This window comes from Tepidiphilus baoligensis, assembly GCF_012911495.1.
GTDB lineage: Bacteria > Pseudomonadota > Gammaproteobacteria > Burkholderiales > Rhodocyclaceae > Tepidiphilus > Tepidiphilus olei.
Genome location: NZ_JAAAUB010000006.1, coordinates 57,672 through 114,923, shown reverse-complemented (window position 1 = coordinate 114,923; position 57,252 = coordinate 57,672). Strand labels below are relative to the sequence as shown.

Here is a 57,252-nt window from a genome sequence, read left to right as displayed (position 1 = left end):
CAACGAAACGATCGGATCATGATTCAATCGTAACGCCAAAGGTTACGAACGTCAACGATGAGAAAGGTTTTGGCTGACGTGCTGGATGTCGATTCCCACCACCGTTCCATCCCTAGCGCCGCACCAACACGAATTCGTATTCCCCCTCCCCGACTTCGTGCGCCACTTCCAGCACGTTGCCGCTCTGACGGGCGAAGGCGGAGAAGTCTTTCATCGAGCCGGGATCGGTGGTCAGCACCCGAAGGCGTTGCCCCGAGTGCAGCGTGGCGAGTGCTTTTTTCGTGCGCAGGATGGGCAGTGGGCAGCGCAACCCGCGCGCGTCGAGTTCGAGATCGGCGTCTACGACCACGATGTCCTCCGGAATTTGACGCGATTTGCTCACGTCGGTTAGAATAGCACTTCTTCTTTGGAGATGTGGCCGAGAGGTCGAAGGCACTCCCCTGCTAAGGGAGCATACCGGCAAAACCGGTATCGAGGGTTCGAATCCCTCCATCTCCGCCAACATCCAAGCCCCTTCTCCCGCAGCATCGAGGCGGCCGTGATGAAATATTGTTCCCTTTGCGGCCATCCTTTGCGGGTAGCCGTCCCCCCAGGCGACAATCGACCACGGCACGTATGCGGTCACTGTGGCGAGGTGCACTATCAGAACCCCAAAGTCGTGGTGGGCGCCATCGCTCGCTGGGAAGATCGCGTCCTGCTGTGCCGCCGGGCGATCGAGCCGCGCTTGGGTTGGTGGACCCTGCCGGCCGGTTTCATGGAAAACGGTGAATCCACCATGGAAGCGGCCATGCGCGAGACTTGGGAAGAGGCCGGGGCGCTCATCGAGGTGGAAGACCTACACGCGCTCATCGACGTGCCGCCCATCCAGCAAGTGCACCTCTTCTACCGTGCGCGTCTGCTTCGGCTCGACATCGCGCCGGGCGAGGAAAGCCTGGAAACCCGGTTGTTCCGTCTAGACGACATCCCTTGGGACGAACTGGCTTTCGAAACGGTGCGCCTGGCGCTGCGCCACGAGGTGGATGCGCCCGGCGGGGGAATCCTGGTAACTTCGCTGGGGTCGAAAGGCTCGTCGGATCAGCGCCAGAGGCGCACTTCCCCCACGGCGTAGCGCTGCGCGAGCGGTCGCGTGGAATGCACCCCTTCTTCGTAGCTCAGGATTTCGAATCCCGTGGCACCGCGGCGCGTGACGATTTCTTGGGCAGCGCGGCGAAACACGGTATAGGCTTCGCCTTGTCCACCCGTGGTGAGCGTGCGCATGTTCATGCGGATGCGGGCCACCTTGGCCTCGGGCGATTCGAGCACCTGGATGCGCCAGTTGGGTTCGAAGGGGTCGTAGAGCGCATACGCGATGAGCGCTGCACCCCCGAGCTGACGCAGCAAGGCGGCGTGGGAGACGGAGGTGACCGAGGAGGCTGCACCGGCACCTCCGCCCGCCGCTGCATCTCCCCCGGCTGCGGTGACTCCGCCGTCGATGTTGAGCGACGATTCCGACAGGATGAGGGCGCTCCCCGCGGCCCCGGCGAGCGGCGCGTCGTATTTGCCCCAGTCCACACTCGAACCGGCGCAGCCGGTGAGGGTGAGCGCGAGCAGCGCGGTGAGCGGAATCGAGCGGCCGAGGGTGCGCATCGTGCTCTCTCAGAGGTATTGGAAGAGCGAGAGATTGGCCACGCGTACGAAGGACTGCTGCGCCGCCTGCAGGACGAGCTGCTGCTGGGCGAGCCGGCTCAGGGCTTCGTTGTAGTCCAGATCCTCGATGCGCGAGCGGGCAGTGGCGTAGTGCAGATCGAGCGTCTGCCCGGCATAATCGAGCGAATCGAGCTCGGCGCGCTGCGAGCCGACCTTGGATTGATATACGGCGATGCGTTCCATGAAAGCGTCGACCATGTCGAGGCCATAACTGGTGGGATCCGGAACGTTCGTCTCAGGATCCACGTATTCCGGCGGTAGCGTCGTCGTGTCCGGGTTGTCGATCGCGTCGATCGCGGTCTTCAGCTGGTTAAAGAACTGCGCCGGAGGATAGGTCGCGGGATCGCTCTGATCCGCCTCGAACAGCCCTCCTCCGCCAAAGGCCGAACCGGGGATGCCGATGTCCATCTGCCGCTCGGGGCCGACTTGCATCTGCCGGGTGCCGGCATCGCCCTGGTAATAATAGAGATCGGGCGTGTCTGGGTCGCCATCGTGGTCGCCGAAAACGATCGGCGGCGTATCGTTCTTGTAGCCGGCGAACAGGTATTCACCCTGTCCGTCCTTGCTGTTGGCGAGCGCGACGAGGTTGTCGAGCTGGCTGCGCAGGTCGGAAGCGATCGCCGCCTTGTCCTGGGCGCTGAGCCCGCCGTTGCCTGCCTGGATGAATTTCTGCCGCATGTATTGCAGCGTGTCGTTCATGGTGGAGAGTCGCGCGTCGGTGAGCGCGAGCTGATCCTTGGCGTAGCCGATGTTGGCGAGGAACTGCTTGTTCACGCCTTGGGATTGCTGCAGCTCGAGGCTGCGCGCAGCGCGCACGGGGTCGTCCGAGGGGCGAAGCATCTTGCGCCCCGTGGCAACCTGCAACTGGGTTTGCGCGAGCTGCGTCTGGTTGTTCTGCAGGGCCGCGATGTTGCGCTCGAAGATCTGGGAAGTGGAGATGCGCATGGTCGTTCTCCCGGTCAGCTGGCGATGGCGAGCACGGAATCGAAGAGCCTCTGTGACATCTGCATCACCTTGCTCGCGGCCAGATAGGCTTGCTGGAAGCGTATCAGATTGGCGGCCTCTTCATCCAGATTGACCCCGGCGAGACTGTCTCGCTGCGCCCGGATTTGCTCGTGCAGCGCCTGGGAAGCGGTGGCGCCATTGATCACCTCGCTCGCCTTGGCGCCGACCGCAGACACGGTGCGTGCGTAGACGCTTTGCAAGGTTGCGGTGGGCTGGCCGGAGGCGTTAGCGTAGAGAAATTTGTCGGTCTGGATGGCGGCGAGCGCCAACGCGTTGCGATTGTCGGCCGGACCACTTCCAGGAGCGAGCGTACCGGTCGGGTCTTCTTCCGCAGCGGCGATCTGACGGGGATCGGTGATCGCCACGCCGATCTTGGAGGCGGCGTTACGGTACGGCGAGATGACGGCGGTCTCGCCGGTTTGCAGGGTCACTCCGGAGAAGTCGAGACCGTCGATCACGGAGTTTGCCGAAACATCGAAGACCTTGCCGTCGCTCTGCCGCGTCACGGTGAGCGTGCCATTGGTGTTGCTCAGAATGTAGGTATCTGGGCGAAGCGCCCCAAGATCGACCGAAGAGGCAAACGGGACGGTAACGGTGCTGCCGGCCGAACCGGTGGTCTCCACGGGCTGGGAAAGGTCGATTCCGGAAAAATAGGCGCTCCCGGTCGATCCATCCAATCCATAGCCCGACGCATGCACTTCGTTGAATTTCACTGCGAGAGCGAGCGCAAGAAAACCGAGCTGGTCTTGCACTGGCTCGAGCGTGTCGCGCCTGAAAGCGAGCATGGCGCCCAGTTCGCCTCCGGTGATGAGTTGCTCGGGGAGGATTTGAGCCGCTCCGGTGCCGATCTGGTATGTGACCTGGGTGCGCATGGGCTGCGCGGGATCGGGCCGGGTGGCGAGCGTGGCGCTCTCCATTCCCTGCACCAGCGCCTGCCCGTTGCCGATGAACACGTTCATGATGCCGCGATCATCGACCACCGCATGGACGTTGACGAGCTTGGAGAGTTCGGCGAGCGCCTGGTCGCGCTGATCGAGCAGATCGTTGGGCGCGGCGCCGTTGCCCACGCCGAGCGCCCGCGTGATTTCCTGGTTGAGCCGGGCGATTTGTTGCCCGTACTGGGTGATCTGCTGGGTGGCGAGCGAGACGTTCTGTTGCAACGCAGCGTCGATCTCTTCGATCCTGTCCGAGAGCAGGTGGAAACGATTGACCAGGGCCTCGCTTTGCGAGAGCATCGTCTGCCGCGCGGGGATGCTGGAGGGGTTGTTCGCTACTTCGTTCACGGAGTCGAAGAACTGCGCCATGGCCGAGGAAACCCCCAGATCCGGGTCGGCGATGAGATCGTCGATCGGTGCGATGAGGTCGCGATAGCTCTGGTAGTAGCTCGCCTGGCTCTGCGATTGCAGCAGTTGCCGATGCAGGAACTGGTCGTAGCTGCGCTGCACGTCCACGACGCGCGCGCCCTGCCCTACGTAGCCGTAGCCCATGTACTGCGACGGCTGGGTGGTCTGCACCGTACTCTGGCGGCTGTAGCCGGGCGTGTCGGCATTGGCGATGTTGTGGCTGGCGACGGTGAGCTTGGCCTGCGCGGCCATCAGCCCGGTCAATCCGATGTTGAGAAAATCGGCCATGGTTTGCTCCCGGCGCGAGGAAGATGTCGCCAGTAAACTAGCAATTTATGTGCCATGCTTTCGAGATCAACCGGGCAAGGCCGCGCGGAAGCGTTGGTCCTGCAGGATGGAGACGATCTTGTCGGCATAGCGGGGATCGGTGGCGTAGCCTCCGCGCACCAGCGCCGCGGCGAAGTCTCTTGGGGTGCGGCTGCCGGGAACGTAGGCATAGCGCTCGTTGTCCTGAATGAGGCGCACGTAATCGTCGAAGGCGGCGGCGTAGGACGAATAGACGCGGAATTTCGCGTTTTCGGTCACCGCCCGGCCGTTGTCGTATTCAGTAACCGGCAGGGTCACGGTCGGCCCGCGCCAGCTGCTGCCCGCTTTGATGTTGAAGAGATTGTGGCTGGAGCGACCATCCGGGGTGCGGATGACGGCGCTCCCCCACCCCGTCTCGAGGGCCGCCTGGGCGACGAGGAATTCCGGCGGTATGCCCAGTTGGGCCGCGGCTCGCCGGGCCTGTGGCAAGGTCTCCTGCACGAAGCGACGGATCTTCTCCGGCACCGACGTCTCGTTCGTCTCGGCGCGACGCACCGCCGAGGCAGTCTCGGCCAAGGCGGGGAAAAGGGGAGTGGGGTCGTCTTGCGTCAAGGGCACGAGCGGCACGGCCTCGTCCCCGGCCTTGCCCGAGGCACCGCCCAGGGCGGCAAAAAAGCCCTTTTCTTCCAGCGCAGCGGCTTCCTCCGTTGCCACTCCTTGCCGGTTGCCGGCAGGATTTGCCGGGCGGCGCAGCACGTTGGCGAGTGAAAAACCTCCGCTCGGGGGGAGTTCGCCCTGCTCACCGACGCCCGCGGCGGACGCCGCGGCTTCGTTCTGATTCCCGAGACGCTGTTGCAATTGCCGCGCGAGCATCTCGCCGAGCCCGATGCCGCGGCCCATGGCGAGATTCTGGGCGAGCTGCTGGTCACTCATGTCCTGAAAGGTCCGCTCGCCATCGCTCGAGGTGAAGGCGTTGGCGGGCACGGTGGCACGCATGGCCTTGAGCATCTGCTGCAGCATCACCGCCTCGAACTGTTTGGCGGCGGCGCGCAACGCTTCGGGCGAGTCGCCCTGACGCGCCAGATTCTGCAGCGAGCGCAGGGAACGCGGATCGAAAGCGGGAACGCTCGGCACGCTCATCTTCCTTTCTCCCTATCAGATCACTTCGAGATCGGCCCGCAGGGCGCCCGAAGACTTGAGCGCCTGCAAGATGCTGATGAGATCCATGGGGGTGGCGCCGAGCGCATTCAGCGCCTTGACCACGTCGGCCAGATTCGCGCCGCCCTTGACGTCTTGGATCACGGCGACGGGCTGCTCGATCTCCACCCGCCCCTGCTGGGCCGCCACCGCGGCTCCACCGGCAAACGGCGTGTCCGGTTGGCTCACCGCCAGATCCTGTCCGATGGTGACCTTGAGGCTGCCGTGCGCCACCGCCACGTGCTGCAGCGTCACCGCCTGATTCATCACCACGGAACCGGTGCGGGAGTTGACCACCACCTTGGCGCGTTGTACGTCTGGCTCTACGGTGAGGTTCTGCAGGCGGGCGAGAAACGCGATACGCGCGTTGGGGTCGGGCGGAGAGCGAACGGCGATGGTACGGCCGTCGAGCGCCTGGGCAGTGCCGAAGCCGAAAGCGGTCTCGATCGCCCGCACGATCTTTGCGGCCGTGCCAAAATCCATTTCTTCCAGCTCGAGCTGGATGATCTCGGATTGGGCGAAATTGTTCCCGACTTCCCGCTCCACCGTCGCGCCCGCCGGAATACGCCCGGCCGAGAGATGGTTGATCTGCTGCGCCGCGCCCCCGGATCGTGCGCCGGCCCCACCGACGACGACGTTGCCCTGAGCGATGGCGTAGATCTGCCCGTCGGCCCCCTTGAGCGGCGTCATCACCAAGGTGCCGCCCTTGAGGCTCTTGGCGTTGCCCAGCGACGAAACGGTCACGTCGATGCGCTGGCCTGCGCGAGCAAAAGGCGGCAGTTCGGCCGTGACCATGACGGCAGCCACGTTCTTGAGCTGCATGTTGCCTGGCGGCAGGTTCACGCCCAGGCTGCGCAGCATGTTGACCACGCTCTGCACGGTGAACGGCGTTTGCGTGGTCTGGTCGCCGCTGCCATCGAGCCCCACCACCAAGCCATAGCCGACGAGCTGGTTGTCGCGCACCCCCCCGATCGTGGCGAGATCCTTGATGCGCTCTCCGGCAGCCCATGCCGCACCGAGCCCGACGAAGCCCAAGATGCAGACGAGCGCCACGGCGAGGAGCGTTCGCCCGGGGAGTAATTCGCGCACGCGTAAAGTCCCATTCATGACCAGTTCCTCAGAACGGCAGGAAGTTGAGGAAGAAGCGCTGCAGCCAGCCCATGCGCTGCGCCTCGTCGATGTAGCCGCTGCCGACGTATTCGATGCGCGCATCGGCCACCGCGGTGGATTCGACCGAGTTCCTGCCGCTGATGGTCACCGGATCGACCACGCCGGAGAAACGGATGTACTCCCGCCCCTGATTGATGGCCAGCTGCTTTTCGCCGGAGACGAGGAGATTGCCGTTGGGGTAGACGTCGATCACGGTGACGGTGATCGTGCCCTGAAACCTGTTGTCGGCCGAGGCGCCGCCCTTGGCTTCGAGGCTTTGATCGGACCCGGCGTTCAGACTCAGCCCGGCCAGACCCGACAAGGGAAGACGCGTCATTCCGCTGATACCGGCTTCCGAATTGGTGTTCCGGCTGGCATTGGCCCCGGTGTTCTTCCTTGCCGAGGTATTCTCGACGAGGTTGATGGTGAGCGTGTCGCCCACGTAGCGCGGCTTGCGATCCTCGAAGAGCGGGCGCACGGCGCTTGCCTGATAGATGGCGCCGTTGTTGGGCGGCGCGGACTGAGGCGCCGGACGGGCCGTCATCGGTTGATGCACGATGGCAGGCGGCGTGGTGTCGAGCGCCGCACAGCCCGACAGCACGAGCACTCCGAGCAGCAGCCATGGGTTGGCGCGCTCGAACGGGGCACGCAAGGTCGCGGTTCGCCGTCGTCTCATGGCCATTCCCCCTTACAGCTGGGTCAGACGCCCCAGCATCTGATCCGAGGTCTGCACGGCCTTGGAATTGAGCTCGTAGGCGCGCTGGGTGATGATCATGCTCACCAGTTCCTCGGCCACGTTCACGTTCGAGTTTTCCACGTAGCCCTGGTTGAGCACGCCGGCGCCGTTGTTGCCAGGAATGTTCACCGCCGGCGGGCCGCTCGACTGCGTCTCGGCGAAGAGGTTCTCGCCCAGCGCCTGCAGGCCGCCTTCATTGACGAAGGTGACGAGCTGGATCTGTCCCACCTGTACCGGCGCGACCGCCCCCGGCTGCAGCACGCTCACCACGCCGTCCTTGCCGATGGTCACGGAGAGGGCGTCCGGGGGAATGTTGATCGCATCGGCCAGCGGATAGCCAGAGGCGGTGACCACGTTCCCCTGGTTGTCGAGCTGAAAGGATCCGTCCCGCGTGTAAGCGAGGGTGCCGTCGGGCATTTCGATCTGCAAGAAGCCTCGCCCCTGGATGCCGACGTCGAGCGGGTTGCCCGTCTGTTGCAGCGTTCCCTGAGTGAAGATGCGCGCCGTGGCCACGGGGCGCACGCCGGTGCCCATCTGCAGGCCGCTGCCGATCTGGTTCTGCTGCGTCTGCTGCGCGCCCGGTTGACGCAGCGTCTGATAGAGCAGATCCTCGAACACGGCACGCTGGCGCTTGAAACCGTTGGTCGACACGTTGGCGAGGTTGTTCGAGATGACGTCGAGCTGGGTCTGCTGTGCGTCGAGTCCCGTGCGGGCGATCCAGAGCGAACGGATCATGATCGTTCTCCTATGGGCGCCGCCACGTTCGAGGGAAACGGAGCGGCGCGGTTGCTACGTTGCATGATTTCATCTTACGTCCGCCGCCTCGCTGCCCGTCGCTGGAAAACCGGCGTTTTGCCGCCTCATTTCCGCCGGCTGCTCCCTCAGCGCGCCGGCGAGAGGATGGCCGAGGCCCGGGCGTCGTTCTCCTGGGCGGTGGTGATCGCCTTGGTGTTCATTTCGAACTGGCGCGAGAGCGCGATCATGCGTACCATCTGATCGACGAGCGACACGTTCGATTTCTCCACGTAGCCGGCTTTCACCGCCACGTTGGGATCGGGAGGCGATCCTCCTCCGCCCTGCAGGCGGAAGAGTCCGTCGTCTCCGCGCTGCAGGTTCTCCACCGGGGGATTGACCAGCTTGAGCCGCCCCACGACTTCCACGACCTGCGTGTCGGCCGGGTCCATGGCCGAGATCGTTCCGTCCTGGCCCACGAGAAATTCCCGATCCGGCGGCAGCGCGATCGGCTGATCATTCTCGCCGAGCACCGGCTGGCCGCCGGGCAACTGCAGGATGCCGTTGGGGCTCAATTGGAAATTGCCGGCGCGCGTGTAGGCTTCGCCGCCGTCGGGCGTCTGCACGGCGAACCAGCCAGGGCCTGCGATCGCCACGTCGAGCGGCCGCCCGGTGTAATCGAGCGGGCCGGATTCGAAGTTGGTCGCCACGGTGGCATCCACCGTGAAGGCGCGCGAGGGCAGCGCCTCGGTCTGCACCTCGACCGCGCGCAGCCGGTGCATCGCTTCCTTGAAGCCAGCGGTATCCACGTTGGCGAGGTTGTTCGCCACCGCGCCCTGCTGCTCGAGGGTGTATTTCGCGCCGGTCATGGCGATGTAGAGCATGCGATCCATCGCGGTCCTCCTTCAGTGCCTACGTCAGCGCAGGTTGATGACGGTCTGCAGGATCTGGTCCTGCGTCTTGATCGACTGGGCGTTCGCCTGATAAGCGCGCTGCTGCACGATCATGTTGACCAGCTCGGCGGTGAGATCGACGTTGGAGGCTTCGACCGCACCGCCGCTGATGAAGCCACGCGTGCCCGCGCCGGGCGTTCCCGCCACACCCGGCCCCGATTCGAGCGAGGCAATCCACAGGTTGTCGCCCATCGACACCAAGCCATTCGGATTGCGGAAGGCAGCGATCGCCACCGTCCCCACCGTGATCACGTTACCGTTGGTATACCGCGCCTGGATCTGACCGGTAGGCATCACCGATACACCCGCCAGCTCCCCAGCGGGAACGCCATCCTGGCTGATGGTATTCACGGAAGATGCGAGGGCGAATTGGGTCGCTGTTAAATTGATATCAATCGTGCCATCGCTTGTTGCTCCCACAGGTCCACCAATCGTTGCACCGTTGGCCAATGTAATGCCGCCAAAAGACAAAGACAAAGGTGACCCGCCGGTCAATGCCCCCGATGCATCGAATGGCAAATTCCCCAGCAGTGCTGGCGTCCCCGGCGGAGTGAGCGAAGGATCCGTTACCGTATCACCAGAAAGGGTACCGTAAACATCCCAAGTCGATGGGTTTCCCGAAGCCGTTCGCACGAAATACAAATTCAAGTTGTGGGCGATTCCAAGCGAGTCGTAGGTCACGACCGTCGTGGAGAAGTTATAGGTTTTGGGATCACTGGGGTTGAATGGATTGGCAGTTTGATCGATTACCGGCTGGTTGGCATCCAAATTGAACGTCAAGCTGACGGTAGAAGTTTCCCGCGGCGTGCCGGTATCGTAGGGCACTTGGATCGGCACTGCATCCCCGGCCCCAGCAGTACCGGGATAGCCGAGCAGCTGGTAGCCCGTGGCCGTGATCACGTAGCCATCCTTGTCGAGCTGGAACTCCCCGGCACGGGTGTAGAACGTCTGGTTGTCGCCCTGCACGGGGCGCTTCACCATGAAGAAGCCATCGCCGTTGATCGCCATGTCGAGCGAATTGCCCGTCTCGGTGATGCTGCCCTGGCTGAAATTCTGCCGTACGGCGGCCACGCGCGAGCCGCTGCCCACCTGTTTGTACGGATCGGCGCCGAGCGTGGAGGAATAGACGTCGGCGAACACCGTCTGGCTCGCCTTGAAGCCGCTGGTGTTGGCGTTGGCCACGTTGTGGCTGATGACGTCGAGCGCCTGCGAGGAGCTGGATAGGCCGCTCAAGCCTTGTTGGAATGCCATGATCTTCTCCTTTGTCAGATGATCTGCTTGACCTCGTCGAGGGTGAAGATACCCAGATCACCCACCTGGAGGTCGATACTCTTGGGGCCCTTGACCACGCCGGTGACCTGCCCGAGCTGCAGCGGCCTGGCATTGACCGTGTCGCTGCCGTTCTTGGCCTCGACCTTGATCTTGTAAATGCCGGGCTGGGCGGTTTGTCCGTCGTCGGCCTTGCCATCCCAGACGAAATTGTGGCTACCGGCGTCGAGCGATCCCAAATCGAGCGTGCGCACGAGCACTCCGGCCTGATCCGTGATCGTCACCTTGACACTGCTCGCCGCGAGGGGCAGATCGACCCCGGCGATGCCGCCCGAATTCGTGAGCATGATCTGGTTGCCGGCCACCAGCACCCCGCGCCCCACGAGCGACGCCATGTCGGTCATCTGCGCCGTGCCTGCGAGCTCCGAAACGAGCTGGTTGAGTTTCTCGATGCCCTGCACCGTGCTCATCTGCGCCAGCTGTGAGGTCACCTCGGCGTTGTCCATGGGGTTCAGGGGATCCTGGTTCTTGAGCTGAGTGGTCAGGAGCGTGAGGAAGCGGTTCTGCATGTCCTCGACGGCACCGGCCGTTACGCTCTTGCTCGTCTCGCGCTGGCCGTATTGCGCCAGGATCGAATTCGCCGTGGTGGCGGTAGAAGAATTGATCGTGCTCATCGTCCGTCTCCGGTGGGTTCGTCATCGATCGGCGACGGTGCCGTAACCCGCACCCCACTCACTGCCCGATCGTCAGGGTTTTCTGTAGCAAACTTCGTGCCGTATTGATGACCTCGACGTTGTTCTGGTACGAGCGCGAGGCGGAGATCATGTTGACCATCTCCTCGACCACGTTCACGTTGGGCATCTGCACATAGCCGTTCTCGTCGGCCGCCGGGTTGTTGGGTTCATAGACGAGACGCATCGGGGCGGCGCTTTGCACGATCTGGCTCACCTGCACGCCCTGGGCCTCGCCGTCACGGATGGGGATGGTGCGGAAGACCACCTGCTTGGCGCGGTAGGGCTGGCCGTCGGGGCCGACGACGCTCTCGGCGTTGGCGAGGTTGGAGGCGGTGGTGTTGAGGCGAACCGACTGCGCCGTGAGCGCCGAGCCCGCCACCTTGAACACGTCGAGCATTGCCATGACGATCTCCCTGCCCTGTCACTCACTGCCCGGTGATGGCGGTGCGCATCCCTTTGAGCAGCCGGTTGATGAAGTTGAGGCTCGCCTCGTAGTGAAACGCCGTCTCGGCGAAGGCCGTGCGTTCCTGGTCCATGTCGACGGTGTTGCCGTCGACGGACGACTGCACTTCGGTGCGGTAGCCCTCGTATTGGGTAAGCGGATCCTCGCCCCCGGCCGAGAGGTGCTTGGGGTCGGTTTTCTTGAGGCCCGGGGCGCTGCGGCTCGACTGGGCCTGGGTGAGGGCGGCGCGGAAATCGAGGTCGCGCGCCTTGTAGCCGGGCGTGTCGGCGTTGGCGATGTTCGAGGCGATGAGCTGCTGCCTGCGGGCTTGCACTTCGAGCGCATGGCGCTGAAAAGCGAGGGCTTGTTCGAGTTTTTCCAACATGGTCATCCTCCGGTTTGGGACGACGGGTAATGAGCACTTTCCATGCCTGACAGGATAAGTCCCTGCCCGTCAAGGCAAAGGGCGGAACATACGGGATTCTTCCCGGCAAATTCGCGCTTGCCTGCCGGCAAGGATTGCCGGGCTTGCCGATCCGTGTTAGAACTTCGGCCCATGAACGCCGTCCGCCTTTTCGCCTTTTTCTTTCCCTTCGCCCTCGGGCTGTGTAGCCTTGCGGCCGAAGCGCGCCAGGAGCCGCAGGCAGTGGAGCAGACCGTACGGGCTTTCCTGCAGCAGGCGACGGCGGGGCTGCCGGGGCGGGTGCAGATCGAGGTCGATCCGTTCGACCCCTACAATCAGCTCCCTCCCTGCCGCCAGCTGCAGGCCTTCGTGCCGGAGAACGTGCGGCTGTGGGGACGGGTGGCGGTGGGCGTGCGCTGCACCGAACCCACGCCCTGGACGGCCTATCTCACGGCCAGGGTCGCGGTTTTCGGGGCCTATTACCAGAGCGCCCGCCCCTTGCGCGCGGGGCAGGTCCTCTCGCCCGACGATCTGCGCCGTGAAGAAGGAGAACTCACGGCGCTGCCGGAAGACGTGGTGCTCGATGCCTCCCGCGTGGTGGGCGCACGCCTGCGCGGCAGCCTCGCGGCCGGCCAACCCCTGCGCCAGAGCCAGATCGTGTTGCCCGACGTCGTCTCGCCGGGAATGGACGTCGTCGTCCGCGCCACTGGCCCGGGCTTCGTGGTGGAGAATCGCGGCAAGGCGCTCAATCGCGCCGCCCCGGGCGAGACGGTGCGAGTTCGGCTCGAGGGCGGCCGCGTCGTCTCGGGTCAAGCCCAACCAGATGGCTCGGTAGCGCTCGGCCCCTAGGGCGAAGAGGATCATCCACCGTACGGCGGCATCGTGCGATTCCCTGCGGAAAATGCTAAAGTTTTCTCATGACTTGCCGTTACCTCCCCCATCGACGCACCGGATTCAAAGAGGAAAGGCGATGAAGATCGGAACCCCCACGCCGCCCGTGACGGGAGGGGCGGAAGCCCTGAGGCCGAGCCCTGCCGGCGGCCATGCGCCCTCTGCCACGCCGCGTGCTGGCAGCACGAACGACTCGGTGGCCGTCTCACGCCTGGCGGATTTGCTGGCGCAGGGAGAACGTGCGATGGAAACCACTGCCGAAATCGACGCCACCCGCGTCCAGGAAATATCCCAGGCAATCCGCGACGGGCGCTTTCACATAGACCCCGAGCGCATCGCCGACGGCCTGCTTGCCGGCGTACGCGATTTCCTCATCCTAGAGAACCGATGAGCCTCTCTCCCACCGCCCTCGCCCTGCTCTCCCAACTGCTCGCGCAAGAAGAGCGTGCGCTCGAGCGTTTCCTCGCCGTACTCGAAGAGGAGCGCCGAGCCCTGCTCGCAGGTGAAGTCGAGGCGATCGCCTCGAGCGTGGAGCGTAAGAACGAGATTACCGAATCCTTGCAGAACTGCAGCCGGCAGAAACTGCTGCTGGCGGCAAAAAGCGCCGGCAAAACCGAGCAGGAGGCCGCCGCCGTGCTCCAGCAATGGATGCAGGAGCCCTCGCTCGCCCCCGTGTGGGAACGCATCCGAACGCTGGCCGAACGCTGCCGGCGCGCCAACCTCGAAAACGGCACCTTCATCCGCGAGCGGCTGGCGGTCAATCAGCAGGCGCTCGACGTGCTCCTCGGCGCCCAGGAGCGCCTCACCACCTACGACGCGCTCGGCACCACGCGCTTTCGTACCGCCACCCGCCGTCCGTTGGGGTCGGCCTGAACGCCCCGTCGTCGAAACGGGCATTTTCTGCCACAATGCAACCCGTTGGCCGATCGCCGGAGCCTCGCGTCATGATCACCGTCGTCTTCAACCAGAAAGGCGGGGTGGGCAAATCCACCATCACCGTCAATCTCGCCGCCATCGCCGCCCGGCGCGGGCTGCGCACCCTCGTGGTCGACCTCGACCCGCAGGCGAACACCACGCGCTACCTCCTGGGCGAGGCCGCGGAAACCGCCGAACCGACGCTTGCCGAATTTTTCGATCAGACGCTCAACTTCAAGCTCGACCCGCGGCGCACCGAGGAATTCGTCCTGCCCACGGCGCACGAGAACCTCGCCCTGCTCGCCGGTCACGGGGCGCTCGAAGAACTCCAGGGCAAGCTCGAATCCCGCTACAAAATCTTCAAGCTGCGCGAAGCCCTGCGCGAGCTCTCCGCCCGGTTCGACCGCATCTACATCGATACCCCGCCGGCGCTCAACTTCTACACCCGCTCTGCGCTCATCGCCGCCCGCTGGTGCCTCATCCCCTACGACTGCGACGAATTCGCCCGGCGCGCCCTCCTGCAACTCCTCGAAACGCTCGAAGAGGTCCGCGCCGACCACAACCCCGAACTGCAACTGGCAGGCATCGTGGTCAACCAATTCCAGAGCCGCGCCACCTTGCCGCGACAGGCAGTGGACGAACTCGCGGCCCAAGGTTTGCCCGTGCTCTCGCCCTATCTCTCGAGTTCGGTCAAGGTCAAAGAGTCGCACCAGAAGAGCTTGCCGCTCGTCGCGCTCGAACCCGGCCATCGGCTGGCGCAGGAATTCGCCGCCCTCTTCGAGGCGATCGAAGCGCGCACCGCCGGCTAGGGAAACGCTGCCTAGAGCCGCTCGAGCGGTGCCACCGACAGCAGCAGCCGCTTGATGCCCACCGCGGAGCCGAAGCGCACGCTCGCCTGAGCGTGTGCCCCCGCGCCTTCCACCGCCAGAATCACCCCCTCGCCGAAGCGCGGATGGCGCACCCGCTCCCCGCTGCGCCAGCCGTTGGCTGCCGTCGTCGCCGGGGCGGAAGCGCGCGACGGTGTCGGCTGTGGCGCTTTCTGCTCGCGACGCCTCGCGTTGAGCCACAGCAAGCGCTCCGCCGGAATCTCCTCGAGAAAGCGCGAGGGCTGATGGTATTCGGTCTGCCCGTGCAGCATGCGGATGTCGGCCCAGGAGAGATAAAGGCGCTGGCGCGCCCGGGTCACCGCCACGTACATCAAGCGCCGCTCCTCTTCCACCCCGCCGTCGGCGTACAGGCTGTTCTGATGGGGAAAGAGCCCCTCCTCCAGCCCAGTGAGGAAGACGACGTCGAACTCCAGCCCCTTCGAGGCGTGCACCGTCATCAGCTGCACCGCCGCCCGGCCCTCCTCGGCCTGCTGTTCGCCGGATTCGAGCGCGGCGTGTTGCAGGAAGAGGGCGAGCATCTCGTGTCCCTGCGCCTCGATCCCCTCGCTCGCCAGCTGGGCGACGAAATCGCTCGCCGCGCTCACGAGTTCGTCGAGGTTCTCCAACCGGTCGCTCCCGTCGCGCTCGGCGGCGTAGTGCGTGCGCAACCCCGAGCCGCCGATCACCCGCTCGACGAGTTCCGGCAGTGGCACCTCGCGCGTCTGCTCGCGCAGACGTTCGATGAGTTGCAGGAATCCTTGCAAGGCCGCACCCGGCCGGCCGGCAAGGCGCGTGGCCGCCGCGCTGATGCCGGTCTGCCCGTCGCGCTGCGCCGCCAGAGCCTCCAGCGTGCGCGCCCCGATGCCGCGCGGCGGGAAGTTCACCACCCGCAGGAAGGCCGTCTCGTCGTCGGGCAGCAAGAGCAGCCGCAGGTAGGCGAGCGCGTGCTTGATCTCGGCGCGGTCGAAGAACCGCTGTCCGCCATGGACGCGATAGGGAATCCCGGCGGCAAGGAGCGCGTGTTCCAGCGCACGCGACTGGGCGTTCGCCCGATAGAGCACGGCGATCTGCTCGGCCGAGACGCCTTCGCGCAGCAAATTGCCGATCTCCTCGGCCACGAAACGCGCCTCGGTACCGTCGTCGGGGGCCTGGAACACGCGGATCGGCTCGCCCTCGCCCGCCTCGGTCCACAGGTTCTTGCCCAAACGTTCGCGGTTGTGGGCGATGATGGCGTTGGCCGCCGCGAGGATGTTGCCGTGTGAGCGGTAGTTGCGCTCGAGCCGGATCACCGCCTGCACGCGGAATTCCTGCTCGAAACGCATCAGGTTGCGCGCGAGCGCCCCGCGAAAGCCGTAGATCGACTGGTCGTCGTCGCCCACGCAAAAGAGGAAGGCCCCAGCCTCGCCCGTGACCGGATCGGCCGCGAAGCGCTGCAACCAACGGTATTGCAGGGCGTTGGTATCCTGGAATTCGTCGACCAGCACGTGCCGGAACCGTGCGCGGTAATGCGCGCGCAGCGCCTCGTCGCGTGCGAGCAGCTCGTCGCTGCGCAGGAGCAATTCGGCGAAATCCACCACCCCTTCGCGCTGGCACTGTGCCTCGTACTCCTGCCACAGCGGCAAAAACCGCTCGGCGCGGCGCGACTCGGCTGCCACCTTGTCCGGGCGCAGTCCCTGCTCCTTGTGCGCGTTGATGAAGGAAAGCAGCTCGCGCGGCGGCGCCGTCTGCTCGGAGACGTTGAGCCGCTTGAGCAGGCGCTTGATGGCCGAAAGTTGGTCGGCCGTATCGAGGATTTGGAACATTTGCGGCAAACCGGCCGCCTCGTGATGAATGCGCAGCAGGCGGTTCGCCAACGCGTGGAAGGTCCCTACCCACATGCGGCGCAGGCTCGGGCGCAGCGCCTCGGGCAAGAGCCCCGACAGGCGCGAGGCCATCTCGCGCGCCGCCTTGTTGGTGAAGGTCACCGCCATGATCTCGTGCGGCCCCGCCTCACCCGTCTCCAGCAGCCAGGCGATGCGGTCGTGAGCACCCGAGTCTTCCCCGAGCCTGCACCGGCCAGGATGAGGGCGTGCTGCGGCGGCAGGGTCACCGCCGCGCGCTGTTCCGGATTGAGTCCCCGCAAAACCTCGTGCATCGTGCGTCCTCCGGCTCCGTGCCGGCGTTTTCTCCCGGCCCCGATTGTAACCTTCCTCGACGAAGGACGGCGGCAGGGAACTTTTGTTGCATCGCAACATCGAACGAGACGTCTCGTAAAAAAACCCGATTGAAATTTGGGCGGCCATGGATGCAAGACGTTGCGCGGGTGCAACAAAAAGTAAGTCGGACTTGCATTTCCCCGCCCGGATCACGATAATGCGAGCGTGTGTTGCGGCACAACATGCTGCGAAACGGAATCGCCGCCCACGAAGCGGCAAGGAACGAGCGATGAAAGCACCCAAACTCCTGCCCTGGTTTGCCAAGCAATATGGCCTGCCCGAAGAGCGCGCCCAGGCGCTGTGGGCTGAAGCCGTGCGCCGCGCCACGCTGGCCACCGGCTGGATCGGCTCCTCACTCTACTGGCAAACCGCCTGGAACGAATTCCATCGGCTCGCTGAAGCCGAATCGCATCGTCTGCACCCGATCACTTCCTGGTTGCGCCTACAGCATCGCCTGATGACCATGCCACTGCGCGCCGCCACCGACCTGCTGCGCGCCGGCGAGAAAATGCTCGAACGCAGCCGCGCCGCCTGACCGAATCTTGTCTCCCTCCCTCTCCATCTCTCGATGGAGTTCGCGCCCGCCCAGTGCGGGCGTTTTTTTGCGCCTTTCATTCGGCGAAAGCGGGGAAATCCCCCGGCCGCACCGACACGCCCACCCTCTCTCCCAAAAGCGGCACCTCGTGGGCCAAGGCGAACACTTCCTCGCCGGAATCCAGCCGCAGCGTAAGCCGGCACTGCGCCCCTCGGAACAGAACATCCACCACGCACGCCTGCACGGTGGCGACCGCTTCGAAGCGCACGTCCTCCGGACGCAGCAGCACCTCGACGCTCGCCCCCGGCTCGACACGGCCGTCCCCTGCGAAGCGCACCGGTAAACGGCCCAGAGCGGTTTCGACTTCCCCCCCCTCGGAAACCCGTCCGCGCAGGAAAACGCCTTCACCGACGAAGCTCGCGGCGTATCGGGTAGCCGGCGCACGATAAAGCGCCTCGGGGCTCCCCCATTGCTCGATACGCCCTTCGTGCATCAGGCCGACGGCGTCGGCCATGGCGAACGCCTCGTGCTGATCGTGCGTCACCACCAGCGCCGTCATGCCGCGATCGCGCAGCAAGGCGCGCACCTCATGCGCCAAGCGCGCGCGTAATGCCTCGTCGAGGCTGGAAAAGGGTTCGTCGAGCAGCAGCAACGCCGGCTGCGGCGCCAAGGCCCGGGCAAGCGCCGCCCGCTGCCGCTGACCGCCCGAGAGCTGATGGGGCCAGGCATCGGCCAAGGTGCTCAAGCCCACCACGTCCAGCATCTCCGCCACTCGGTTCGCCCGCGCCCGTCGATCCAAGCCCCGCAGACCAAAGGCGACGTTCTGGGCGATGGTGAGGTGTGGAAATAGGGCGTGATCTTGGAAAACCATACCGATGCGCCGTCGCTCTGGCGGCACGACCAGTCCGGGTCGCGTCACGGTCTGCTCGTCGATGCGGATCTCGCCTCGCTGAGGGGTTTCGAACCCGGCCACGCAGCGCAGCACCGTCGTCTTGCCACAACCGCTCGCGCCGAGCAAGGCGCCGATCTCCCCGGGAGCCAGGGCGAGCGACAAGTCGCGTACCACGACGTGCGCGCCGTAGGCATGATGCAAACCGAGGATTTCGAGCGCCTTGGACACCAATGCCGTTTCCTGGGATAAAAAATTATCGATTCTCATTATAATATGAGCACCTCGAAAAGTCGCCATGCAGCCGCGCAGCAGGTCGATCGAGGTGCCCCCCATTTCCCCTCCTCATGCGGTGCTCATGCCTCGGTCTCTTTCCCTCTCCACCCTGCTCGTCACCCTACTGGCCTTGCTCGCCGTGGTGCCGCTTCTCAGCGTGCTCCTGCAGCTGCTACAGCCGAGCACCGGCGACGTCTGGGCCCATCTCGTGCGCACGGTGCTGCCGGACTACCTCGCCAATACTGCCTGGATCGCGCTGGGCGTGGCGCTGGGTACGACCGTCATCGGCGTGAGCTGCGCCTGGCTCACCGCCACGCACGAGTTCCCGGGACGTCGCCTGCTGGAGTGGGCGCTGATCCTGCCGTTCGCCATGCCGGCTTATGTGATGGCCTACGCCTACACCGATTTTCTCCAGGTGAGCGGCCCCCTACAAAGTGCGTTGCGCGAACTCACCGGCTGGAGCGTACGCGATTACTGGTTTCCGCCCATCCGCTCGCTCGGCGGCGCCGTGACCATTCTCGTGCTGGCGCTCTACCCTTATGTCTACCTGCTCGCACGCACAGCGTTCCTCGAACGCAGCCCGGCCATGCTCGAAGCCGCCCGTACGCTCGGAGCCTCTCCCTGGCGCACTTTTTGGCGGGTGAGTCTGCCGCTCGCCCGTCCGGCGATCGCCGCCGGCACGGCGCTCGCGCTCATGGAAGCGCTCGCCGATTACGGCACCGTGGCCTATTTCGGCATCCCGACCTTCACCACGGGTATTTTCCGCACGTGGTATTCACTGGGGGACCGGGTAGCGGCGGCCCAGCTCGCCTCGACGCTCGTCGGTTTCGTGCTCCTCTTGCTGTGGCTCGAGCAGGCAAGCCGACGGCGGGCGAAGTTCGACGGTGGCAGAGCGCACGCCGCCGCGCCGCGCACGCGGCTCGTCGGCTGGCGCGCCGCCCTGGCCGCCTGCGTCTGCGCTCTGCCGGTGGTGCTGGGCTTTCTGCTGCCCGCGATCCTCTTGCTGGCGATGAGCCTGCAGGAACCGTCCGTGGCCGTCGACCCGCGTTTCTGGCGCGCCGCCGGCAATAGCCTCCAGCTCGCCACCATGACCGCGCTCCTTGCCGTGGTGCTGGCGCTCCTGTTCGCTTACCACGCGCGGCTGAAACCGTCGCCGCTGGCGCGCCTGCTCAACCGGCTAGTGGGGCTGGGCTATGCTCTGCCGGGAGTGGTCATCGCCGTCGGCGTGCTCTTGCCGGCAGCCGCACTCGACAATCTGATCGCCACCTGGCTGCACCAGACCTTCGGCCTCTCACCGGGGCTACTCCTCACCGGCAGTCTCGCCGGCCTCGTCTATGCTTATCTGGTTCGTTTCCTCAGCACGGCACTGCATACGGTGGAAGCGGGGCTCGCGAAAATTCCTCAGGCGATGGATGAAGCCGCGCGCACGCTCGGCAGCGGCCTGTGGCGCACACTCGCCTGCATCCACGCGCCGCTCCTGACGAAGAGCCTCTTGACCGCAGCCCTGCTCGTCTTCGTCGACGTGATGAAGGAGTTACCGGCCACACTGGTGATGCGCCCTTTCAATTTCGACACGCTCGCCACTCGGGTCCATACCCTGGCGGCCGACGAGCGCCTGGCCGAGCTGGGGCTGCCCTCGCTCACCCTCGTACTCGTCGCCCTCGGGCCGGTGCTGTTGGTGGCGCGGCAGATCACCCGTCATGGCCAAGCGCGTGCGGACGAGAAAAAGCCTCTGCGCCGGGTCGATCCCGCCCCGGGCGCGGCATGAAAAAACGCCCGGCTTCCAGACCGGGCGTTTCGCGAACGACGGGAGAGCTCGCCCTCAGCGCCAACCCACCTCGTCGAAAATTCTCTGTGCCAGAGGCTGGTTCTTACCCAGCACCTCCACCGGCAAGGGATCGATCTTGAATTCGCCCAGCGACGCGAGCACGCGGTTGCGATAGGCCACGTCGGGCACCGTAGGCCATTCGTTGTTGCCCACCGCGAAATAAACCTGCGCCTCCTCGCTCGCCAGATACTCGAGGAAACGGATCGCGGCTTCTTTGTGCGGCGCGGTGCGCACCATGCCTGCTCCGGAGATATTCACGTGGGTGCCGTTCCCGTCCTGGTCCGGCCACACCAGCGCCACTTTGCGCACCACGTTCAGGTCCCCGGGTTTGTCGGAAGCCAGGAGCCGCACATAGTAATAGTGGTTCACCAGCGCCACGTCACACTCGCCGGCGGCCACTGCCTTGATTTGGTCGGTATCCGACCCCTGAGGTGGACGGGCGAGATTGTCCTTCACCCCCTGCGCCCAGGCACGTGCCTTTTCCTCGCCCCAGTGCTCGATGAGCGCCGCGAGCAGGGACAAGTTGTACACGTTGCTCGAAGAGCGCACGCACACGCGCCCTTTCCATTTCGGATCGGCAAGATCGGCATAGTCTTTGATCTCGCCGCCCGACACCGCCGCCTTGTTGTAGACGATGGCGCGAGCGCGATAAGAGAACCCGAACCACTTCCCTTCCGGATGACGGAAATGCGCCGGAATACGTGCCTCCAACAGCTCGGAGCGCACAGGAGCGAAGAGCCCCATTTGCTCGGCACGCCACAGACGCCCCGCATCGACCGTGATGAGCACGTCGGCCGGGCTGTTCTCCCCCTCGGCCCGGATGCGTTCGATGAGCGGATCTTCCTGCCCCTCGATCAGATTCACCTTGATACCGGTGGCGGCCGTGAAGTTTTCGTAGAGGCGGGTGTCGGTGGGGTAGTGCCGCGTCGAGTAGACGTTGACCACCGGTTCCTGGGCCTTCAGCGCTGGAGCGAACAAGGCTGCCGCCAGCACCGCCACCGTTGCGAACGTTCGTTTCATGGGACCTCCTCGATCGACAAGAAATGATAATTACTATCTTTTTCATTATACACGAAGTCACTCGACGCAAGCGCCGTGCACCCCGCGGCGACTCCCCGCTCTTTGCCCCGCCTCCATCAAACCGGCTATACTTCTCTTTTCGTTCGCGCCACCTACCATCCCATCATGCAAGAAAAATACGATCCGTTGGCCGTCGAGCGTGCAGCTCAGCACTACTGGGACGAACACCAGAGTTTCAAGGTAGTCGAAGACCCCTCGCGGCCAAAGTACTACTGCCTGTCCATGTTCCCCTACCCTTCGGGGAAACTGCACATGGGGCACGTGCGCAACTACTCCATCGGCGACGTGCTCGCCCGCTACCACCGCATGCGCGGCGACAACGTGCTCCAGCCCATGGGCTGGGACGCCTTCGGCATGCCGGCCGAGAACGCCGCCATCCAGAACGGCATCCCGCCGGCTCAATGGACCTACAGCAACATCGCCTACATGAAGCGCCAGCTGCAGCGGCTGGGTTTCGGCATCGACTGGTCGCGCGAGTTCGCCACCTGCCGCCCCGAGTACTACCGCTGGGAACAGTGGGTCTTCCGGCGCCTGTATGAAAAAGGGCTCATCTATCGCAAGCTCGGGCTGGTGAACTGGGATCCGGTCGACCAGACCGTGCTCGCCAACGAGCAGGTGATCGACGGACGAGGCTGGCGCTCCGGCGCGCCGGTGGAGAAGCGCGAAATCCCCATGTACTACATGCGGATCACCGCCTACGCCGACGAGCTGCTCGACGCCCTGAACGACCTTCCCGGCTGGCCCGAGCAGGTGAAACGCATGCAGGCCAACTGGATCGGGCGTTCGGAAGGCGCCGAAGTCGTCTTCCCCTACGATGAAGCGAGCGTCGGCCAGGCAGGAAGCCTGCGCGTCTTCACCACCCGCGTCGATACCCTCCATGGCGCCACCTACGTGGCCGTGGCCGCCGAACATCCGCTGGCGCTCGCCGCCGCCCGGCGCGACCCCGAGCTTGCCGCCTTCATCGAAGAGTGCCGGCGCGGGGCCGTGGCCGAAGCCGAGATCGCCACGATGGAGAAGAAAGGCCGTCCGACCGGCTTCTACGTGCTGCACCCCCTCACCGGCGAGAAACTCCCCGTATGGGTGGCCAACTACGTGCTGATGGGCTACGGTGAGGGCGCGGTGATGGCCGTGCCCGCCCACGACGAGCGCGACTTCGCCTTCGCCCAGAAGTACGGCCTGCCGATCAAGCAGGTGATCCGCCCGGCGGGCAAAGACCTCGACGTCGACCCGCACGGCCCCTGGCGCGAAGAGTACGCCGAGCTCGGCCTCCTCGTCGCCTCCGGCCCTTACACCGGCATGCGCTCGGAAGAAGCCAAGGAAGCGATCACGGCGGCGCTCGCCGAGAAAGGGCTCGGCGCCAAGCGCGTGCAGTACCGGCTGCGCGACTGGGGTATCTCACGCCAGCGCTACTGGGGCTGCCCCATCCCCATCGTTCATTGCGCCGATTGCGGCGACGTGCCGGTGCCCGACGAACAGCTGCCGGTGGTGCTGCCGGAGAACGTCGCCCTCACCGGCCGCGGCTCGCCGCTCGCGCAGATGCCCGAATTCTACGAGACCACCTGTCCGCGCTGCGGCAAACCGGCCCGGCGCGAGACCGACACGATGGACACCTTCGTCGAATCGAGCTGGTACTTCCTGCGCTTTTGCTGCGCCGACAACCACCAAGCCATGCTCGATGAGCGGGTCGAGTACTGGATGCCGGTCGATCAGTACATCGGCGGCATCGAGCACGCCATCCTGCACCTGCTCTATTCCCGTTTCTTCACCCGGGCGCTGCGCGACCTCGGCCTCGTCGGCTTCTCCGAGCCCTTCACGCGCCTCCTCACCCAAGGGATGGTGGTGGCCGAGACCTACTACCGCCTCACGGCCGAGGGCAGGAAAGAGTGGATCAACCCCGCCGACGTGCTCGTCGAGCGCGACTCCAAGGGGCGCATCGTCGCCGCGCGGCTCAAGGCCGACGGCCAGCCGGTACAGATCGGCGGCATCGAAAAGATGTCGAAATCCAAGAACAACGGCGTCGATCCGCAGGCGCTCATCGACCGCTACGGCGCCGACACGGCGCGCTTCTTCATCATCTTCGCCGCGCCGCCCGAAGCCCAGCTCGAATGGTCCGACTCCGGCGTCGAAGGCGCCCACCGCTTCCTGCGCCGCGTCTGGGCCTTCGGCCACAAATACCGTCGCGAGCTGCAGCCGCTGCTCGCTTCGGCCCCGGCCGTGAGCGCGCTTCCCGCCGCCTTGGCCGCCGCCCGCTGCGAGCTGCACACCATCCTGCAGCAGGCCAACCACGACATGGGCAAACAGCAGCTCAACACCGTCGCCTCGGCCACGATGAAGATGTTGAACGTCCTCGAACGCCTGCCCGAGGCCGAACCGGCTGCGCAAGCGCGACTCGCCGAAGAAGGATTCTCCATCCTGCTGCGCGTGCTCGCCCCCATCGCACCGCACCTCGCGCACGTCTTGTGGCGCGAATGCGGCTTCGGCGAAGACGTGCTCGACGCCCCTTGGCCCGAACCGGATCCCGCAGCCTTGCAGCGCAGCGAAGTGGAGCTCGTGCTGCAGATAAACGGCAAGACCCGTGGCAAGATCGTCGTTCCGGCGCAGGCCGACCAGGCGACGATCGAGTCGACCGCGCTCGCGGCCGCTGCGCATCACCTCGAAGGACGCTCGCCCAAGCGCGTCATCGTCGTCCCCCGTCGCCTCGTCAATCTCGTCGTGTGAGGACTGCCCGATGGCCGAGCCAGCGCTTCGTTCCGCCTCCCGACGCCACCTGCTGCTCGCGGCCGCAGCCGGGGCACTGCTCGCCGGCTGCGGTTTTCGGCCACGGGGCATAGCCGGACTCGGTGCACCCACCGTGCACATCAACACAGCCCGTAACAGCGCTCTGGGGCGCGTGATCGAGCGCCGGCTCTCGGGTAGTGAAACACGCTGGGTCGAGCCGACCGAAGCGGCCGAGATCCGCCTCGACATCCTCTCGTACCGCGAAGAGCGCGACATCCTCTCCCTCACCCCCGACGGCAAGGTGCGCGAATACCAAATCCGGGCCCAGCTGCGCTTTCGCGCGCTGGACAAAGAAGGCGAGGAGATCGTTCCGGCCACCACGCTCACGGCCGAGCGCGATTACGGATACAGCGACGATGAAGTCACCGCGCGCGAGAAAGAAGAGGTCTTGCTCTACGCCGACATGCGCCAGCAACTCGTCGACCAAATGTTCCTCATGATCGGTCGCACGCTCGCCAAGCGAAAATGAAACTACCGCTCGAACGGCTCACCCGCCACCTCGAACGCCAAACGCTGGAGCCCGTGTGGGCGGTCTACGGCGACGAGCCGCTCCTCGTGCTCGAGGCCACCGACGCCGTTCGCGCCCGCGCCCGTGCGCTCGGCTTCGACGAGCGACTCGTCTTCACCGTCGAGCCCGGTTTTTCCTGGGAACGCCTCGCCCAGGAAAGCGACAGCCTTTCGCTCTTCGCCTCCCGCCGGCTCATCGAATTGCGGCTGCCCCAAGGCAAGCCGGGAACGGAAGGCGCCGCCTGGCTCGGCGAACGGGTGAAAAACCCCTTGCCTGAGACGATTCTTCTCGTCACGCTGGGCGAGCTCGACTGGCAGGCGCGCAAGAGCGCCTGGTTCACCGCTCTCGAGCGGCACGCCGTGGTCGTGGAAGCGAACGCCCCGCCGCGCGAGCGGCTTCCCGAGTGGTGGCGCGAACGGCTCGCCCGCCAGCGGCAGAGCGCCTCGCCGGAATTGCTGCGCCTGCTCGCCGAACGCACGGAAGGAAATCTCCTCGCCGCGCGTCAGGAACTGGAAAAACTCGCCCTGCTCTTCCCCGAGGGGCCGCTGCCGGAAGAAGAAGTGTGCACCGCCGTCTTCGACCTCGCCCGCTACGACCCCGATGCGCTGCGTCAGGCCATGCTCGAGGGCGATTGCGTGCGCGCGCTGCGCCTGCTGCGCACGCTCACCGCGGAAGGCTGCGCCATGCCGCTGCTACTGTGGGCGATCGCCGCGGCGCTGCGCCTCATCGCCGGCGCCCAGGAAACGCTCGCACGCGGCGCGCCGCTCGAAGTCTTCTTTCGGCAGGAACGCGTCTTCCGCCCCGAAGAAAAACGCGCCATCGAGCGCAGCGCCCGCAGGCTCCCGCCCTTGCGCGCCGCGCTCACCGCCTGCGCCCGGCTCGACCGCATCGCCAAGGGCGCCGAAGCCGGCGACTTTGTCCCGGAAGCCGAACGCCTGCTTCTCTCCCTAGGCACGGCCCCGCCCCGCGGCCGCGCCGCCTGACCCTATTCGACCGCTGGAGTACGCCATGACGGAACTCGACCGCTACCTCGCCGACCTCGGCCGCGCCGCCCGCCAGGCCGCGCGCGCCATGGCCAAAGCCTCGACCCAGGCGAAGAACGCCGCACTGCTCGCTGCGGCCGAAGCGCTGCGGCGCCATCGCGACGAAGTGCTCGCCGCCAACGCCGCCGATCTCGCCGCCGCCCGCGAGGCGGGACTCTCCCCTGCGCTCATCGACCGCCTCACCCTGAGCGAGAAAGGGCTGGAGACGATGGCCGAAGGCGTGGCCCAGGTCGCGGCGCTGCCCGATCCCGTGGGCGAGATCGACGAAGTCAAGCGCCGCCCCAGCGGCATCCAGGTCGGCAAGATGCGCGTGCCCCTGGGCGTGATCGGCATCATCTACGAAGCGCGCCCCAACGTCACGGCCGATGCCGCCGCCCTGTGCCTCAAGTCCGGCAACGCCGCCATCCTGCGCGGCGGCAAAGAAGCCCTGCAGAGCAACCAGGCGATCGAGCGCTGCATCCGCGCCGGGCTCGAAGCGGCCGGGTTGCCGCTCGCCGCCTTGCAGCTCGTCCAGACCACCGATCGCGCCCTCGTCTCCCGCCTCGTCGCTTCGCCCGAGCTGGTCGACGTCATCGTCCCGCGCGGCGGCAAGGGGCTGATCGAAGCCGTGATGAAAGATGCCCGCGTGCCGGTCATCAAACACCTCGACGGCAACTGCCACGTCTATGTCCACGCCGCCGCCGACCCGGCCAAAGTGCTCCCCATCGTCGAAAACGCCAAAACCCACCGCTACGGCGTATGCAACGCCGCCGAGACGCTGCTGATCGACGAGGCGGTGGCCGAACGCCATCTCCCCGAGATCGGGCGCATGTTCGCCGGGCATGGCGTCCAGATGCGCTGCTGCCCCCGCACCCTCACCCTTTTGCAGCGCCACGGCCTACCCACGGAGTTGCTCAAAGCCGCCACCGAAGACGACTGGCGCGAAGAATACCTCGCTCCCATCATCGCCATTCGCCTCGTCGCCGACCTCGACGAGGCGATCGAGCACATCGAGCGCTACGGCTCGAAGCACACCGACGCCATCCTCACCGAAGACTACGGCGCCGCGATGCGATTCCTGCGCGAAGTCGACTCCGCCTCGGTGATGGTCAACGCCTCCACGCGCTTCGCCGACGGTTTCGAATACGGGCTCGGCGCCGAGATCGGCATCTCCACCGACAAGATCCACGCCCGCGGCCCGGTCGGGCTCGAGGGCCTCACCAGCCAGAAATGGATCGTGCTCGGACAAGGCGAGATCCGACGCTGAACGAGGCAGCCGAGCGGCTCGCGCCGGCGCTGGAAGCCTCGCTCGATGCCTTCGTGCAGACTCTTTGGCTCGAAGAAGGGCTCGCGCCGGCCACACTCGCCGCCTACCGCAGCGACCTCACCCGATTCTTCCTCTGGGCCCAGCGCGCCGGGCTCGACCCGCGCGCAGCCCAAGGCGCCGAGCTCCTGTCCTATCTCGCCGACTTCAGCCGCCACAACAAGGCCACCAGCCAGCGGCGGCTACTCGCGAGCTGGCGGCGCTACTACCGCTGGCTGCTGCGCGAAGGCCTGATCACTCGAGATCCCACCGCCACCCTGCAGCCCCCGCTGCTGCCACCGCGCCGCCCCAAGACGCTCACCGAAACGGACGTAGAGCGCCTGCTCGCCGCCCCCGACGTCACCACACCACTCGGGCTGCGCGACAAGGCGATGCTCGAAGTGCTCTATGCCACGGGCCTGCGCGTGAGCGAACTCGTGGGCTTGCAGACGCACCAGATCGAGCGCAACGAAGGCTGGCTGCGCGTGCTCGGCAAAGGCAGCAAAGAGCGGCTCGTGCCGCTGGGTGAAGAAGCCGCCTCATGGATCGAACGCTATTGGCAGGAATCGCGCCCCGTGCTTCTCAATGGAAAGCGGGAAGAAACTCTTTTTCTCAACCGCCGCGGCGAAGCCATGACGCGGCAACGCTGCTGGCAGATCATCAAAGAACATGCCATTCGCTGTGGCATCGCTCCCGATCGCCTTTCCCCGCACACCTTACGCCACGCCTTTGCCACCCATTTGCTCGATCACGGCGCCGACCTTCGCGCCGTGCAATTGCTTCTGGGACACGCCGACATTTCCACCACGCAAATCTACACCCACATCGCCCGCGCCCGCCTGGAAGCCCTTTATCGCCGCCATCACCCCCGCGCATAAAAAGACGGTTTCAAAACAGAAAAAATTGGCTACAATGAGCACTTCTTCCACTCCATTAGAAAAACATCATGGATCTCACCTCGCTCACGATCGACGAACTGGAACAACTCAAGAAAGACATCGAACACGAATTCGAACGGCGCCGCCGTGAAGCCCGGGCGCAGTTCAAAGCCCGTGTGGCCCAGCTCGCCAAAGAAATGGGCATCTCACTCGACGAAGCCCTGGGTCTGCTCAAAGGCGAGAAAAGAGAACGGGATTCGAGCAAGAAACCGCCGAAATACCGTCACCCCACGAATCCCGACATCACCTGGAACGGCCATGGCCGAGCCCCGAAATGGTTCAAGGAATGGACCGATTCCGGCCGCTCTTCCGAAGAACTCGAGATCAAATGATCGCCCGAGGGAAGCTCGCCCCCGCCGAGCGGCCGTAGCGCAAGCCGCTCGGAGCGCAGGGTGCCAGGCCTATCTCATGGATAGGCGAACATCCAAAGCGCGCAGTGCAGTCGGCTGCGCGGCGGTTCATTCGAGCTTCCCAATGGCGCTTTCTTGCGCTTTACCCTTGCCATTTTCCCGCTGGCGTTCGAGCAGGATTCCCACATTCTTCACCTCGGCGCGCACGCCAACCTTGGCAATTTTCATCCTCACCCAAGCAGGCTCGAACTCCGCGAAAAGCATCTCTACAAGATGCTCCCCCAAGCGCTCGAGCAAGCGGAAATACTGCCCCTCCACTTCCGCCTTCACCCGGTCGATCACCCGGGCGTAATCGATCGTCGTCGCCAATTCATCGCTTCGCCCGGCCTCTGAGTCCAAGCCGAGCTGCAAATCGATCATCAGGGTCTGGGGTGCTACCCGTTCCCGTTCATATACGCCCACCCGCGCCTCGACGCGCAAGCCCTCGATGAAAATGCTGTCCATTTTTTCCCCTTCTTCGCCGTTGCAACACTCCGGCCAAAGCTGGAGTAAACTAGAGCACTTCTACCCGGATCATCGCACGATGCCCAAGATCCTGCTTCTCGTCCTGATGGGCTACGCGATCGGCTCGATCCCCTTCGCCATCCTCGCGAGCTGCCTGTTCCGCCTGCCCGATCCACGCTCCTATGGTTCCGGCAATCCCGGCGCCACCAACGTACTGCGTACGGGAAACAAAGCCGCGGCCCTCTTCACGCTCGCGGGCGACGCCGCCAAAGGCTGGTTTGCCGTCTGGCTCGTCCAGCGGTTTGGCGCGGACGTCACGACCGCCGCACTCGCCGGGCTCGCCGCCTTTCTCGGGCACGTCTACAGCCTTTTCCTGCGTTTTCGCGGCGGCAAGGGCGTCGCCACGGCCCTCGGCGTACTCGCCGGTCTGCAGCCGACGCTCGCTCTGGCCACCGCCGGCATCTGGCTCGTCGTCGCCTTCGTGTCCCGCTACTCGTCGCTCGCCGCCCTCACCGCCGCTGCCGGCGCTCCTTTCCTTGCTCTCCTGCTCGGCCTGCCACGTGAAGTCGTCTTCGTGATCGGCGCCATGTCGGTCCTTCTCTTCTGGCGCCACCGCGTGAACATCCGCCAGCTGCTAAACGGCACCGAACCCAAATTCCGTCGCGCGCGGCCGCAGCCAGAACCCCCGGCCGATCAAGCTTGACGCAATCCTTCCAGCGCCCAGCGCGGATGCACCTCGATGCGCCGATCCCATTTCACTTGCCCCCCCGATTCCAGCCGTAGCGCCGCCGCAAAAGCGATCATCGCGCCGTTGTCGGTACACAGCGCCACGTCCGGGTAGAACACCGCAAATCCCTGTTCAGCCCCGGCCTCGGCCAGCGCTTCACGCAGACGACGGTTCGCCCCAACCCCACCGGCCACGACGACCCGCGGCAGACCCGTGGCACGCACCGCCGCCATCGTCTTCGCCACCAGCACCTCGACCACCGCCTGCTGAAAAGAAGCCGCCAGATCAGCCGCATACTCCGCTCGCCAGTCCGGCGCCCCCACTTTCAGCGCCACGGCGGTCTTCAGGCCGCTGAAGCTGAAATCGAGCGTCGGCGCATGCAGCAAGGGACGCGGCAAGGCAAAGCGCGCGGGATCTCCCTGCTCGGCGAGCGCCGCCAGCGCCGGCCCACCCGGATAGCCCAGACCCAGCAGCTTCGCCGTCTTGTCGAACGCCTCCCCGGCCGCGTCGTCGATCGTCTCGCCCAACAGGCGATAATCGCCCACCGCCCGCACCGCCATCAACTGCGTATGCCCACCCGAGACGAGCAAGGCGAGGAAAGGAAATTCCGGCCGCGGCTCGGCCAGCAGCGGCGAGAGCAGGTGCCCTTCGAGGTGGTGCACCGGCAAAGTCGGTCGATCCAGCGCCAACGCCAGACTCTCGGCGAAGCTCGCTCCCACCAGCAAAGCGCCTGCCAGCCCTGGCCCCGCCGTGTACGCGACGACGTCGAGCTCCGTCCAGTCCCTCGCCCCTTCCGACATCACCTCGCGCACCAACGCCGGCAAGCGGCGCACGTGGTCGCGCGAAGCCAACTCCGGCACCACGCCACCATAGGTGGCATGCATTCGTGCCTGCGTGTGCAAGCGATGCGCGAGCAACCCGCGCGACGTATCGTAGAGCGCCACGCCCGTCTCGTCGCACGAAGATTCGATCCCGAGGATATGCACGCTCGATCCTCACGCAAAAGCGGAAATTGTACCGTCGTTCGCCTCGTGCGCGAAAATTACCTTGTCAGCCATTCCGTCAACCTCTATAATTCGCGTTTTCGCATCATTCATTCGAATCGAGGATCGAAATGCCCGGTATCCGTGTCAAGGAAAACGAACCCGTCGAAGTCGCCGTGCGCCGCTTCAAGCGCACCGTCGAGAAAGCCGGTATCCTCACCGAGCTGCGCAAGCGGGAGTTCTACGAAAAGCCCACCGCCGAGCGCAAGCGCAAGCGCGCTGCCGCCATCAAGCGCTACCAGAAACGCCTGCGCAGCCAGATGCTGCCGCCCAAGTTGTACTGATCCCGGCCTGGGGCGGCGTATCGTCGTCCCTCCCCCATCATGCCGTGACCCCGTACTCCTTGCAGCAGGGATTCTTCGAAGACCAGGCACGCGATCGCGAATCGCCATTCTGCGTCGGTGAGCCTGCGTTCGCCCGTCGCGCCCACTCCTCTCTACCGGTTCCTGCGGCGAGGCTCCAAGGCAGGTCAACGGCCGTCCCTTCAGGACAGCTCGTCCACCGTGATCTCCTGGCCCTTTGGCCATGATCCCGCACGACTTCATCGACGAATTGCTCGCCCGCGTCGACCTGGTCGACGTCGTCGGCAAGCGGCTCAAACTCAAGAAATCCGGCGCCAACTACTTCGCCTGCTGCCCCTTCCACGGCGAGAAGACGCCTTCCTTCTCGGTTTCTCCTGCCAAGCAGTTCTACCACTGCTTCGGCTGCGGCGCCCACGGCACCGCCATCACCTTTCTCATGGAATACGAAGGGCTGGGTTTCGTCGACGCCGTGGAGGCGCTCGCCACCGAAACGGGGCTCAAAGTACCCCGGGCCCAGGGTGCAATCTCGGCCGCCGAAGCCGCCCAGCAAAAGAGCGAGCGCCAGCTCTTGCTGGAAGTGCACGCCAAGGCGGCCGACTTCTACCGCCGCAGTCTCGAGCGCAGCCCCAAAGCCCGCGCCTACCTCGAGCAGCGCGGCATCCTGCCCGCCACCGTCGAACGGTTCGGCCTCGGCTACGCCCCCTCCGAATGGCAAGCCCTCTCCGCCATTTTTCCCCACTACGGCGAGCCCCTGCTCGAGAAAGCCGGCCTCGTCATCGCCAACCCCGACAGCGGCAAGCGTTACGACCGATTCCGCGACCGGCTCATCTTCCCCATCCACGACCGTCAGGGGAAGATCATCGCCTTCGGCGGACGAAGCCTCGACGGCGGCGAACCCAAGTACCTCAACTCCCCCGAGACCCCCCTCTTCGAGAAAGGCCGCACCCTCTACGGCTTGGCGCTCGCGCGCGACGGTATCCGCGAAGCGGGTTTTGCCCTGGTCACCGAAGGCTACGTCGACGTCATCATGCTCGCCCAGCATGGCCTCACGAACGCCGTTGCGGCGCTGGGCACTGCCACCACCGCCGAGCACGTCCGCACGCTGCTCGCCCTCACCGACCAGATCGTCTTCTGTTTCGACGGCGACGAAGCCGGTCGCCGCGCCGCCTGGCGGGCGTTGGAAAACGCCCTCGAAGCACTCAAGGACGACAGCCGCCTGCGCTTCGTCTTCCTCCCACCCGAGCACGACCCCGACAGCTTCGTGCGCGCACAAGGCGCCGACGCTTTCCGCGCCCTCCTCGCCGAGGCCGCCAAACCGCTCACCACCTACCTCTTCGACGAACTCACGCGGGGCGAAGACCTGCACACCGCCGAAGGCCGCGCCCGGCTCGCCCACCTCGCCAAACCGCTGATCGCCAAGGTGCGCGCCCCCATGCTGCGCCTACAGCTGGAAAAGGAACTCGCCGAGCGCACTGGGCTCGCCGTCGAGACCCTGCACGAATGGATTCCGCCCGCGCAGGAAACGGCCGCCCCCGCGCTTCGTTCCACGACGCGCCATGCACGGCGGCCCGGACGCCGCGCCCCCCTGCCTCTGGCCGCGCTGCTGCTGCGGCTGCTCATCGCGCATCCGCTGCTCGCCGCCCGGCTCCGCGTCGACCTCCTGCCGCTCGACGAACCCGAACCCGAATGGCGCGCCAGCGCCGCGCTCATCGACGCCATCGACGTCGGTACGCTCGACGAGCGCAGCACCACCGCCATCATCGTCGAGCACTTTCGTGGCAGCGAGCATGGCGAGGTACTCGCGCGTCACGCCGCAGCGATCCTCGAGGAAACGATCCCCTGGGAAGACCCGGAGAGCACCCTTGCGGACATCATCCAGCGCCTGCGGCTGCGCCGCGTCGAACGCGAAATCGTCACCCTCTCCGCCCTGAGCCGCCAACGCAAGCTCACGCCCGAGGAAACCGTGCACCTCGGCGAACTTTTCCGCGAAAAGGTCCGTCTCATGACTGCCGGCGCCCGACCCGAAGCCGCACCCGACATGGCGACTTCACACCCCCCTTGAGCGCCGGACGAACACTCCCAGGTTTCCACTAGACGCATCGATCCCCCTGCCCACTAGGTACGGATCGTTTTATAATTAACGGTTTATTCGGGAATAGACGCTGCAGCCATGGCCCAAAACACCAAGAATTCCCTCAAACGCAAATCCAACAAGCGCGCCAACCCCAAAACGGAAAACGCGTTCATCGAGGCCGTTGCGGCCAATCACTCACCCGCCGACGCCGAGAAACGCCGCACCCAGATCAAAGCCCTCATCGCGCTGGGCAAGGAACGGGGCTACCTCACCTACGCCGAAATCAACGACCACCTGCCCGACGACATCGTCGACTCCGAGCAGATCGAAGGCATCATCACCACCTTCAACAATCTGGGCATCCAGGTCTTCGAGGAAGCGCCGGCCCCCGAAGAACTGCTCATGGCCGAGGCGCCAGCCGTGGGCGGTACCGACGACGACATCGAAGAAGAAGCCGAACAAGCGCTCTCCTCGGTCGATGCCGAATTCGGCCGTACCACCGACCCCGTACGCATGTACATGCGCGAGATGGGTTCGGTGGAGCTGCTCACGCGCGAAGGCGAAATCGAAATCGCCAAACGCATAGAAGAAGGCTTGAAGAGCATGGTGCAGGCCATCGCCGCTTGCCCACTCACCATCGCCCACATGATCGAGACCATCGGTAAGATCGAGCGCGACGAAATGCGCATCGACGAAGTCGTCGATGGCCTCATCGATCACGAAGATCTCGCCCCCGTGTCCGAAGAAGAGACGGCAGACGAGAACGCCGACGTCGACCTCGAAGCGATCGAGGAAGATGAATCGGACGACGAAGAAGCCTCCGCCGAGGCAGAAAACGATTCGGACGAAGAAGAAGACGAGAGCGACGAAGAACGTGCGGCGCGCATCCAGGCCGCCAATCTCGCCGAACTCAAGCGCGGCGCCATGCAGCACTTCGAACGCATCCGCAGCCTCTACGCCGAGCTCGATCGCGCGCTCGAAGCCTATGGCAGCGAAGATCCGCGCTACACCGCGCTGCGCGACCAGATCGCCGGCGAGCTGCTGCACATCCGCTTCACCGCCCGCTACATCGAACAGCTGTGCGACGTCATCCGCTCCATGATCGAAGAAGTGCGCCAGCACGAACGAGCGGTGGCGAAACTGTGCACCGAGATCGGCTCCATGCCGCGGGATTACTTCATCAAGGTCTTCCCCGAGCACGAAACCGACCCCGACTGGATCACCCGCGAGATCGAAGCCGGCAAACCCTGGTCCGAGTCGATGATCAAGGTCTACCCGTCCGTACTCGAGGAGCAAAACCGCATTCGCGAGATCGAACAACGCGCCCGCGTGCCCCTCAAGGAGCTCAAGGACATCAACAAGCGCATGTCCATGGGCGAAGCCAAGATGCGCGCGGCCAAGCGCGAGATGATCGAAGCCAACCTCCGGCTCGTCATCTCGATCGCCAAGAAATACACCAACCGCGGCCTGCAGTTCCTCGATCTCATCCAGGAAGGCAACATCGGCTTGATGAAAGCCGTGGACAAATTCGAATACCGTCGCGGCTACAAATTCTCCACCTATGCCACCTGGTGGATCCGGCAAGCCATCACCCGCTCGATCGCCGATCAGGCCCGCACCATCCGCATCCCGGTGCACATGATCGAGACGATCAACAAGATGAACCGCATCAGCCGCCAGATCCTGCAGGAGACGGGCGAGGAACCCGACGCCGCCGAACTCGCGCGCCGCATGGACATGCCCGAGGAGAAGATCCGCAAGATCCGCAAGATCGCCAAAGAGCCGATCTCCATGGAAACGCCCATCGGCGACGACGAGGATTCGCATTTGGGTGAATTCATCGAGGATGCTTCGGTGCTCGCCCCGGTAGACGCAGCCCTCATCGCCGACCTGCGCGAAGCCACCCGTGAAGTACTCGAATCACTCAACCCGCGCGAAGCCAAAGTCTTGCGCATGCGTTTCGGCATCGAAATGAATACCGACCACACCCTCGAAGAGGTCGGCCGCCAGTTCGACGTCACCCGCGAGCGTATCCGGCAAATCGAAGCCAAAGCCCTACGCAAGCTCCGTCACCCGAGCCGATCCGAGCGCCTGCGCAGTTTCCTCGACAACGAAGCCTGACGAACTCCCCCAACCCGCCGCCACCGGCGGGTTTTTTTCATGCGATAATTTCCCCTCTAGGGCCCATAGCTCAACGGTTAGAGCAGCGGACTCATAATCCGTTGGTTGCTGGTTCGAATCCAGCTGGGCCCATCAATGAAATCAAAGAGTTACGTAAATCTCGTCATACTCCAAAAAGGGTGGTGCAGGGAGAGTGTAGAGCGGAACGGATCGAACCCCCTACACTGACCTTCGATGAACCGTGCCAGGCGCTCGACATCGAGCATTGGCTGGCCGAACCGCGTCGCCACCAGACGTTTTCTTCACGGCAGCGGGCCAGGCGCCCCCAGGGCATAGCCTTGCAGGTAGTCCACACCCAGCGCGCGCAAGTGTCGGGCGAGCGATTCACTGCGTACGAATTCGGCGACGACTTTCATTCCCAGGACACGGGAAAAATCGGTCATGGCCCTGACGAGTTGCCGTACATTTTCATCGTGCTCCACCCGGACGATGAGCGATCCATCGATCTTCAGATAATCAGGCACCAGCTGCACGAGCGCGCTGAGGTTGGAGTAGCCACTTCCGAAATCGTCCAGCGCCAGCTGTACCCCATGGCGACGCACTTCGTCGGCGAAATCGCGGATCTGGGCAGGGTCCTTGAATGCCTCGGTTTCGGTGATCTCGAAGACCAGGTGCGCGCCGCCGCCGCGAGCCAGCAGGTCGAGTATGAACGTACACGTGCGCTCGTCGGAGACATCCAGATAGGAGAGGTTCACCGAGACTTGGGCGCCACTGCGTTGGGCTGCGTCGAGCGCGAGTTCCAGCACCCGACGTGTGATGCGGAAATAATGGCTCGTCTGTTTGACGATGTCGAGGAACTCACCGGGCGGATACAGCGTGCCGTCCCGCCCCCGAAGGCGCAGCAAGGCCTCATATTTCGGTCTTTCTCCCGTCATGGATACGGGCACGATGGGCTGGAAATGGCACAGCAGGCGCTCCTCGTGCAGCGCCTGCTTGATCTCATTGATCCAGAAGCGATTCTTGAGATAGGATTGATTCTGTCCGCTCAGGACGAAGACGCCCTCGCGCACCCCTTCTTCCTTGGCCTTCTGCAGCGCAGATTCGGCCAAGGCCAGCAGATGATCGCCCCCGATGGCGATCCCGACGTAGAAGTCGAGGTCGATTTCTTCCTCTTCCTCTCCGACGAGGACACGCAAGGAGTGCATCGACTCGCGCAAGGAGCGCAGATGCGCCTCGAAGGTGGCGGGGGGCATTTCTTGCGGGGCCACCAAGGCGAAACACGCGCCATAACTGCGATAGACGCCGATTTCCAGCGGCTGCAAGTACCGTACCAGACGGGCCGCCAGCTCGACGATCACCCGATCGCCCACCTCGAACCCGTAATACTCGTTGATCGACTTGAATCCGGCCACATCAAGGAGCGCGAGCATGCCGAATCGATCACGCTCGATCACCTCGATGAGGCTATTGCGGTTGGGCAGACCGGTGAGTCGGTCGACGGCCTGCCGTTCGATGCGCTCTTGAGCCTGGATGATCTCGGAGATGTCCTCGGCGACGCTGATGTACTCCAAGATCTCGCCGTGTTCGTCCAGCAAGGGGATGATGGTGGACTTGAGATAATACGCACGGCCATCCTTGGCGCGGTTCTTGATCACTCCGCGCCAGATCTGCTTGGCGCGTATCGTGCGCCACAGGGACTCATACACGGCGCTCGGCGTGTCCGGATGACGCAAAAGGGAGTGCGAGTTCCCCATGAGCTCCTCGGCGCGATACCCCGTGACTTGCTCGAACAGGGCATTCACATACGTGATGCGCCCTTGAAGGTCGGTGCGCGAGACGATGGCGGTTTGATCGAGCGCATAGCGGTATTGCTCGAGAAAGCGCATCGATTGCGCCAGTTCCTGCGAAGTGACTTCACTCAGGCGCGCGAGCGCACGCAGGGTACGGTTGGGAGCAGGCAGCTTCTGCCTAAGGACGGGCGACTTCGGGCGGATCTCGTTCGATTCGGAAACGATGGCCACTGTGGTGGTCATGTTGAGCAGTCGATTGTCGCCGGACAGGTGAAAGAACTCGCCATAAGTGAAGAATCCGGCCGCGGGCGCGACGGCGGCGAGCGACCCGAGCTCGATCGGCGCGTGCTCTTTCAGATATAGGCGCCGCCCCCTGCAGGAATAGACGTAGAGGGCCTCGGCCGGAACGTGACATGCAAGGTGCGCGGCTACTTCGCGGGCGCGTTCGAGCATGGTGAAGATGTCACCGATGCCAAAGCGCACCGGCTCCTCCATGCGCAGGCGACCGGCGTAACGCAGCGCCCCGTCCTCGGTGAGCGACACAGGCAAGCGGGCGACGTCGACCCCCTGCGTGCGTGCGATCAGGGGAAATTCGACCATCGAAACGGGGATATTCTCCAGCACTTCCTCGCCAAGATAGTAGCGATACACGTCGAGCACCGGTTTGCCGTCGATCTCGTAGACGCATTCCTCGCGCGCCCGGGTGATGCGCATCGGGCGCCCCACCGAAGTGCAGTTGAGCAGAGATTCGGTACGTACGTGCAGATCCTGGCCGTAGAATGCGGCCAGGACCAAGCCGCGGGAATGTACCTGATCACCATGGATGACGAAGGTGCCATGGAAACGCAGGTTGTCCGCCGCGACGCCTCCGGCCAGAACGAGCTCCGGCGCTCCGGCGGCAAAGCCTTCCAGAAAAGGCTCGGGGTTCTCGTCGAGTACGTTGCCGAGGGCGAGCGCCAGCCGCGCGCCCTCGGCCGCAAGCGTCATCCCGAGCGAACGACCCGCATCAGCATCGGGCTGCGCCACGTAGTACGTTTTTATCTGGGTGCTAGCGTGCTCCAGCACGGTGACGGAGAGGAGCACCCCTTGGTCGAGGATGTCACCGCCTGCGATCGCGCCTGCAGCCGAAGCGCCGATCACCGCGAACCCTGGGAAGCGCTGCAGACGCTCCAGCACCGTTTGGAGCAGACTTTCCTCGCACTCGGTGACGAATACCTGGATCAACCCCCGCCGATTCCGCAGATCGTGCGTGGCGCAGAACGCATCGAACGAGGCGAGATCGCAGCAGTGATGGGAGAAATGTTGCACCGATGCTCCACGGAACGCGCTTCGAATGGATTGTACCGTGGCGTGGCCCTACTTTCGGGGATCCAAACACGCCACGGTAAAATCCATTTTTTCGCAGCCCTGTTTTACGGCACCCTGCCGTCAATTCTCCCAGATTTTTTCGATTTCCGGCAGGGCCTGAAGGAACGCATCCACCACTTTGGGGTCGAACTGCGTTCCACGATTCTCGCTCAGGTAGCGCACTGCCTCTTCGTGCGTCCATGGCCGTTTGTACGGGCGTTTCGAGCGCAGCGCGTCATAGACATCGCATACGGCGGCGATTCGCCCTTCCAGCGGGATCTCTTCTCCGCTCAGACCGGCCGGGTAGCCTTTGCCGTCCCAGCGCTCGTGATGGGTGAGCGCGATGCGACGCGCCATCTGCAGGATCTCGTGACCGTTCTTCGGGATGATGTCGGTACCGATCTCGGTGTGACGGCGCATCACCGCCATCTCTTCCTCGGTGAGCTTTCCCGGCTTGAGCAGGATCGCATCGGGAATGCCGATCTTGCCCACGTCATGCAACGGACTGGCCGCCTCGAGCTGCTCCACCCAGCTCAGCTCCTGCCCGAGACGGCGCGCCACGGCGGCGCACATCTTGGCCATGCGATGGATGTGCTCACCGGTATCCGCGTCGCGGTACTCCCCGGCCCGCGCCAGGCTCACGGTGAGATCCTTGGCCATCGCAGCGAGATCGTCGGTGTAGGCGTCGTAATAGACCGAGGCAACGAACCCCAAATCGAGGAAAACGGCGAAATTGACCGCGCGCAGAGTGCGTATCTGCTGCTCGTGATCCGAAATGCTCTCCATCACGATGGCGTTGATCTCACTCAGAACGACGGCATAAGCCCCGGAAAACAAGCGAAGATCGACGCCGCGCTGCTGGTGGATCTTGCCCATGCGCAATGCTGCCTCCACGTAGTCACGGTCGAACCGTCCCGCAAAGACGTATTCGAGCCAATGAGCTTTCTGCTTGGCGAGGGCGTGATGCACCTCGTCTTCCGAGGCGAATAGACCCAACGCTTCGGGCGAATCGAGTACACGGCGATAGAAGGCGCGGCTGACGCGGTCGATCTGCGGCGCGAGTCGGGGGAGAAACGCACGCAAGGTCTCTATGATTTCCTGATCGATGTCGAGAAAATCGATCCACTGCTGCAGCGTGACGGCCATGTCTTTCATCCCGCTCTCTGAGAATGCCGCGCGATCGCGGTGGTGATTCGGAGTCACTCGGAAAAACGGACGATTTTCATCGATTATAGCGCCAGCATCCGTAGAGCCGCAGTTTCTCCGTAATCATGCCCTACGTGAAAGCGGTACTCGATCGGTTTTGCATCGACCGTTCGATCAAATGGCGGAGCGGACCCTGAAACGTGTCCACCGGGAACGACGCTCGAGCCCCGTGGGTGATGATTATATCATATGCTATTAGTATTTCTCTTTGGGATAATGGCTATAGACGGGGAGACAGCCCCGCCCCGACGAGGCATGACCACACCCGACGAATGCCTACTCTTTCCCATCGTGGCATGACGCTCACGCACGGAAAGACTGCTGTAACCCCTGTTCGGCCTGACGCGCGGTTTCCAGGAGGAGTTTTGCCTTTTCTTCGCTGTCGCTGGCCCGCTCGGCCGCCCCGTCGGCTGCTTTCGCCGCCTGCTCGACCTGCTGGGCCAGAAGTTGCGCCGCCTTGGCTTGCTCTTCGATGGCGTGCGACATGGAGGAGACGGCTTCGCGCGCCGCATCGATCACCGACGAGATGGCGTGCAACTCGTCCTCGACCTGCGCGGCGAGCGTTTCGCCCTCCTCCACCCGCTCGCGCACTTGGGCCATCTGAGCGCTGGCGTCGTTGGATTGCTGCTGGACCTGGTCGATGATCTCGCGGATCTCGCGGGTAGAGGCGGCAGTGCGTTCGGCGAGCTTGCGCACTTCGTCGGCGACTACGGCAAAGCCGCGCCCGTATTCTCCGGCCCGCGCGGCCTCGATGGCGGCGTTCAAGGCGAGGAGATTGGTTTGATCGGCGATTTCCTGGATCGTTTGGGCGATGGAGGAGATGTGCTGAGCCTGTTCGATGAGGGCCGAGACGGCGGTTCCCGCCCGTTGCGTGATCTCGACGATGCCGCGCATCTGGTGCGCCGTGCGCTCGATGATGGCCGCACCGGCAAGGCTGCGTTGCTGCGATTGCGCGGCGCGCTCGTCGGCAAGATGAGCCATTTCGTTGAGCCGGTCGATGTTGGCCGAGAGTTCTTCGATGGCCGCAGCCATCTTCTCCGCGTTCTCGGCGGCCATGGCGGCGGCACGGCGGGCTTCGGCCGCGTCCGCGCTCTGCTCCTCGGCCGCGGTCCGCACGCGGGCCAAGACGCTGCGTTGCGCCAGGACGAGCTCACGGATGGCGTCGCGCAGCCGCCCGATGGCGGCGATGATTTGGCCGAGTTCGTCGTTGGAGGCGGGCGGCAGCACGGCGGTGAGATCGCGCCGATCGACCACGGCGTCCACCGCCTCTTCGGCCTCGGCCAGACGGCGGCGCAAAACACGATCCATCACGATGCCCAAAGCCAGTGCAAAAACGACCAGCGCCGCGGAGGAGGCCGTCACCAAGGTGGACCAGAACGTCGCCTCGCGGCGATATTTCTCGAATTCCTCGTCATTGGCCTTTTCGCGCCAGGCGATGCGCTTTTCGAGCCGAACCTTGATGTCGCGCCAGGCAGGATTGAGCTCTTGCAGCAGGATTTGGCGCGCCGCCTCGACGTCGCCGCGCTCTACGGCCGCCTGCAGCCGCTGCACGGCCGGCACGACGCGGCTTTTCCAATCGGTGAGCATCCCTTGGAGGTCTTCCCGGACTTCCTTGCGTCGGGCTTTGGCGATCACATCTTCGAGCAGGCGGGGAAATTCATCCACCCCTTTGCGCAAGTTTTCCTTGGCCTGCGCATCCTCGGGGAGCAGCACGACCCCCCTGGCGGTGGCCTGTAATTGGATACCCGCGCGGTTCGCCTCGCGCATGGCGACGGTATTGGGCAGAATGACCGTCTGCGTCGTGAGCAGGTGCCCGGCGAGCATGTCGCGCGTGTACCAAGAAACCCAGCCCGTGGCCACGCTGCCGAGAACGATCGCTCCCATGCTGGCCATGAGGGCGGTTCGCAGTTTGATCGCCATCGCTTTGCTCCCAGAGATTCGAGGTTCGACTTCGTTGATTATCGGCCGCCGGAGCAAAAACTTGAGCCCCCGGCGGCCCCGGCACGAATTTTTTGCCTTGCCGCGGCATCCGAATGGGCAAGACGGAGCATGCTATGATTGGCCATTTCGATTTGCGCGGGGAAAATCGGTGATCGTCGTCGATCTGCTGTGCGCTGCGGCGCACCGTTTCGAGGGGTGGTTCCCTTCGGCCGAGGCGCTGGAATCCCAACTGGCGCAGGGTGCGGTGCATTGCCCGATGTGCGGCAGCAAGGAGGTGCGCCGCCTGCCCAGCGCGCCCTATGTGCATACCGGCGAGCGCGGCGGGGAGATGCGCGAACCTTCCTCCCTGCCGGCGACCGCGCCGGCGCCACCGCCCCCCGCCGAAGATGCGCGTCTGGCGCACCTGTGGCAGACGCTGCGTGCCCTGGGGCGCCAAGCCGAAGACGTAGGGGCGCGTTTTCCCGAAGAAGCGCGCCGCATCCACCGGGGCGAAGCCGATGCGCGCCCCATCCGGGGCCAGAGTAGCACCGAAGAATTCCTCTCCTTGCTCGAGGAAGGCATCGAGGTGTTGCCTCTACCGCCACTCGACGAAGACATGCACTGAGCCGTAAGCGCCAAGCCTCAATGCGCCTCGGCATCGAGCCGCGCCGCCAGCGCCTGTAATTCCCCGGAGATCTCCACCGGGTAGGGTGGCGCGTCTTCCAAGGCGCGCAACGGCTGCGGAAGCGTACTCAACTGGGCGGCAGCGTGCTCGCGCGCCGCCCTGAGCCCGGCGAGCGTATCGAGCCGGCGCCCGCCGCGCATCACGGGAACGAGCAGCGGTTCGCCCTCCTGCGCTTCGTGCGCCAGCCCCACCACGTCGCCCGCCATGCGCCCTTGGGCATCGTAGCGACGCCACACTTGTTTGCGTCCCGGCCAGGTCGCCTTGCCGGCGGAGCGCTTGCGGCGCGGTTTGCCGGCGTATTCCTCGAGCTTGTAGGCGCAGTCGAGATAGGGGACGTCGGCAGACGTGTCGAGCTTGGTGCCGATGCCGAAGCCGTCGATGGGCGCGCCCTGGGCGAGCAGTTCGCGCACACGGTATTCGTCCAGATCGCCACTGGCGAAGACGATGGTGCGCTGCAAGCCCCCCTCGTCGAGGATGCGGCGCACGCGGCGGGCGAGCTCGCCCAGATCGCCGCTGTCGATGCGCACCCCTTGAATGCGGATTCCCTCGGGTTCGAGCTCCTTGGCGAGCGCCACCACCTTGTGCGCCGCCGCTTCCGTGTCGTAGGTGTCGATGAGCAGCACCACGTTGGCCGGCTGCGCCCGGGCGAAATCGCGGAAAGCCTCCATTTCGTCGTCGTGCGCTTGGATGTAAGAGTGCGCCATGGTGCCGTAGAGCGGAATGCCGTAGCGCTGGCCGGCGAGCACCGTGGCCGTGCCGGAAAAACCGGTGAGCCAGGCCGAACGGGCCGCGAGTACGCCGGCTTCGGCCCCGTGCGCGCGGCGCAGGCCGAAGTCGACGAGGGTCTTTCCCGGAGCGACGAGCACCGAGCGGACGGCCTTGGAGGCGATGAGGGTTTGAAAGTTGAGCAGGTTGATGAGCCGGCTCTCGATCAATTGGGCCTGCGGCAACGGCGCGGTGATGCGCACCACCGGTTCGTTCGGAAAGAAAATGGTGCCTTCGGGCATGGCCTCGACATCGCCGGTGAAGCGCCAATCGGCCAGCCAGTCGAGAAATTCCACCGAGAAGCGGCCGCTCGCGCGCAGCCAGTCGATCTCGTCGGCGCTGAAGCGGGCCTGTTCGAGAAATTCGACCAGCGGCTCGATGCCGGCGGCCACGAGGAAGTTTCGCCCGGGGCGGAGCTTGCGCACGAAGAGTTCGAACACGGCAGTATCATGCATGCCGCGCGCGAAATAGCCCTGGAGCATGGTCAGTTGATAGAGATCGGTCAGAAGCAGGCTGCGTTCACTGTCCATCAGGGGTCCTTTCTCCCATTCATCCTTTGATGCACACCAGCGGCACGAGCTTGGCCACCTTGCGCGCGAGCCCGGCGCGGTCGGCCGCATCGACCACGGCGCTCACGTCCTTGTACGCTTCGGGTGCCTCTTCGGCCACGCCGCGAAACGAGGGGCTGCGCACGATCACGCCGCGGCGCGCGAGCGCCTCCACCACTTCCCGCCCCTGCCAGCGCTTGAGCGCCTGCTGCCGGCTCATCGCTCGGCCGGCGCCGTGGCAGGCCGAACTGAAGGCGAGCGCTTCGCTCTCGCGGGTGCCGACGAGCACGTAGGAGGCCGTGCCCATGCTGCCGCCGATGAGCACCGGCTGACCCACGGCACGCAGCGCCTCCGGTAGTTCCGGATGCCCCGGACCGAAAGCGCGCGTCGCCCCCTTGCGATGCACGTAGAGCGATCGCCTGCGCCCGTCGACCTCGTGCGTCTCCACCTTGCAGGTGTTGTGCGAGACGTCGTAGAGGAGCGGCAGGGCGACGCCGGGGAAGAATTGGGCGAAGACGCGGCGGGTGAGGTGGGTGAGGATTTGGCGGTTGGCGAGCGCGCAGTTGATGGCCGCGCGCATGGCGCCCAGATAGCGCTGCCCCACGGACGAAGTGATGGGCGCGCAGGCCAGTTCCCGGTCCGGCAGAACGATACCGTAGCTCTTCGCCGCCAGTGCCATCTCCTTGAGGTATTCGGTGCCAATCTGGTGCCCCAGACCGCGCGAGCCGCAGTGGATGCTCACGACCACCTGATCGCACGCCAGACCAAAGGCCGCCGCCGTGGCCTCGTCGTAGATCTCAGCCACGCGCTGCACTTCGAGGTAGTGGTTGCCCGAGCCGAGCGTGCCCATCTCCTCGCGCTGGCGCTTCTTGGCCTGCGCCGAGACGGCCTTGGGATCGGCCCCGGCCATGCAGCCGTGCTCCTCGATGCGCTCCAGATCGGCGGCTTCGCCGTAGCCCTGCGCCACCGCCCAGCGCGCCCCGCCGCGCAGCATGGCGTCCATTTCCGCATCCGACAGGCGAATCTGCCCCGTGCTACCCACGCCCGCGGGGATCGCCGCAAAGAGCGCTTCGGCCAAAGGTTCCTGAACTTCGAGGATCGCTTCGACCGGCAAGCCCGTGAGCAGGCAGCGCACGCCGCAGCTCACGTCGAAGCCGACGCCGCCGGCCGAAACCACCCCGCCTTCGTCCGGATCAAAAGCGGCCACCCCGCCGATGGGAAAGCCATAGCCCCAGTGCGCATCGGGCATGGCGTAAGAGGCGCGCACGATGCCGGGCAAGGTGGCGACGTTCGCCGCCTGCTCGCGCACCTTGTCGTCCATCGCCTGCAGCAGCGCCTCGTCGGCGAAGATCTCCACCGGCACGCGCATCGCCCCGCGCGGCGCGAGCCGCCAGTGACAGGGACCGAGTCGTTCGAAGCCTTTCAGGTCCATGGCTCGTCTCCTATACGTCCACGACGCATTGTGCGATCCATTCTTCCCCTTGTCGCGCCACCTGGAGCGCGGTGAACGTCGCTCCTTTCGGCTCGACCGCCGGCTGGTGCCGCGACCGATCCACCGGTTCGCCCCAGGCGGTGGCCTCCAGCCGATCGCCTTCGAGGCGCACCTCGTAGCGGGAAAAGAGCATGTGGCGCGTGGCCATCTCGTAGATCAGGGCATTGAGCCAGTCGACGAGAAGGAACTCCGGATCGGGCGCCTCGCAGCGGATCGTCACCGGCACGCGCGGCGCGACGAGGGCCGGGTCGGTGACGATGGCCGTGAGTGCGAGCGCCGCCTGCGCGAACGCCTCCGCGAGCGTGGCGCCGCGCCCGCGCACGCCGATGTCCGCTTCATGTTCGAAGTGTTCCCAAGCGCTCATGGCTCTCCTCGATGCCCCATGGGGGACGCATCTTGCGACCATCCCCCCGGAACCTGCGCCGCCTGCAGCAGGCGCCGTGCCAGATTGCCACACACCAGCTCGCACAGGGCATAGACCGAGGGATCGGCGATGCGGTAATAGACGGTCGTGCCCTGGCGCCTGCGCTCGAGCAATCCGTGCTTGGTCATGAGCGAGAGGTGGCGCGAAATGTTGGCTGCAGTATAGCCGCAGCGCTGCGCGATTTCACCGACGCTGCACTCCCCCTCCTGCAACAGGTTGAGGATGTGCAGGCGCGTGGGCTCGGAGAGTACCTGGAAGTAGCTCGCCACCTGCGCCATGATCTCGGGAGGAATTTTTTCCATGGACGGGCTCCGTTGTAGCAGTCGATGTCGCGATTCGAACACTACTTGACTATTTAGTCAAACAGTTAAATAATGAAATCAAGGGATGTTCAACGGAGAAAAATATGGCACTGAGGCGCATCGCCCTGCTGGCGTTCCTTGCCGGCATGCTGAGCCATGGCGCGGGGCTGCTGGCGGCGCCCGAGGCCGAACTCGAGGCCGTACCCGTGCAAGTCGAGCGCGAGTCCGCGCGCCACAGCGCTGAGGGTACGGTCGAGGCGGTGCGCGACACGCTGATGACGGCGCAGGTGGCCGGGGTGGTCGTCGCCCGGCCGGCGGAAGTGGGGCTACGCGTGCGGGCCGGTGAAGAACTGGTGCGCATCGATCCGCGCGCCGCCGAGGATCAGGCCGCGGCCAGTGCGGCCCAGGTCCAGGCCGCGCGTGCCGAGCTCCAGGTCGCTCTCAAGGAATACGAGCGCCAGCGGCGCCTTTTCGAGAAAGCCTATATCAGCGAGGCGGCGTTCGACCGCGCCCGCGCCCAGCGCGACGCGGCCCAGGCGCGCGTGGCCGCGCTCGAGGCGCAAGCCAAAGCCGTGCGCACGCAAGCGGGATACCATCGGGTCACCGCGCCCTACGACGGCATCGTGAGCGAAGTGCCGGTGGTGCTGGGCGAGACGGCACTTCCCGGCCGGCCGCTGGTGCGTCTCTACGATCCGGGCGCGCTGCGCGTCACCGCCGTCGCCGCCCAGAGCGAGGCGAGCACCCTGGTACCGGGGGGAACGGTGGACGTGGAAGTTCCCGGCTTTCCTGTCTTGCATCTTCCCGCCGAACGGGTGCAGATCTTTCCCGCGGCGGATCCTTCCACCCACACGGTCCAGCTGCGTCTGGCGCTTCCGTCCGAGGTACATGGCCTCAAACCGGGGCTCTTCGCGCGGCTCTCCTGGCGCAGCCCGGGCACGGGCGAAGGGCGGCGTTTCCTCGTGCCGGCGAGCGCCGTGGTGCGCCGCGCCGAAATGACCGGCCTCTATGTGCTCGATCGTGACGGCAAACCCATACTGCGGCAAGTGCGTCTGGGGCGAACCGAGGGCGAGCGCATCGAGATCCTCAGCGGGATCGATGAAGGCGATCGCGTGGTGACGAACCCCGAGCGCGCCGCGAGGGTACGCTGAGATGAGCACGCCGCGCCCGCTCGGCCTCTCCGGTCGTATCGCCGCGCAATTCCAGAGCGCGCAGATCACGCCGCTGCTCGCGCTCATCGCCTTGCTCATGGGGCTCTTCGCCGTGCTGGTCACGCCGCGCGAGGAGGAGCCGCAGATCAACGTGACCATGGCCAACGTCCTCATTCCCTTCCCCGGGGCAGCGGTGGCCGACGTCGAACAGATGGTGGCTTCGCCCGCCGAACAGGTGCTTGCCCAGATGGAGGGGATCGAACACGTCACCTCCGTCTCGCGCCCGGGTCTGGCCATCCTCACGGTGCAGTTCAAGGTGGGAGTGCCGCGCATCGTGGCCCTGGTGCGGCTGCACGACACGCTGCGCACCCATACCGATTGGCTACCGCGCGATCTGGGCGTGCTCGAGCCGATCATCAAACCCAAGGGCATCGACGACGTGCCCATCGTTACGCTCACGCTCTACGCCACCGACCCGCGGCAGGGGGCGTTCGATCTCGAACGCGTCGCCCACAGCATGGAGATCGAGCTCAAGCGGGTACCCGGCACGCGCGAGGTGCAGACGATCGGCGGGCCCGGACGGGCCGTGCTCGTGCGCCTCGATCCGGTGAAGATGGCCGGCAGCGGCGTCACCGTCCAGGATCTCCACGCCGCCCTGCGCTCGGCCAACTCCGGCCTGCCGGCGGGGGAACTGGTGCAAGGAGATGCCACCGTCGCCGTGGAAACCGGGCCGTTCCTTGCCAGCGCCGAGGAAGTGGGCGAGCTGGTGGTGGGCGTGCATGAGGGTCGTCCGGTCTTCCTGCGCGAGGTGGCCGAGGTGCAAGACGGTCCGCCGCCGCCCGAACGCTACGTCTGGCACGGCCGCGCCGAGGCGGCGGGCGGTGGGGAATTCCCCGCGGTGACGATCGCCGTCACGAAGAAACCCGGCGAGAACGCCATCGACGTGGCCGAGGCGGTGATCCGTCGCGCCGAGATGCTGCACAACACCATCGTGCCCGCCGGGGTGGAGATGACGGTGTCGCGCAACTACGGCGTCACCGCCAACGACAAGGTACAGACGCTCATCAAGAAACTGCTCTTCGCCACCGCTTCCGTGGTGGCGCTCGTCTTCTTCGCCCTGGGGCGGCGCGAGGCGGCCATCGTGGGGCTCGCCGTGGTGCTCACCCTCATGGCCACGCTCTTCGCCTCCTGGGCATGGGGGTTCACGCTCAACCGCGTCTCGCTCTTCGCGCTCATCTTCTCCATCGGCATCCTGGTCGACGACGCCATCGTGGTGGTGGAGAACATCCACCGCCATCACCTGCTGCAACCGGACGCGCCGCTCGCGCGCCTCATCCCGGCCGCGGTGGACGAGGTGGGCGGCCCCACCATCCTCGCCACCCTCACGGTGATCGCGGCGCTGCTGCCCATGGCCTTCGTCACCGGCCTCATGGGCCCCTACATGAGCCCCATCCCGATCAACGCCAGCATGGGCATGCTCATTTCGCTCGCCATCGCCTTCACCGTCACGCCTTGGCTGTCGCGCCTGTGGTTGCGCGGACACGGCCAGGTGAAGACCGGTCTCGGCGAGCGCATCACCCCGCTCTTCGAGCGCATCTTCCGGCCGCTGCTCGACGAGCGGCGCGGGGCAAGGAACCGGGGCGTACTCGCGCTCTTCGTGCTCGCGGCGATCGGCGCCTCGCTCGCGCTTCCGGCCACGGGGCTCGTTCTCATGAAGATGCTGCCTTTCGACAACAAATCCGAATTCCAGGTGGTGGTGGACATGCCCGCTGGCACGCCGCTCGAGCGCACGGCGGCGGTGCTGCACGAACTGGGGGCGTTCCTTGCCCGTCAGCCGGAAGTGACCGACTACCAGGCCTATGCCGGCACCGCCTCGCCCATCAACTTCAATGGACTGGTACGCCAGTACTACCTGCGCGCCGGCGGCGAGGTCGGCGACATCCAGGTGAATCTGGTCGACAAGCATCTGCGCCACGAACAGAGCCACGCCATCGTCACCCGGCTGCGCCCGGCGCTGCAGGAGATCGGGCGGCGCATGGGCGCCAACGTCAAGGTGGTGGAAGTGCCGCCGGGTCCGCCGGTGCTCTCGCCCATCGTCGCCGAGATCTATGGCCCGGAGGCCGCGGGGCGCAGGGCCGTGGCCAAGGCCATGCGCGCCGTGTTCGAGCGCACCGCGGGGATCGTCGACATCGACGACAGCACGATCGCCGAGGCGCCGAGAAAACTCCTCCTCGTCGACCGGCGCAAGGCGGCGCTGGCCGGTATCTCGCAACAGGCGATCGTCACCACCCTGCAGGCGGGGCTGGCCGGACTGCCATCGACCTACCTGCACGACGCGAGCAAATACCCGGCCCCCGTCGTGCTGCAGCTGCCCGCCGAAGCCCATGGCGAGCTGGACGCGCTGCTGCGGCTCGCCGTGCGCGGGCCCGACGGGCGGCTCGTGCCGCTGCGCGAACTCGTCACGGTGAGCGACACGCTGCGCGAAGAGCCGATCTACCACAAAGACCTCCTGCCGGTGGTCTATGTCGTCGGTGACATGGCCGGACACATCGACAGTCCCCTCTACGGCATGTTCGCCATGCGCGGGGCGATCGGTGAGATCGTCGCTCCCGACGGGGGCCACCTCGAGGAGCACTTCATCCGCCAGCCCGAGGATGCGCTGCGCGGCTACAGCTACAATGGGATGGCGAATGGCAGATCACCTACGAGACCTTCCGCGACATGGGCGCCGCCTACGCCGTGGGGCTGGTGCTCATCTACCTGCTGGTGGTGGCCCACTTCGGCTCCTACCTCGTACCCCTCGTCATCATGGCGCCGATCCCCCTCACCCTCATCGGCGTGATGCCGGGGCACGCGCTGCTCGGGGCGCAATTCACCGCCACCAGCATGATCGGCATGATCGCGCTCGCCGGCATCATCGTGCGCAACTCCATCCTGCTCGTCGATTTCATCCGGCTGCAAGTGAGCGAAGGCGTGCCGCTCGAGCGGGCCATCGTGCGCTCGGCGATCACGCGCGCCCAGCCGATCCTGCTCACGGCCCTGGCGGCCATGATCGGCGCGTTCTTCATCCTCGACGATCCGATCTTCAACGGCCTGGCGATCTCACTCATCTTCGGCATCTTCGCCTCGACCCTGCTCACCCTCGTCGTCATCCCCACCCTCTACTACATGGCTTATCGCCGTTCCCGTCCCAACCAAGGAGAACCATCATGACGTCCTGGCGCATCGTCCGCATCTTCGCCGGCACTTTCATCCTCGTCTCGCTGCTCTTGGGCGCGCCCGCGAGCCCGCTGTTCATGAGCCAGTGGTGGCTCGCCTTCACCGCTTTCGTCGGCCTGAACCTGCTGCAGAGCGGATTCACCCGGTGGTGCCCCTTGGAAATCATCCTGCGCAAGCTCGGCGTGCCGGGCGGCTGCTGAAACCGGAGGACGCCGCGATGCGCCTTTCTCGCTGGTCGGCCCTGCTGCTCGCCCTGCCGCTGCCCGCGGCGCATGCCCTCGACTTGATGCAAGCCTGGCAGGCGGCGCGAGAGCACGACCCCCGCATGGCGATGGCGCAGGCTTCGCTGGAGGCCGGCCGCACGCAGCGCGAACAGGCGAGCGCCCTGTGGCGCCCGTCGGTGAGCGTGGGCGGCGGCGCGGGGGTGCGTTCGCTCGAATCCGACACGAAAGGAGCCTACTTCGCGGCCCCCGGTATGACGCCTTCGCGGCACGTCACCTTCAAGACCTCGATCGACAACGGAACCGCCACCCAGTGGAACGTCACGGCGCGCCAGCCGCTCATCCATGGCGAGCGCTTGGCGCAGAGCAAACAGCTCACGCTCGGCGCCGACGCCGCCGAAGTCGAATGGCTGGGCGCGCGCCAGGAATTGATGTTGCAGGTGGTCGAGAGTTACTTCCAGCTCGTCGTGGCCGAACGCCGGCAAGCGTTGCTGCGCCGCCAGCTGGAGGCGGTGGAACGGGCGCTCGCCGAGGCCAAGGACCGCTACGCCGCCGGAGACCTTCCCATCCTCGACACGCACGAGGCCACCGCCCGCGCCCGCACTCTGCAGGCGCAGCTCGTGGCTGCCGAAAGTGAACGGGAAGTGGCGCAGGCGGCACTCGCCGACGCCACGGGCCTGGAATCGGCCCAGCTCGACCCCTTGCCGCCGTCGGCCGCCGTGCTGCCGCAAGCGCCGCTCGAACCGCTGGCGCATTGGCAGGAAGCGGCGCTCGCCGCCAACCCCTTGCTGCGCCTCGCGCAGGCCAGAGTCGAGATCGCCCACAAGGAAGTGGAAAAATACCGCGCGGCGGCCGATGCCACGGTCGAGCTCGTCGCCCAGGCCGGGCGTGACTACGTGAGCGGCGACGGCGATTACGGCTCAGCCAGCGTGAGCCAGACCCAGCACGTGATCGGGGTGCAAGTCAATGTCCCCCTCTACAGCGGGGGATACCGCAGCGCCAAGCTGCAAGAAGCGCTCAAGCTCGAAGATCGTGCCCGGGCCGAGCTCGAATGGATACGCCAGCAGGTGGGGCAACAGGTGCGCGCTGCCTGGCTCGCGCTGCAGACGGCCCATGCGCGCGTGACCGCCCTTGAAGAAGCAGTCACGGCGAGCGAGGCGCGCCTCGACGCCACCCGGCTCGGACACGAAGTGGGCGATCGCACCACGCTCGATCTTTTGAACGCCGAGAACGATCTCGACGCAGCGCGGCTCGCGCTGCTGCAGGCACGAACCGAGGTCCTTCAGAACCGCCTGAAGCTCCAGGCGCTCGCCGGCCGGCTGGACGAAGAACGACTCGCGGCGGTCGACGCCGCACTGCAACGCTGAGCGCCCGAACGGAAAAAGCCCCGGCTTTTGGCCAGGGCTTTCTCGGTGAGACTGGAGCGGGAAACGAGACTCGAACTCGCGACCCCGACCTTGGCAAGGTCGTGCTCTACCAACTGAGCTATTCCCGCGTAGATTCTGGAGGCGCGGGCCGGAATCGAACCGACGTCCAAGGATTTGCAGTCCTCTGCATAACCACTCTGCCACCGCGCCGCAGACGCCGATTCCTTACGGACTCGCGCCCGAAGTAACCGCTTGGAGCGGGAAACGAGACTCGAACTCGCGACCCCGACCTTGGCAAGGTCGTGCTCTACCAACTGAGCTATTCCCGCCCGCGAGAAGTACAATTGTAAGTAAACGCCTCACCCCTTGTCAATAGTCAGCGCCCTGCGATCATCTCGCCCCTGCCTGCCACATCTTCTCCAGCCGCTTGACGCTCACCGGCACCGGCGTCTTCAGTTCCTGGGCGAAGAGCCCCACGCGCAGCTCTTCGAGCAACCAACGAAATTCCTCGAGAAAGGCCGAAGGCCGGCCTTTGGCCTCCCGCCAGGCGCGCTCCCAGGGGCCGGCCACTTGGCGCCAGGACTGGGCCCATTGCCGGTCGCGGGCGGGATCTTTCTGCAATTTGTCGAGGCGCACGCCGATCGCCTTGAGGTAGCGCCCGTAGTGCTGCAACCGCTCCCAGGGAATCGTCGCGAGGAAACGCGGCGGGAAGAGCGCCGCGAGCTGGGCTTCGACGTCGGCGACGACTTCGGGATGCGCCCGGCGCAGCGTCTCCAGGCGTTTTTCGAGCGCACGGCGTTCGGTGAGCCACTGCGCGAGCAGGCGCATGAGCTCCTGCGCCACCAGCACCAGGCGTTCCTTGCCCGCGGTCACGCGCGCGGCAAAAGCCTGCGCGTCGCGCGGCAGCTCTCCCTCGAGGCAGACGCGCGCAAGGCTCGCCTCGATCACCGCCTCGCGCAGTTCCGCCTCGTTGCCATACGGCATCCAGGCGATGGCGAGCGTACGCCAGTCGGGATGGCGCTCGATGGCCCGTACCGCCTCCTTGAGCGCGAAACGCAGCAGGCGCAGCACGCCGCGCCGGTGCATGGCCTCGGCCTCTTCCTCCGTGTCGCAGGCGCGCAGCCGCACGCCATCGCCTACGTCCTCCAGCGCGGGAAAACCGATGGCGGTGACACCGTCGATCTCCACCTCGACGAGTTCCGGCAGGGTGCCAAACTCCCAGGAGGTTGCCTTGGTTGGCGTCGGGACGCGGCTTCCCTCCATCCCCGCGGCGGATGAAGGTTCCGCTCGCTTGCCGTGCGCTCGCGCTAGAACCGCGCCCGTATCGCCGTCGTTCGGGGACGAAAGCGCTCCCGTGTCCCCCGCTTTGGCCGTAAGCAAACATCCCAGTTCGGCAAAACGCGAGCGCACCGTCTCGCCCAGCTGCGCACGCAACTCGGTGAGCGAACGCCCTTGGGCGAGGATACGCCCGTCCGGCCCCTCGACGCGGAAGTTCATGAAACAATACGGCGGCAACGCTTCGGGACGGAATGCCGCCTCGGGCGTGGGCAGTTGCGTGCGTGCTTCCACGAAGGCGCGCAGCGCTTCGAGCAGCGGCCGATCGGCGGCGATTTCGCCCGCCTCGACGGCGGCACAGAACGCCTTGGCCTGCTCCGGCAGCGGCTGCAGGCGATGGCGGTGTTTCTGCGGCAGCGTCTTCAACAGCCGCAGTACCTTGTCCTCCAAAAGCCCCGGCACCAACCACTCGCAGCGCGCCGCCGGCACCTGGTTGAGCAAGGCAAGCGGCACCACCAGCGTCACCCCGTCGTCCTTGGCCGCCGGATCGTGCTTGTATTCGAGCGCGAGCGGCTGACCGTAGAGAAGGAAGGCGGAAGGGAAGCGCTCGGTGGTAACCCCGGCCGCCTCGTGCCGCATGAGCTGCTCGCGCGTGAGATGGAGCAGCTTGGGCGCACTGCGCTCGGCCTGCTTGCGCCAGGCTTCGAAACTCGCCAAATCGACCACGTCCTGCGGGATCAGGTGGTCGTAGAAAGCCTCGATCAGGGCGGTGTCGACCAGCACGTCGGGCCGGCGCGTCTTTTGTTCCAGGCGCTCGATCTCCTCGACGAGGCGCAGGTTGTGCTGCAGGAACTTCATGCGCGACAAGGCGGCCGGTTCCACTTCGCCCGCCACCAGCGCCTCGCGGATGAAGAGGGTGCGGCACAGGACGGGATCGACGTCGCGGTAGGGCACGGCGCGCTGCGCGTAGATCGGCAGCCCGAAGAGGGTGCCCCGCTCCCAGGCGCGCACTTCGCCCATCCTCTTCGCCCAGTGCGGCGCTTCCAGCTGGCGCCGGATGAGGTACGGCGCCACTTCCTCGATCCAGGCCGGCTCGATGCGGGCGACGCAGCGCGCATAGAGGCGCGTCGTCTCCACCAGTTCGGCGGCGAGCACCCACTTCGGCCCGCGCTTGGCGAGCGGCGAGGACGGATGGATCCAGAAACGAATGCCGCCGGCGCCGAGATAACTCCCGGCCTGAGGCCCGCTCGCATCCTCCTGTTTCAACCCGACGTGACGCACGAGGCCGGCGATGAGCGCCTTATGCACCGCCTCATAGCCGGCCGGCTGCTCGTTCTCGCGCCAGCCGTGTTCGGTGACGAGCGCATGCAGCTGGGTCCAGACGTCGCGCCACTCACGCATGCGCAGCCAGGAGAGGAAATGCGCCCGGCACCACTGACGCTGCTTGTTCGTCGACTCGTGCCGCTCGAGCTCGCGCCAGGTCTTCCACAGGTTGAGGTACCAATAAAATTCCGACTGCGCCTCGCGCTCGCGCCCGCGAAAGAGGGCGTGCTTCTGGTCGGCCTGGGCGAGCTGCTCGGCGGGGCGCTCGCGCGGATCCTGCACCGACAGCGCCGCGGCGAGCACCAGCATCTCGGCCAGGCACCCGTACTGCCGCCCGGCCACGAGCAGACGCCCGATCTTGGGGTCGAGCGGCAGCGTCGCGAGCGTTCGCCCCACTTCGGTGAGCGTACGGGTGGCCGCATCGAGCGCCGAGAGCTCCACCAGCTCGCGCACGCCGTCCTCGACCGCACGCGGCGCCGGCGGATCGAGAAAAGGAAAACCCTCGATCTCGCCCAGATTCAGCGCCTGCATGCGCAGGATGACCCCGGCGAGCGAGGATCGCAGGATCTCGGGGTCGGTGTGCGCCGGGCGCGCAGCGAAGTCCTCTTCCGCGTAGAGCCGGAAGCAGACCCCGTCCATCACCCGGCCGCAGCGCCCGGCGCGCTGGTTGGCCGCCGCCTGCGAAATGCGCTCCACCCGCAGCTGCTCGACCTTCTGCCGCGGCGAATAGCGCTTGACCCGCGCCAGCCCCGTATCGATCACATAGCGGATGCCCGGCACCGTGAGCGAGGTCTCGGCCACGTTGGTGGCCAAGATCACCCGCGGCAGGGCCCCGCGCCGGAAGACGCGCGCCTGCTCCTGCGCCGACTGGCGGGCGAAGAGCGGCAGAATCTCGAACCCGCCGCGCACCGCCGCCCGGCGCTCCAGCGCCTCCTTGGCCTCCCGGATTTCGCGCTCTCCGGGCAAGAAGACGAGAATGTCCCCCGGTCCCTCGCGCCAGGCTTCCTCGACGCAGGCGACGATCCCGTCGAAAAGGTCACGCTCTTCGGCGGCAGCGCGCGCCGCGCGCTTTCCATCCCCCTCATCCCCTTCGAGTACGGCGAGATCCTCCCCGTCGATCGCCTCCACCGGACGGTAACGGATCTCGATCGGATAGAGCCGCCCGCTCACCTCGAGGATGGGAACGTCGCCCGCCACCGGCGCGAAATGCGCCGCAAAGCGCTCGGCGTCCATCGTCGCCGAAGTGATCACCACTTTGAGATCCTCGCGGCGTGCGAGCAGGCGGTGCAGATAACCGAGCAGAAAGTCGATGTTGAGGCTGCGTTCGTGCGCCTCGTCGATGATGATGGTATCGTAGCGCGACAACCACGGGTCGCTCGCCGTCTCGGCCAGCAAAATGCCGTCCGTCATCAGGGTGATGTACGATTCGGGCGAGGTGCGGTCGTGGAAACGCACCTTGTAGCCCACGTCCCGCCCCAAAGGGGAACCCAGCTCTTGAGCGATGCGCTCGGCCGTGGCGCGCGCGGCGATCCGGCGCGGCTGGGTATGCGCGATCTGCCCGGCGATGCCGCGCCCGGCGGCAAGGCAGATCTTGGGCAGCTGCGTCGTCTTGCCCGAACCGGTCTCACCGCAGACGATCACCACGCGATGGGCGCGGATCGCCGCCTCCAGCTCGGCGGCGCGCTCGCTCACCGGCAGATCGGGCGCGCAAGGCGCTGCGGAACGGCGGGCGCGGCGCGCTTCCCAGGCGGCCTGGGATCGCTCCAGGCGCTGGGCGATCTGGTTCGCGAGCCGCTCGCGCGTTTCACCCTTGGCGCGACGCAGACGTTTGAGGAGCGCAAGGATCGGTCCGCGATCCTGTGACAGACAGCGGCTCAGGTCGAGGCGAGCTGCCTCACGGAAAGATTCAGCAGATTCGACGAGCACGGGCAGTGTGTTGGACAAGCTCGGAAAAATCGATGATTGTGCCGCAAAAATGCGGCCAAGGGCAAAAGGATCTCGACAAAGACCGCGAAAAAAGCGGACGGGTTCCCGCCACCGCGGGACGCCCAACGCGCCACGACGCCCCGGTCGCGCTAGAATCGCGTTTTCGGCATTCCCGGAAGTCGATATCGTGAGCGACCTCGCCCCTCCTGCCCACTTCATCAAGAACGCCATCGACGAAGACCTCGCGGCCGGCCGCTACCGCCAGGTCGTCACGCGCTTCCCGCCCGAGCCCAACGGCTACCTGCACTTCGGCCACGCCAAGTCCATCGTGCTCAATTTCGGTCTGGCCCGGCTCTACGGCGGACGCTGCCACATGCGCTTCGACGACACCAACCCCACCACGGAGAGCATGGACTACGTCGAAGCCATCCTGGAGGCGGTGCGCTGGCTCGGCTACGACTGGGGCGAGCACCTGTACTTCGCCTCCGACTACTTCGAGACCATGTACCGCTGCGCCGAGGCGCTCATCGAGCGAGGGCTGGCCTACGTCGATTCGCTGCCGCCCGAAGAGATCCGTGCGCTGCGCGGCACGCTCACCGAACCCGGCCGGGACAGCCCCTATCGCAACCGCAGCATCGAGGAGAACCTCGCGCTCTTCCGTCGCATGCGCGCCGGGGAATTTCCCGACGGGGCGCACGTGCTGCGCGCCAAGATCGACATGGCGAGCCCCAACCTCAACCTGCGCGACCCCATCCTCTACCGCATCCGGCACGTCTCCCACTACCGCACGGGCAATGCCTGGTGCCTCTACCCCACCTATACCTATGCCCACCCCATCGAAGACGCCATCGAAGGCATCACGCATTCGCTATGCACCCTCGAATTCGAGGACCAGCGCCCCTTCTACGAGTGGCTGCTGGAAGCGCTCGCCGAAGCCGGCGTTTTCTCCCGCCCCTTGCCGCGCCAGATCGAGTTCGCCCGCCTCAACCTCGAATACGTCGTGCTCTCGAAGCGCAAGCTCATTCAGCTCGTCGAAGAGCGACACGTGGCCGGCTGGGACGACCCGCGACTGCCGACGCTTGCCGGCGGACGTCGGCGCGGCTACACGCCCGAGGGCTTTCGCCTCTTCTGCGAGCGCATCGGCGTGAGCAAGGCCGACGGCTGGATCGGCTACGAAGTCCTCGAACAGGCCAT

General features: G+C 65.6%; 48 protein-coding genes, 5 tRNA genes and 2 pseudogenes (2 of these 55 running past the window's edge). 25 read left to right on the top strand and 30 right to left on the bottom strand.

The genetic code is table 11. The annotated features are described in order from the left end of the window. A protein-coding gene (locus GV368_RS05905) for a type II toxin-antitoxin system RelE/ParE family toxin (protein ID WP_055422744.1) crosses the window boundary here: on the bottom strand, positions 1-20 show its 5' portion. It extends 259 nt beyond the left edge of the window; 20 of the gene's 279 nt are visible here — the first part of the coding sequence; the start codon lies at positions 18-20; its stop codon lies off the left edge, out of view. Positions 21-112: 92 nt separating this feature from the next. Further along, a complete protein-coding gene (locus GV368_RS05900) occupies positions 113-382 on the bottom strand; it encodes a sulfurtransferase TusA family protein (protein WP_221929226.1) in 270 nt (89 codons plus the stop codon). 26 nt (positions 383-408) lie between these two features. On the opposite strand from GV368_RS05900, the gene GV368_RS05895 reads away from it, so the two are divergent. After that, positions 409-501: transfer RNA gene (locus tag GV368_RS05895), tRNA-Ser, on the top strand. A gap of 40 nt (positions 502-541) precedes the next feature. Beyond that, positions 542-1,108, top strand: a complete 567-nt coding sequence (locus GV368_RS05890) for an NUDIX hydrolase (protein WP_169115858.1) — start codon at positions 542-544, stop codon at positions 1,106-1,108. Here GV368_RS05890 and GV368_RS05885 read toward each other — a convergent pair. The 12 genes from GV368_RS05885 to flgB all read right to left on the bottom strand — a co-directional run bounded on the left by GV368_RS05885 (position 1,075) and on the right by flgB (position 11,937). Further along, on the bottom strand, positions 1,075-1,626 hold the full coding sequence (locus tag GV368_RS05885) for a hypothetical protein (RefSeq protein WP_169115857.1): 552 nt from the start codon (positions 1,624-1,626) through the stop codon (positions 1,075-1,077). The two genes, GV368_RS05890 and GV368_RS05885, sit on opposite strands and share 34 nt — an antisense overlap. Before the next feature lie 9 nt (positions 1,627-1,635). Further along, complete coding sequence (gene flgL, locus GV368_RS05880) at positions 1,636-2,631, bottom strand: flagellar hook-associated protein FlgL (protein ID WP_169115856.1); 996 nt, start codon at positions 2,629-2,631, stop codon at positions 1,636-1,638. 14 nt (positions 2,632-2,645) lie between these two features. Beyond that, complete coding sequence (gene flgK / locus GV368_RS05875; protein WP_169115855.1) at positions 2,646-4,322, bottom strand: flagellar hook-associated protein FlgK; 1,677 nt, start codon at positions 4,320-4,322, stop codon at positions 2,646-2,648. A 66-nt stretch (positions 4,323-4,388) separates the two neighbouring features. After that, positions 4,389-5,480, bottom strand: a complete 1,092-nt coding sequence (gene flgJ / locus GV368_RS05870) for a flagellar assembly peptidoglycan hydrolase FlgJ (RefSeq protein WP_169115854.1) — start codon at positions 5,478-5,480, stop codon at positions 4,389-4,391. Between the two features lie 15 nt (positions 5,481-5,495). Further along, positions 5,496-6,644, bottom strand: coding sequence for a flagellar basal body P-ring protein FlgI (locus tag GV368_RS05865; protein ID WP_169115853.1), 1,149 nt, complete (start codon positions 6,642-6,644; stop codon positions 5,496-5,498). 10 nt (positions 6,645-6,654) lie between these two features. Continuing rightward, positions 6,655-7,362 (bottom strand): flagellar basal body L-ring protein FlgH, encoded by a 708-nt coding sequence (locus tag GV368_RS05860; protein WP_169115852.1) that lies wholly within the window; start codon positions 7,360-7,362, stop codon positions 6,655-6,657. A gap of 12 nt (positions 7,363-7,374) precedes the next feature. Next, the gene (gene flgG / locus GV368_RS05855; RefSeq protein ID WP_169115851.1) at positions 7,375-8,157 is read right to left on the bottom strand and encodes a flagellar basal-body rod protein FlgG; all 783 of its coding nucleotides are present in this window, start codon (positions 8,155-8,157) and stop codon (positions 7,375-7,377) included. Between the two features lie 146 nt (positions 8,158-8,303). Then, positions 8,304-9,047 carry a flagellar basal-body rod protein FlgF gene (flgF, locus tag GV368_RS05850; protein WP_142804390.1) on the bottom strand — a complete coding sequence of 248 codons (744 nt, stop codon included), beginning with the start codon at positions 9,045-9,047 and terminating at the stop codon, positions 8,304-8,306. 24 nt (positions 9,048-9,071) lie between these two features. After that, complete coding sequence (gene flgE, locus GV368_RS05845) at positions 9,072-10,358, bottom strand: flagellar hook protein FlgE (RefSeq protein WP_169115850.1); 1,287 nt, start codon at positions 10,356-10,358, stop codon at positions 9,072-9,074. Positions 10,359-10,372: 14 nt separating this feature from the next. After that, a complete protein-coding gene (locus GV368_RS05840) occupies positions 10,373-11,050 on the bottom strand; it encodes a flagellar hook assembly protein FlgD (protein ID WP_142804388.1) in 678 nt (225 codons plus the stop codon). Positions 11,051-11,108: 58 nt separating this feature from the next. Then, entirely contained in the window at positions 11,109-11,513 is a 405-nt protein-coding gene (flgC, locus tag GV368_RS05835) for a flagellar basal body rod protein FlgC (protein WP_142804387.1), read from the bottom strand. A 22-nt stretch (positions 11,514-11,535) separates the two neighbouring features. Next, positions 11,536-11,937: a flagellar basal body rod protein FlgB gene (gene flgB / locus GV368_RS05830; protein WP_169115849.1), complete on the bottom strand. Its 402-nt coding sequence runs from the start codon at positions 11,935-11,937 to the stop codon at positions 11,536-11,538. Positions 11,938-12,108: 171 nt separating this feature from the next. Between flgB and flgA the strand changes: the two genes are divergently transcribed. The 4 genes from flgA to GV368_RS05810 all read left to right on the top strand — a co-directional run bounded on the left by flgA (position 12,109) and on the right by GV368_RS05810 (position 14,570). Beyond that, positions 12,109-12,804 (top strand): flagellar basal body P-ring formation chaperone FlgA, encoded by a 696-nt coding sequence (flgA, locus tag GV368_RS05825; protein ID WP_169115848.1) that lies wholly within the window; start codon positions 12,109-12,111, stop codon positions 12,802-12,804. Between the two features lie 121 nt (positions 12,805-12,925). Continuing rightward, positions 12,926-13,237 carry a flagellar biosynthesis anti-sigma factor FlgM gene (flgM, locus tag GV368_RS05820; protein ID WP_142804384.1) on the top strand — a complete coding sequence of 104 codons (312 nt, stop codon included), beginning with the start codon at positions 12,926-12,928 and terminating at the stop codon, positions 13,235-13,237. Then, the gene (locus GV368_RS05815) at positions 13,234-13,719 is read left to right on the top strand and encodes a flagella synthesis protein FlgN (RefSeq protein ID WP_142804383.1); all 486 of its coding nucleotides are present in this window, start codon (positions 13,234-13,236) and stop codon (positions 13,717-13,719) included. Before flgM ends, GV368_RS05815 begins: the two co-directional genes overlap by 4 nt. A gap of 71 nt (positions 13,720-13,790) precedes the next feature. Beyond that, entirely contained in the window at positions 13,791-14,570 is a 780-nt protein-coding gene (locus GV368_RS05810; protein WP_169115847.1) for a ParA family protein, read from the top strand. Between the two features lie 11 nt (positions 14,571-14,581). On the opposite strand, the pseudogene GV368_RS11630 reads toward GV368_RS05810, so the two are convergent. After that, positions 14,582-16,761, bottom strand: a pseudogene (locus tag GV368_RS11630) (UvrD-helicase domain-containing protein). A gap of 290 nt (positions 16,762-17,051) precedes the next feature. Between GV368_RS11630 and GV368_RS05800 the strand changes: the two are divergent. Then, complete coding sequence (locus tag GV368_RS05800) at positions 17,052-17,357, top strand: hypothetical protein (RefSeq protein WP_169115846.1); 306 nt, start codon at positions 17,052-17,054, stop codon at positions 17,355-17,357. A 76-nt stretch (positions 17,358-17,433) separates the two neighbouring features. Here GV368_RS05800 and GV368_RS05795 read toward each other — a convergent pair whose 3' ends face one another. Next, positions 17,434-18,477, bottom strand: a complete 1,044-nt coding sequence (locus GV368_RS05795) for an ABC transporter ATP-binding protein (RefSeq protein WP_206673305.1) — start codon at positions 18,475-18,477, stop codon at positions 17,434-17,436. Between the two features lie 127 nt (positions 18,478-18,604). Between GV368_RS05795 and GV368_RS05790 the strand changes: the two genes are divergently transcribed. After that, positions 18,605-20,290 carry an ABC transporter permease gene (locus tag GV368_RS05790; RefSeq protein ID WP_169115844.1) on the top strand — a complete coding sequence of 562 codons (1,686 nt, stop codon included), beginning with the start codon at positions 18,605-18,607 and terminating at the stop codon, positions 20,288-20,290. Positions 20,291-20,344: 54 nt separating this feature from the next. On the opposite strand, the gene GV368_RS05785 is transcribed toward GV368_RS05790, so the two are convergent. Then, positions 20,345-21,370 (bottom strand): Fe(3+) ABC transporter substrate-binding protein, encoded by a 1,026-nt coding sequence (locus GV368_RS05785; RefSeq protein ID WP_169115843.1) that lies wholly within the window; start codon positions 21,368-21,370, stop codon positions 20,345-20,347. 165 nt (positions 21,371-21,535) lie between these two features. On the opposite strand from GV368_RS05785, the gene leuS reads away from it, so the two are divergent. The 6 genes from leuS to GV368_RS05755 all read left to right on the top strand — a co-directional run bounded on the left by leuS (position 21,536) and on the right by GV368_RS05755 (position 28,311). After that, positions 21,536-24,148 carry a leucine--tRNA ligase gene (leuS, locus tag GV368_RS05780; RefSeq protein ID WP_169115842.1) on the top strand — a complete coding sequence of 871 codons (2,613 nt, stop codon included), beginning with the start codon at positions 21,536-21,538 and terminating at the stop codon, positions 24,146-24,148. Between the two features lie 10 nt (positions 24,149-24,158). Then, entirely contained in the window at positions 24,159-24,677 is a 519-nt protein-coding gene (locus tag GV368_RS05775; protein WP_169115841.1) for an LPS-assembly lipoprotein LptE, read from the top strand. Next, positions 24,674-25,699, top strand: a complete 1,026-nt coding sequence (gene holA / locus GV368_RS05770) for a DNA polymerase III subunit delta (protein ID WP_169115840.1) — start codon at positions 24,674-24,676, stop codon at positions 25,697-25,699. Before GV368_RS05775 ends, holA begins: the two co-directional genes overlap by 4 nt. 25 nt (positions 25,700-25,724) lie before the next feature. Continuing rightward, positions 25,725-27,005, top strand: coding sequence for a glutamate-5-semialdehyde dehydrogenase (locus GV368_RS05765; protein ID WP_169115839.1), 1,281 nt, complete (start codon positions 25,725-25,727; stop codon positions 27,003-27,005). Then, positions 26,969-27,919, top strand: coding sequence for a site-specific tyrosine recombinase XerD (gene xerD / locus GV368_RS05760; protein ID WP_142804373.1), 951 nt, complete (start codon positions 26,969-26,971; stop codon positions 27,917-27,919). The genes GV368_RS05765 and xerD overlap by 37 nt, the downstream gene beginning before the upstream one ends. A gap of 68 nt (positions 27,920-27,987) precedes the next feature. After that, entirely contained in the window at positions 27,988-28,311 is a 324-nt protein-coding gene (locus GV368_RS05755) for an H-NS histone family protein (protein WP_142804372.1), read from the top strand. 126 nt (positions 28,312-28,437) lie between these two features. Here GV368_RS05755 and folB read toward each other — a convergent pair whose 3' ends face one another. Continuing rightward, positions 28,438-28,833 carry a dihydroneopterin aldolase gene (folB, locus tag GV368_RS05750; protein WP_169115838.1) on the bottom strand — a complete coding sequence of 132 codons (396 nt, stop codon included), beginning with the start codon at positions 28,831-28,833 and terminating at the stop codon, positions 28,438-28,440. Positions 28,834-28,912: 79 nt separating this feature from the next. On the opposite strand from folB, the gene plsY reads away from it, so the two are divergent. Further along, complete coding sequence (plsY, locus tag GV368_RS05745; RefSeq protein WP_169115837.1) at positions 28,913-29,536, top strand: glycerol-3-phosphate 1-O-acyltransferase PlsY; 624 nt, start codon at positions 28,913-28,915, stop codon at positions 29,534-29,536. On the opposite strand, the gene tsaD is transcribed toward plsY, so the two are convergent. Beyond that, entirely contained in the window at positions 29,527-30,546 is a 1,020-nt protein-coding gene (gene tsaD / locus GV368_RS05740; protein ID WP_169115836.1) for a tRNA (adenosine(37)-N6)-threonylcarbamoyltransferase complex transferase subunit TsaD, read from the bottom strand. The two genes, plsY and tsaD, sit on opposite strands and share 10 nt — an antisense overlap. A 128-nt stretch (positions 30,547-30,674) precedes the next feature. Here tsaD and rpsU point away from each other — a divergent pair, with 128 nt between their 5' ends. The 4 genes from rpsU to GV368_RS05720 all read left to right on the top strand — a co-directional run bounded on the left by rpsU (position 30,675) and on the right by GV368_RS05720 (position 35,232). After that, positions 30,675-30,887, top strand: coding sequence for a 30S ribosomal protein S21 (gene rpsU / locus GV368_RS05735; RefSeq protein WP_142804368.1), 213 nt, complete (start codon positions 30,675-30,677; stop codon positions 30,885-30,887). A 241-nt stretch (positions 30,888-31,128) separates the two neighbouring features. Continuing rightward, the gene (gene dnaG, locus GV368_RS05730; protein WP_169115835.1) at positions 31,129-32,967 is read left to right on the top strand and encodes a DNA primase; all 1,839 of its coding nucleotides are present in this window, start codon (positions 31,129-31,131) and stop codon (positions 32,965-32,967) included. A gap of 108 nt (positions 32,968-33,075) precedes the next feature. Next, positions 33,076-35,100, top strand: a complete 2,025-nt coding sequence (gene rpoD / locus GV368_RS05725) for an RNA polymerase sigma factor RpoD (RefSeq protein WP_169115834.1) — start codon at positions 33,076-33,078, stop codon at positions 35,098-35,100. 59 nt (positions 35,101-35,159) lie between these two features. Then, positions 35,160-35,232 (top strand) — tRNA-Ile (locus tag GV368_RS05720). A gap of 170 nt (positions 35,233-35,402) precedes the next feature. On the opposite strand, the gene GV368_RS05715 is transcribed toward GV368_RS05720, so the two are convergent. The 3 genes from GV368_RS05715 to GV368_RS05705 all read right to left on the bottom strand — a co-directional run bounded on the left by GV368_RS05715 (position 35,403) and on the right by GV368_RS05705 (position 41,363). Next, positions 35,403-38,198, bottom strand: a complete 2,796-nt coding sequence (locus GV368_RS05715) for an EAL domain-containing protein (protein WP_169115833.1) — start codon at positions 38,196-38,198, stop codon at positions 35,403-35,405. Positions 38,199-38,318: 120 nt separating this feature from the next. Next, entirely contained in the window at positions 38,319-39,383 is a 1,065-nt protein-coding gene (locus GV368_RS05710) for an HD domain-containing phosphohydrolase (protein ID WP_169115832.1), read from the bottom strand. A gap of 363 nt (positions 39,384-39,746) precedes the next feature. Then, positions 39,747-41,363 (bottom strand): methyl-accepting chemotaxis protein, encoded by a 1,617-nt coding sequence (locus tag GV368_RS05705; RefSeq protein ID WP_169115831.1) that lies wholly within the window; start codon positions 41,361-41,363, stop codon positions 39,747-39,749. Between the two features lie 169 nt (positions 41,364-41,532). Between GV368_RS05705 and GV368_RS05700 the strand changes: the two genes are divergently transcribed. Continuing rightward, a complete protein-coding gene (locus tag GV368_RS05700; protein ID WP_169115830.1) occupies positions 41,533-41,988 on the top strand; it encodes a DUF1178 family protein in 456 nt (151 codons plus the stop codon). Positions 41,989-42,005: 17 nt separating this feature from the next. Here GV368_RS05700 and GV368_RS05695 read toward each other — a convergent pair whose 3' ends face one another. The 4 genes from GV368_RS05695 to GV368_RS05680 are packed head-to-tail and all read right to left on the bottom strand — an operon-like array spanning position 42,006 to position 45,579. Then, complete coding sequence (locus GV368_RS05695; protein WP_169115829.1) at positions 42,006-43,343, bottom strand: nicotinate phosphoribosyltransferase; 1,338 nt, start codon at positions 43,341-43,343, stop codon at positions 42,006-42,008. A 19-nt stretch (positions 43,344-43,362) separates the two neighbouring features. Continuing rightward, on the bottom strand, positions 43,363-44,793 hold the full coding sequence (locus tag GV368_RS05690; protein ID WP_169115828.1) for an RtcB family protein: 1,431 nt from the start codon (positions 44,791-44,793) through the stop codon (positions 43,363-43,365). A gap of 10 nt (positions 44,794-44,803) precedes the next feature. Beyond that, on the bottom strand, positions 44,804-45,217 hold the full coding sequence (locus tag GV368_RS05685) for an archease (RefSeq protein WP_206673304.1): 414 nt from the start codon (positions 45,215-45,217) through the stop codon (positions 44,804-44,806). Further along, positions 45,214-45,579: an ArsR/SmtB family transcription factor gene (locus GV368_RS05680; RefSeq protein WP_142810872.1), complete on the bottom strand. Its 366-nt coding sequence runs from the start codon at positions 45,577-45,579 to the stop codon at positions 45,214-45,216. The genes GV368_RS05685 and GV368_RS05680 overlap by 4 nt, the downstream gene beginning before the upstream one ends. Before the next feature lie 104 nt (positions 45,580-45,683). Here GV368_RS05680 and GV368_RS05675 point away from each other — a divergent pair, with 104 nt between their 5' ends. From GV368_RS05675 to GV368_RS05660, 4 genes and pseudogenes are all read left to right on the top strand, one after another. After that, positions 45,684-46,727, top strand: coding sequence for an efflux RND transporter periplasmic adaptor subunit (locus tag GV368_RS05675; protein ID WP_169115827.1), 1,044 nt, complete (start codon positions 45,684-45,686; stop codon positions 46,725-46,727). A gap of 1 nt (position 46,728) precedes the next feature. Then, positions 46,729-49,940, top strand: a pseudogene (locus GV368_RS05670) (efflux RND transporter permease subunit). Further along, positions 49,937-50,146 carry a YgaP family membrane protein gene (locus GV368_RS05665; protein WP_142804355.1) on the top strand — a complete coding sequence of 70 codons (210 nt, stop codon included), beginning with the start codon at positions 49,937-49,939 and terminating at the stop codon, positions 50,144-50,146. The pseudogene GV368_RS05670 and the gene GV368_RS05665 overlap by 4 nt, the downstream one beginning before the upstream one ends. 17 nt (positions 50,147-50,163) lie before the next feature. Then, positions 50,164-51,534, top strand: coding sequence for a TolC family outer membrane protein (locus tag GV368_RS05660; protein WP_169115826.1), 1,371 nt, complete (start codon positions 50,164-50,166; stop codon positions 51,532-51,534). A gap of 52 nt (positions 51,535-51,586) precedes the next feature. Here the strand turns inward: GV368_RS05660 and GV368_RS05655 are convergent. From GV368_RS05655 to hrpA, 4 genes are all read right to left on the bottom strand, one after another. Next, positions 51,587-51,662, bottom strand: a tRNA-Gly gene (locus GV368_RS05655). 8 nt (positions 51,663-51,670) lie between these two features. Continuing rightward, positions 51,671-51,744: transfer RNA gene (locus GV368_RS05650), tRNA-Cys, on the bottom strand. 43 nt (positions 51,745-51,787) lie between these two features. Then, a tRNA-Gly gene (locus GV368_RS05645) sits at positions 51,788-51,863 on the bottom strand. Positions 51,864-51,924: 61 nt separating this feature from the next. Further along, positions 51,925-56,058: an ATP-dependent RNA helicase HrpA gene (gene hrpA / locus GV368_RS05640; RefSeq protein ID WP_408033897.1), complete on the bottom strand. Its 4,134-nt coding sequence runs from the start codon at positions 56,056-56,058 to the stop codon at positions 51,925-51,927. A gap of 187 nt (positions 56,059-56,245) precedes the next feature. Here hrpA and GV368_RS05635 point away from each other — a divergent pair, with 187 nt between their 5' ends. Further along, positions 56,246-57,252: the 5' portion of a glutamine--tRNA ligase/YqeY domain fusion protein gene (locus tag GV368_RS05635; protein WP_178086744.1), read on the top strand. The gene runs 697 nt beyond the window's last position; 1,007 of the gene's 1,704 nt are visible here — the first part of the coding sequence; its start codon is at positions 56,246-56,248; its stop codon lies beyond the right edge, outside the window.

Bases quoted from the DNA above. Each gene is read 5' to 3' on its own strand.
- flgG (WP_169115851.1), bottom strand. From the start codon at position 8,157: ATGATCCGTTCGCTCTGGATCGCCCGCACGGGACTCGACGCACAGCAG.
- GV368_RS05660 (WP_169115826.1), top strand. From the start codon at position 50,164: ATGCGCCTTTCTCGCTGGTCGGCCCTGCTGCTCGCCCTGCCGCTGCCC.
- rpsU (WP_142804368.1), top strand. From the start codon at position 30,675: ATGCCCGGTATCCGTGTCAAGGAAAACGAACCCGTCGAAGTCGCCGTG.
- GV368_RS05710 (WP_169115832.1), bottom strand. From the start codon at position 39,383: ATGGCCGTCACGCTGCAGCAGTGGATCGATTTTCTCGACATCGATCAG.
- GV368_RS05695 (WP_169115829.1), bottom strand. From the start codon at position 43,343: ATGGACAGTGAACGCAGCCTGCTTCTGACCGATCTCTATCAACTGACC.
- GV368_RS05785 (WP_169115843.1), bottom strand. From the start codon at position 21,370: ATGAAACGAACGTTCGCAACGGTGGCGGTGCTGGCGGCAGCCTTGTTC.
- plsY (WP_169115837.1), top strand. From the start codon at position 28,913: ATGCCCAAGATCCTGCTTCTCGTCCTGATGGGCTACGCGATCGGCTCG.
- flgJ (WP_169115854.1), bottom strand. From the start codon at position 5,480: ATGAGCGTGCCGAGCGTTCCCGCTTTCGATCCGCGTTCCCTGCGCTCG.
- GV368_RS05885 (WP_169115857.1), bottom strand. From the start codon at position 1,626: ATGCGCACCCTCGGCCGCTCGATTCCGCTCACCGCGCTGCTCGCGCTC.
- GV368_RS05675 (WP_169115827.1), top strand. From the start codon at position 45,684: ATGGCACTGAGGCGCATCGCCCTGCTGGCGTTCCTTGCCGGCATGCTG.
- flgL (WP_169115856.1), bottom strand. From the start codon at position 2,631: ATGCGCATCTCCACTTCCCAGATCTTCGAGCGCAACATCGCGGCCCTG.
- xerD (WP_142804373.1), top strand. From the start codon at position 26,969: ATGGATCGTGCTCGGACAAGGCGAGATCCGACGCTGAACGAGGCAGCC.
- GV368_RS05665 (WP_142804355.1), top strand. From the start codon at position 49,937: ATGACGTCCTGGCGCATCGTCCGCATCTTCGCCGGCACTTTCATCCTC.
- GV368_RS05680 (WP_142810872.1), bottom strand. From the start codon at position 45,579: ATGGAAAAAATTCCTCCCGAGATCATGGCGCAGGTGGCGAGCTACTTC.
- flgM (WP_142804384.1), top strand. From the start codon at position 12,926: ATGAAGATCGGAACCCCCACGCCGCCCGTGACGGGAGGGGCGGAAGCC.
- GV368_RS05790 (WP_169115844.1), top strand. From the start codon at position 18,605: ATGCCTCGGTCTCTTTCCCTCTCCACCCTGCTCGTCACCCTACTGGCC.
- GV368_RS05705 (WP_169115831.1), bottom strand. From the start codon at position 41,363: ATGGCGATCAAACTGCGAACCGCCCTCATGGCCAGCATGGGAGCGATC.
- flgE (WP_169115850.1), bottom strand. From the start codon at position 10,358: ATGGCATTCCAACAAGGCTTGAGCGGCCTATCCAGCTCCTCGCAGGCG.
- GV368_RS05860 (WP_169115852.1), bottom strand. From the start codon at position 7,362: ATGAGACGACGGCGAACCGCGACCTTGCGTGCCCCGTTCGAGCGCGCC.
- GV368_RS05840 (WP_142804388.1), bottom strand. From the start codon at position 11,050: ATGAGCACGATCAATTCTTCTACCGCCACCACGGCGAATTCGATCCTG.
- folB (WP_169115838.1), bottom strand. From the start codon at position 28,833: ATGGACAGCATTTTCATCGAGGGCTTGCGCGTCGAGGCGCGGGTGGGC.
- flgB (WP_169115849.1), bottom strand. From the start codon at position 11,937: ATGTTGGAAAAACTCGAACAAGCCCTCGCTTTTCAGCGCCATGCGCTC.
- leuS (WP_169115842.1), top strand. From the start codon at position 21,536: ATGCAAGAAAAATACGATCCGTTGGCCGTCGAGCGTGCAGCTCAGCAC.
- GV368_RS05690 (WP_169115828.1), bottom strand. From the start codon at position 44,793: ATGGACCTGAAAGGCTTCGAACGACTCGGTCCCTGTCACTGGCGGCTC.
- rpoD (WP_169115834.1), top strand. From the start codon at position 33,076: ATGGCCCAAAACACCAAGAATTCCCTCAAACGCAAATCCAACAAGCGC.
- flgK (WP_169115855.1), bottom strand. From the start codon at position 4,322: ATGGCCGATTTTCTCAACATCGGATTGACCGGGCTGATGGCCGCGCAG.
- GV368_RS05810 (WP_169115847.1), top strand. From the start codon at position 13,791: ATGATCACCGTCGTCTTCAACCAGAAAGGCGGGGTGGGCAAATCCACC.
- GV368_RS05765 (WP_169115839.1), top strand. From the start codon at position 25,725: ATGACGGAACTCGACCGCTACCTCGCCGACCTCGGCCGCGCCGCCCGC.
- GV368_RS05865 (WP_169115853.1), bottom strand. From the start codon at position 6,644: ATGAATGGGACTTTACGCGTGCGCGAATTACTCCCCGGGCGAACGCTC.
- flgC (WP_142804387.1), bottom strand. From the start codon at position 11,513: ATGGCAATGCTCGACGTGTTCAAGGTGGCGGGCTCGGCGCTCACGGCG.
- GV368_RS05775 (WP_169115841.1), top strand. From the start codon at position 24,159: ATGGCCGAGCCAGCGCTTCGTTCCGCCTCCCGACGCCACCTGCTGCTC.
- GV368_RS05890 (WP_169115858.1), top strand. From the start codon at position 542: ATGAAATATTGTTCCCTTTGCGGCCATCCTTTGCGGGTAGCCGTCCCC.
- flgF (WP_142804390.1), bottom strand. From the start codon at position 9,047: ATGGATCGCATGCTCTACATCGCCATGACCGGCGCGAAATACACCCTC.
- holA (WP_169115840.1), top strand. From the start codon at position 24,674: ATGAAACTACCGCTCGAACGGCTCACCCGCCACCTCGAACGCCAAACG.
- GV368_RS05755 (WP_142804372.1), top strand. From the start codon at position 27,988: ATGGATCTCACCTCGCTCACGATCGACGAACTGGAACAACTCAAGAAA.
- GV368_RS05685 (WP_206673304.1), bottom strand. From the start codon at position 45,217: ATGAGCGCTTGGGAACACTTCGAACATGAAGCGGACATCGGCGTGCGC.
- flgA (WP_169115848.1), top strand. From the start codon at position 12,109: ATGAACGCCGTCCGCCTTTTCGCCTTTTTCTTTCCCTTCGCCCTCGGG.
- dnaG (WP_169115835.1), top strand. From the start codon at position 31,129: ATGATCCCGCACGACTTCATCGACGAATTGCTCGCCCGCGTCGACCTG.
- GV368_RS05815 (WP_142804383.1), top strand. From the start codon at position 13,234: ATGAGCCTCTCTCCCACCGCCCTCGCCCTGCTCTCCCAACTGCTCGCG.
- GV368_RS05800 (WP_169115846.1), top strand. From the start codon at position 17,052: ATGAAAGCACCCAAACTCCTGCCCTGGTTTGCCAAGCAATATGGCCTG.